The following is a 57,671-nucleotide window of genomic DNA, read 5'->3' on the forward strand; positions in this document are numbered from 1 at the left end:
TTCCGCTCGCTTTCCACGAGGTGAAGCCACCATTCAATATCCTAACATTATCCCATTTACCGTAATATTCTAAGGCATAGAAAACACGTGCGGAATTGTTGGACAAACCATCGTCGTATACAATAACGGTCGTATCCGCATTTATTCCTCTCTCTTGCGCCAACTCTGTAAACCGCTCGGAAGAAATGATATGAATTCCATCTGCCGCCTTCAACTGCCCAGAGGTCAGTGAAACTGCCCCGGGAATGTGTCCTTCCTCATATCCCTTCGGTCGAGCATCAATGATTACCACTTGCTCGTCATGCAATTGTTGCTCAACCCAATCAGCATTCACGAGTAAAAAATCATTTGGATATTGCTCTGAAATCCCCATTATAAACACCTCTCCTATTAAAATAAGTTCATACTCAAGTATCGCTCTCCAGAATCTGGAGCTATGCACAAAATCCGCTTATCTGGCCCAAGCTTTTTCGCGGCTTCCAAAGCCGTCCATACGGAAGCCCCGGCAGATGGTCCGACTAAAATTCCTTCTTGTGAAGCCAATTCACGCATCGTTCGTATGGCATCTTCATCCGAAACTTGAACGATTTCGTTATATAATTCTGTATTCAATATGGAAGGAATAAATCCGGGACTTGTTCCGACCAATTTATGTGGACCCGCTTGTCCTCCTGAGAGAACAGGGGAGCCTTTAGGTTCAACAACAACAATACGAATACCAGGAATCTTTTCTTTTAACACCTCTCCGGTCCCTGTAATCGTCCCACCAGTTCCAGATGTTGCGATAAAGACATCTAGCCTACCCTCCATCTGCTCAATAATTTCTAGTGCAGTCGTCCCCTTGTGGGCATCTGGGTTAGCTGGGTTTTCAAACTGTTGTGGAATAAAGCTATTCGCAATTTCCTCTTTTAATTCTAGAGCTTTCTTGATTGCACCGGGCATTCTTTCGTCAGCTGCGGTAAGTACAACTTCTGCGCCATAGGCTTTAAGGATATTAATGCGTTCCAAAGACATATTATCCGGCATGATTAAGATGGCCCGATACCCTTTCGCAGCTGCATTCATGGCCAAGCCAATTCCAGTATTGCCACTTGTCGGCTCAATAATTGTAGAGCCTGGCTTCAAGAGACCTGCTTTTTCTGCTTGTATAATCATGTTAGAAGCTGCTCTATCCTTGACACTGCCACTTGGATTAAACAATTCTAATTTCACGTATACTTCTGCATCGTCCTTACCGACAAGTCGATTGAGCTTGATTACTGGCGTGTTACCAATCAATTCTGTAACGCTATTATACAATTTATTTATTTGAGTCATCATATTTCCCACTTTTCAACGTTTTTTCTTCCATATATACAACTTATTCAATGTGTTTTGTTGGATATTGTAATTATAGATAACTAGCTTCAATGTGTCAATAAATGGACCGATTTGTAACCTATTCACCATCACTGTAATACCCTATATAGACAAATGACTATTTTAAGCGGAGGTTATATTATGGATCGCGGATTTTTCCCAGGTGGTGGTTTTGGAGGAGGTTTCGGACGCCCCTTCTTCCGACCATTCCCTCATCCTTTTTTCCCAAATCGTTTCTTATTTCCGTTCTTCTCCTTCTCCCCGTTTTTCTTTCCTTTCTTCAGAGATGAGAAAACAGATGACATGTTATTCGCGCAACACCAAGCCCAGCATGGTGACACGTTAGCAGCAGTGGGGCACAAATATAACATCCCCTATTCCATACTGGAGGAAGCGAACCCGCACATCGCTAATCCAAATCAACTGAATCCCGGAGAAATAGTATCCGTGCCTCGTATTTCCAATATGGTTTGCCAAAAGAGCTATTCCGAAATGACGGGTTCAATGCAGCAAGGTCAGACCATGATGCAACCATCTTCTGCCCCTAGGAATGGCTGAGAAGAAAACCATTGATGATTTACAGGGTATTCAAGTAATTATATAATACTTCTAAGGTAACGCGAAGTTAACTCCCCCCTTATGGGCTGGAGTTTTTTGCTTTATTATAAACATTCGAGGAGGAGATTCTATGCTACAAAAGTTTAATGCGGCCGATCGAGTGTTGAGTAACAATACGTTTATTTCTAATGAAGTTCAATACAATCTGCTCCACCGTATTTCCGAATCAACGGGTTCTTCCTGCTTAAAGGCAGATGATGAAACGATGATCTATGCCCAGTCAACGGGAAACAACGCGTGGATTTGGATTTCTAAGAACATCTCCGTAACTAGGCAGGATGAGCTACTGCAAGAACTAATAGATTTCCTTAAAGGGACTACATTGCCAGGAGTCTCTGGAGAACCAACGCTGACAGAACGCTTTGCGCAAATTTATTCCAAGGCAAATAGTGTTCAATATCAACCTACTATGAGATTAGAGTCTTACTTTTGTTCAGAACTACATAAGCCGGTTAATGTAAGGGGAACAATGCGCAAAGCAACGAGAGAAAACGTGGAAACTGTAGCGGAGTTTTTGGCCGGCTTCTCAGAGGGTGCATATGGGATCGTGGTGGACCCAGCTACTCAAATTCCAGAAGCAGTGGGAATCATTGATACAGGTGGTCTATATCTCTGGTTCGTAGACGGTCATCCTGCATCAATGGCTAATATCGCACATCGCTCTCCAAGACATGCCAGAATCAATGCGGTTTACACCCCAGCCTCCTTCAGAAAGAAAGGATATGCAAGCGCACTAGTCGCAGAGTTATGCTCCATCATCACATCTGAGAGCTTAGTACCTATGCTGTATGCTGACTTAAACAATCCAGATTCAAATAAGGTTTACCAAAAAATAGGCTTCGTTGAAAGTGGGAAAATAGTTAACATTAAGTTTAAGTAGATATTGAAAGCAATTGAATTAAAAAACGTACTAAAAGGTAAAATTCCTCCTTTGCCCAGTAAGTGCAACCCCAATTAAAATACCATATAAAATAAATATTTACATTAATCCCAATTAATTACTATTTGTTGCTTCATGTCGATTATTATCAGGTGATACATAATAGTGGAAGAATAGCTGGTACCTTTAAGAGCGAACTCAAATCATGAAGGAGGTGCTGAAGGTCTAAATTTTATTTGAACAGGCAGTTTAGAGCAACCTTTTGCTTATGAATCGCGTTATGTTAAATAATTTGATGTAAAAAACTGCCATTTCAAACGAGGGATTTTAATGCGAGTTATTGTTATCTGCTTTTTGCTTATACTTGCTTTTTTGACTGGATGCTCAAATCAAGCGAGAAACATACCACAATTATCCAAAGAAATCCAATCGCTGGATTCCTATCCTGCACATATTGCTTGGGATGATAATCTCTACGGAATATCACTTGAAGAAATCCATCAAGATGGGCTCGGAATAGATCTCGGCATAGTGGAGCGTTTCACATTAGAGATAAAAAATAACGGGGAATCAAATATTCTACCTGTTGGAAGCAAGATTTATGAAATTGTTAACATAGATATTAAAGAATCAATTGCAGTTGAATTAGACGGTAAATATATAAAAGCAAATAAGCTCCAAAGTCTACAATGATTTATGAACGGTTTTTAAGTATTTTCAATAAACAGTAGTAAACAACCATAATAAAAATCATTGTAAAAAACCCCCACCATGTAATGAAGTGAGGGCCGAGATTTATCCTGGACCGAATTGTAACGATAACTCGTTGTTTACCAAGGCAATGTATCATCGAGATAGAAGAAGCTCCCGGACGGGCCATCCTCAGGTAGTGTTGCCGCCAAAATGCTTGTACGACTACCTTCTACCTCATCGATGTCCGCAGCACCTCCACCTAATCGAGTCCGAACCCAACCAGGGTGAACAGAGTTCACTTTAATGGATGTTCCTTTAAGCTCAGCTGCCAAATGAATTGTAAAAGCGTTCAGCGCTGTCTTGGATGCATTATAAGCAAATGTTTTGATCGAATATATAGGTGATTTAGAATCTGCATGTAGAGTAAGTGATCCGAGCACGCTCGATAAATTCACAATGCGTCCAGCATCCGATTTTAGAAGGAGTGGTAATAGAAGCTGTGTCAGATCAATTTGAGCGAAGAAGTTGGCATCAAATGTGTCACGAACAATATTCAGCGGTATTGTACTTGTTCGGTTAATAACTTCAATAGAAACATTTTCCTGATCCAGCAATATCCCTGCATTATTGATCAGAATATCTAGCTTCCCATAATTCTTATCGAAGTATTGATAAGCAGCCACATTGTCTTCATGCACATTCACGTCGATTTTAATACTTTCTACATTGAGACCATCTTGTTTAAACTGTTGAGCGACCTCATTCCCCTTCTGAGCATCACGTGCACCAATTACTACCGTAGCTCCTAGTTTAGCAAGCCCGCGCACCGTTTCCAATCCAATACCCCGAGCTCCGCCCGTTACAAACGCCACTTTACCGGTTAAATTTTGTGCTGTTGTCATATCTAAATCGTCTCCTTTGTCATTGCAAATTATGTGGGTGAGGTGAAACTTATTAATTGATTGAAAAAGCTCTCCATTACGGGAATGATCATTCTCTTTTACTTAAAAAAAGAATGATCTCTCTATTTGTGCAAAGCCTTAATTGAAATTTCGGCTATCCGGTACAGCTTTTCTTTGCTTATCGATGTTCGTGCCATTACTCTAAGTCCCAGAAGTGTATTAAGCAAGGGCTCCGCGAGATCTTTGGCATCCAAATCAGATACAAATTCTCCGTCCTGCTGACCCCATTGAATAATATCCGAGAGTAGCTGTTCCTCCGTTGCGAAGCCTTTAGTTGCCTTGGAATCTATATCCGCATCACGCCCAGCAAGCTCTATAGCAGCATTCACGAATAGACACCCCATAGGTGAAGAACCCTCTCTATCCTCAATGGTGTACTTGAAAATGAAATGAATAGCTTGCGAAGCTGTTTCAGCCTGTTTGATTCCACGTTGAAGGCGAGTATTCATGATGTCGGCATAACGATCCATAGCTTTAAGAAATAAAGTATGTTTATCACTAAAGGTGTCATACAGGCTTCTTCTGTGGATTCCCATACATTCAACAAGATCAGACACCGATGTTTTCTCATAGCCCTGTTCCCAGAAGAGCTGCATGGCCTTATGAAGTACCGCATCCTCATCGTATTCTTTGCTTCTTGCCACTCAAGCTCACCTCCCGAATTTAATATATCATTATGAGAACGATCAGTAAAGAATTAATTTTTATTACATAAAACAGATTAGGACGCTGATGCATTGACATCATTTCAACTGGAAAATTGCTGTCGAAGAGATAAACTTAATTCATGCAGCTGTTCGATTTCTACCTCAACTTTTTCTACGGTTTCGATTTGATTGTCACATACGCCCATCAATTCCTCCATTGAACTCATGCCCTGTTCTATTACTGCAGATATATGCGACATTTCGCTAGTTACACCAGCTGAATCTTCTTCTATGTTCGCCATCATTTGGCTCATGCTGGGAATAAACTCTAACAATTCGTCAATGGTCTGTTTCACGCGGTCAAAATCTTTAGCAAAGCTCTCTACTCGACCCATCGAAATTCGGACCATATCCTGTTCACTTTCCAGCTGAGAGGCAGTAAGATCGCTCTCGGCACGAATCGCTGACATAATGTCTTGGATTTCCTCGGCAGCACGCTGGCTATCACTCGCAAGCAATCGTATTTCCTTAGCTATGACCTCAAAACCTCTACCGTATTCACCTGATCTAGCAGCTTCAATAGAAGCATTCAAAGCGAGCAACTCCGTCTGATCAGCCATCTGTTGAATCCTAATGATCATGGCCTCCGCGCTCCTTGATGATTGCTTCAAAGCTACCATCGTATCCTCTACCTTGCTAACCGATTGCGCAATGAGTACCATGTCCCCTAACAGTGCTCCAGCTTCGTTATGACTTGCCACGACGGACAGTTCCGTTGAGCTTGCGTTCTCTTCCATTAGCTCTGACGAATGAAGTGAAGATTGAATACTCACATGAATGTTGCGGAGCTTTTCCCCCATTTGCTCCAGTGACCATGCTTGAGTACCCAGCCCACCTGTTACTTCCTCAAAGGCATATTTCATTTCCTTATTGGTGCGCACATTTTGTTTTATCGTCTCCGATACGTTACTAGAGGTGGTTCTGATCTGTTCGGATAAGGATTGTACATGCCCAAGCAGCTCCCTGACCTTGCTATCCTTGCTGTCTCTCTCAGCTTCCAATTGATCTGTTATTTGACGCTTGGAGCGAATTTGCAATATCGTTGCGCTTGAGGTCAAGACGAGGAATACGGCATGGATTGTGACCATGAGTAGTGGATAATGCTCTGTCCCGAATACGAGCTGGGGGAAAAATAAGAACCCTAGAACATGCTGGAGAATAAACAAAAGGGTCATCAACAGAATCAACCGAACATTGTCGTAATAGGCCGCCGCTGCGATGACCATAAAGATAGAAAAATGGAACTCAACACTCCCTCCACTTCCACTTATTATGGAAAAGCTAGAGAAAGTAAGTGTGAGTATGATCAACCAAGGCAAATAATCATGCTCTTTATTTGTGAAATAACAGTAAGCGGCAAAGATTAGGGTAACGATAGGCAATAAAAAAATGCCATTTTGCGCCCACTGGAGTATACTGTTCATCTCAAATACGCTACCATGAGCTCCCATACCATCTGAAAGCTTGACGTTTTTTGCAAGGATAAAAATAATGGCGTTAAGCAATACGGCAGCGCCGGCCAGCCCGAGCATGAGACGATTTTTTTTGTGCAGCATTAACCTCTTTCATCCTCTCAACTATCTTGAAATGCACATTTTGTTGCAACTGAATAAATATACAACAGCCATTTGAAAGATTTCTGAAACTTTAGCATTTCAGAATAAATAGATAGACCCATGCGCAATTGCAAGGGTCTCAAACGGCGCTTTATTTGGGTCATCTCTTTAATATTGCCAATTAACAACTTAATAATTATATTTATGGTAATATCAGGAACATGAGCTTCGAAATAATAATTAACTTGTCCGTTCACTTAACTTAATTGTACGAGGAGTGAAAATATGCGAAACAAAATAATCATTCTTAATATAATGGTTACATTAGCGTTAGTTATTGGGATCACTGCCGTATCACATTATGTAAACCAGTACCAAATAAAAAATGATACTACACACATTCAATCTAGACTAAACGACTGGCTAAATCGAGGCAATAATAGCAATGTAAATCCTCATGTTCTGCAAGTTATACAGCTAGACAAATCAACAACTTATATCGCATTATTCCAAATTGAAAATGAAATTGTTGGTTATGCTGAATTGATTAAAGGGTTTAACCATAAGCTAAAATTAAAAAGTTCAAGCTACGGCCCGAATATATCGTACAAAGACATAAAAACCAACAAAGGAATTTATGGAGTTTTAGTTGGTAAGAACTCTAATTTACAAATTGATCATATTTCAACAAGTTTAAGTGAACAAGATTATAGCTTTATCTCAACCGTGGTTAATGAAAAACAATTCGTAAAGTATGAAAAGCTCCCACAACATTTATCCAAAACTTATCCCGCAGTAATTACTTTATATGATGAGAAGAATAATCTACTTATTAATCCTGAACTGTGACCCAAAAGCGAACGCTTGGAAAAAAGTTACAGCACTTTTCGGGTCTTTTGCGGTTATAATCAGAGTTACGATAAAATTAGGTATGTGTTTTCATTATCTTGACCGCCAATGGGACACGGGGAAGCCCGATAATGTCTTTATTAAAGCTGTGTAATTTCCTTCTTCAATTCTAGCAATCACTCACACACCCAACACAAGGAGGAAGTTAGATTTGGTATTTAGTTCAGTCATATTTTTGTTTTTCTTTTTACCGCTTGTTCTTACCCTCTATTTTGCTGTTCCGTTCAAATGGAAAAATGCGATTTTATTAACTTTCAGCTTGGTCTTCTATGCTTGGGGTGAACCTAGGTACGTCGTTCTAATGTTATTATCCATTATCATGAACTATGGTTATGGGATTTGGATCGATAAAACAGAAAATAACGAAAAAAAGAGAGTCTCCATATTAACGTTAGCAATTGTCGTGAATATTGGACTTCTAGGATTTTTTAAGTACGCTAACTTTTTTGTCGATGCGATGAATTCTGTACTACAAACCAATTTTCATCTAGAACCAGTACCATTACCTATAGGAATTTCCTTTTATACGTTCCATGCGCTTAGTTATTTAATTGATGTGTATAGAAAAAGAGAAAAAGCGCAACGAAATCTCTTCAGCTTGTCGCTTTACATTACATTTTTCCCGCAGCTTGTAGCAGGCCCCATTATTCGATACAATGCTGTCGCCGAACAACTCAGCAAACGCGTATTTTCCTCCACTCAATTCGCTGAAGGAATTAAACGTTTTATTCTGGGGTTATCTAAAAAGATCCTTTTAGCCAACCCTCTCGGGTCCGTAGCAGATACCGTGTTCACCACCTCTACAATGGACCTTTCAACCGGGAGCGCTTGGATTGGAATTATGGCTTATACCCTGCAAATCTATTTTGATTTCTCAGGCTACAGCGATATGGCTATCGGCTTAGCTAAAATGTTTGGCTTTGAGTTCGCAGAGAATTTTAATTATCCGTATATTTCTAAGAGCATTTCTGAGTTCTGGCGACGCTGGCATATCTCCCTTGGCAGTTGGTTCCGGGATTATGTTTATATTCCGCTCGGCGGAAGCAGAGTTGCATCGTGGAAGATCTATCGCAACTTATTTATTGTGTGGGCACTAACGGGGTTCTGGCACGGGGCGAGCTGGACTTTCATTGCATGGGGCTTATACTACGGGATTCTTATCGCTTTAGAAAAAGCCGGCCTCGAGAAGATGCTTTCTAAAATTTATCCGTTAAACCATGCTGTTGTGCTGCTGCTTGTTATGATTGGATGGGTATTCTTCCGCGCTGACAACTTTGGATACGCAACAGATTTCATAGCTTCCATGTTCTATTCTCGTGGCAACGAAATATTCGATTCCCAAGCACTCTCTTTGTTATCTCTGAATTGGTTCCACTTTGCCATTGCTATTATTGTTGCTATGCCTGTGTATCCGAAGCTGCAGAAGCTACAATTCAACAAATCGATAACGAAAGTACAAAGTGCTGTTTCATTCCTGTTTACCTTTTTCCTTTTCGCACAAGTGATCTTGTATCTTATTAATTCAACCTATAATCCCTTCTTATATTTTAGATTCTAACCTTTTCAACTGGAGGACCTAAGTGAATAAGCCTATTTCCATCGTTTATATCGTCACATTTTTAGCTATCATATTTGGTTTCGCAATTACGAGCATCATTTCACCAGATAGAGACATCTCCACCGTCGAAAATAGATCTTTAAGCAAGCTGCCCACTATTAACGCCAAAGCCATTACAACACGCAGCTTCTTCGAAGACATGAATCAGTATGTAAATGATCAAATCGTATTCCGTGACGAAATGGTTAAAATCTATCAAACTCAGCAAAATTCTAAGATTTATAACTCTATGCTGTTCGAGAACATTTTTCACGCTCAAGAGTCACGCACTCCCGAAGACGGAACAAAAATTAAAGACTCACGAATCGTGTCCAAGCTTGTGGTGACCAATCACAAATGGATTTTACCCGTTCCCGACAAGGTCGTTCATACGAATAGAATTGACGAATCGACCGCGAAATTAAACGACGTAGTTAAATTCGCCGAGGATCTAAATACGGAAACATTTTTCGTCTTTAACCCATCGAGAACCAAAGCTTTAATGCATCTATATCCCGAATATATGCAAACCGACGCTTACGCCAAATCTAAAGAGTATTTCTTATCTAAACTTGATAAAAGCGTGAATGTGGTTAATATCGGTGACAAGTTTGATGCCTTTACGAAGGCGCAGCTGGAAGAGCTTTACTTGGAAACCGACCATCATTGGAATATTAAAGGCGCTTTTACGGCTTACCAGGAAATGATTACGCAAATCTCTAACAAGTCTACCCAGTTCAAAGACAAGCCCATGTCCTTGGGTGAAATCAATGTATCTAAACTAACAACGGGTAAATTCGAAGGCAGTTATAACACTCAAATCAACTTTGCTATAAATCCAAAAACAGCTGACAGAACAACCATTTACGAGCCAAAAGTGCCGTTCACCTTTTCCAAACTTGAAGTTATCAATAAAGATGGAACAGAAAACATTAAAAAGTTTAGTGATTTTTATGGTTTCAAAAGAGGTCAAAGCACTTATGCATATGGGACCATCTACGGTGGAGACAGACGAAAAATCACTTATGAGAATCCAAAGGCTAACAATAAATTAAATGTCGTGCTGCTTAAAGATTCTTTCATGAACCCTTTAACGCCGTATTTAGCTCAAAATTTTCACAAGCTAACGGTTTACGACAACCGCTATTATTCCGAATTCAGCTTGAAAGAAATCCTATCGAACGAGCATTATGATATGTTCATCATCGCTTTCCATGACGACAATCTATTTAGCGGCAATTATGAATTTGAAAAGAAATAACAACGTACAGCCGGCCTGCTTCCTACCATTTCTGGTAAGTAGTAGGCCGGTTTTATTATTTAGAAGACTAATAAATTTCAAGCGTCACTTGGCCATATCCTTCTTTAATTTAGCTTTTGAACTTCTAATTTGTACCACCCAGCTTCTCCCAAGAAATCAGATCTCGTCAATCCATTCTCACCTAACAAAAGGCGGTAATATGTTATAGTTCCATCATGAGCTATTATAAAGACTCTATTTGTGCTCAACTTCTTAATCCAGCTTATCAGCCTCAATCCAAGCGGTACGAAATCTGATTCAGCCAAAGTATTTATCCATTTTTCCCATAACTCCTGATCGTCACTTTCCAGTACGGTAAAGTCTGGATAATCATTAATAATATTCTTAAGTGGATAGCTCATATCACACCTCAAAACATAGTCTTCTGGATTTGTTGGGAATGGGAACATTCGCGGTCCTACAATTGGACTAACGTATTTTTTAACCGAGTCTAGTTCACTCGTAATAATGTTTGTTGTCTCAATTGTTCTTATTGTTGGGCTGGAAACGAACACATCATCCTCATTAAATGAGAATACTGTCTTTAGATGAGCAACCTGCTCACGACCTTTTTCGGTTAAACGGGGATTTTCAGTGTTTAATCTATCCGGTATATCCGTATTATGTAATCCTTGCCCGTGGCGAACAAAAATGATTTCCACTAATTCCGGACCCCTTTTGACTTATTTAGTCGCCTTTAGGTGACCATCTTCCAGTAGTAATTTAATTTTTTTCTGTTAAGAATCGTTAATTCACTCGGTACTCTTTCATCTTTTCACAATCTTCCCTGTAATTACCAGTTAGTTAGACGGTAATTAAGTTCAAATGTTGCTGTACAATGCATTTATATTTTAAAATGAAAAATCGCGTCAAGTAGATAGACGCGATTCAAACTTAATCTAAACTCCATGTATGAATTATAGTACCGTTCTTTCTAAGAATGCTGGACCTTAGAACACTTTTGTCCCTCAACTCATTGAAAAGTAAATAATACTCTTTTTCAAGAGTTACCCGATCATCGCATTGTTTTCCCTCATGTAAGCTTGATGCTGTTATATATCCCTTTACTCTCCATATCGGATTATCGTCTACCCAATCACCATATAAAAAACCTTTCCATTGATCTCCATGAGCTGATTGTAATAATGTTTTATTCGGACTATCACTAGCAGCTCTAAAAACTTCTAGTCGAGGCGAATTGTTATCAAAAAACATATTCCCACACTCGCTACACTGATACACCATTTTAGATAAATTCGTTGATAGCGATCTAATATTCATCAATGCTTTTTCTTTATCTTTTGCAGTTGGTCCTGATTTTTCGATTGCATGATCAATTTCATCCAAGAAATCAAACCAGTCTTGATCTGATATTAAGTGAGCCTTATAAGGCAAGTAATCAGTTGAATCATATATGGGATGACCACATTCGCACATGAATTTCATTCTCTAACATCCACCTCGTTCTTGAGACGTCCTTCTGATCTGCAATCTCGTTTTCGGATACTACCCCATAACTACTCAATAAGATTTTTCAAAATGGTGGCAAGTGATTTTCATTTTCCTGTTTAGATAAAAGCGATGAGCATCATGTCTTTGAACCCCTGAATCCAAGTGCATTCCATCACATTGATTCTTTAACAATTCCTCATCTAGCAAGTCGAACAGTTGTTTTCCGTATCCACTTGAACGACTTTCTTGATCGGTGATTAGATCATCGACATACAAATACTTTCCCCAAGCTAAAGAATCACAAATTCTGTAACCAGCTGCTGCCTTTGCTACCCCATTTTCAAATATTACAATTAACTTATATCCATATTCTAACTGTAAATGCTTGATTTTGCTCAAATACGTTTCTTCTTTAAGGTGGGGGCGTAATTGTTTCATTAAAGTATAGGTTGTTAGTATTTCTTCATCTGACTTTACAATGGATACTGGCATAGCGACCCTCACCTTTACTTGTGTTCTTATATCTAATTTATCGCCATCAATGGACTAAATAAAGGTCCAATTCCATAAATATTCGATGTGCCAATTTTATTATCTTGTCCGCTAGGTGAGCAAAAGCAGCTAAACTTGATTATTCAGCCCCGTTACCTATCATCTCAACAAAGAGGCTACCATATGGCAGCCCCTTAGTTTCGTGTCGTTCAACTAGTACTTTCTATGCTTGTAATACTTGTACTTCATACTGTCAATCTCAAAAACATTTTGAAATTCAAAACCACATTTTTGAATCACTTTATTCGACGCAAGGTTGTGTATCTGAGCAATAGCAATGAGTTCCTCGACATTTGTTTTATCAAACAAATACTTAATTAATCCTTTTGCGGCTTGTGTCGTGTACCCCTTGTTTCTGTGGTCGTTGGAAATTCCATAATAAATCTCTCTATTGGGGGGAGGCAATTCATCCTTTATTCCTGTACCGCAAACACCGATAAACTGGCCAGTAGCTTTGGATATTATACTCAACCTCAAACGTAGCTCTCCAATATCTCCATCTCTGGATACAGCATTCAAAAATTGTTTGTTTTCTGGTATTTCATAATTTTTGAACCAGTCTTCCCTTTGCTCCATGGATACATTCCAATCAGTTAAAAATTCATAAAAGTGAGGCTGCCAGGTAAGATTGTGGAATTCGTCTAAATCCTCAACCCGATACTCTCTTAAAAGGATATCGTCACACTCTATAGTAAAGATGTCCTCGTTCTTTTCTTGTGAATTGCCCATTTATATCCCCCACTATTGTATAGACTTACGCTAAAGCTCAATAATCTTAGTAGCAATATTTTTGCAAAACTCACTATCATGCTCCACAAAAAGAATCGTTGGTGAGTATTCAAGCAGCAGCTCTTCAATCTGCATACGAGAAATAACATCAATATAATTGAGCGGTTCATCCCAGATTTGCAAATGAGCTTGCTCACTTAGGCTTTTTGCGATTAGCACTTTCTTCTTCTGGCCACCGCTAAAAGCTGAAATATCCTTTTCAAATTGAACTCTGGAAAAATCAAGCTTTCTTAAAATCGCTTTAAATAGGCTCTCATCAATGCCATTATTTATAGCGTAGTCCGTTAAATTGCCCTGTAAATGTGAGGTGTCCTGCGAGACGTAGGATATTTTAAGCTGACTACCCTTTCTGAAAGTACCAGTATAATGAATACTCTCACCGCAAATAAGCTTGATAATGCTTGATTTTCCGGAACCATTTTTACCTGTAAGCGCAATGCGATCACCTTGTTCTATAGTAAAACTAATATCTGTGCAAACCATCTTTTCTCCGTAAAAAATCGATACATTATCCAGCTCAGCAAGTTGGTTTTTATGAAAAGCAAGCTGCGAAATCTTCAAGCTTTCAGAGCTTTCAATATTTTTGAGGAGCTTAGACCTTTCATCAATAGCAGATTGCTGTCGATTCTCAATTGATTTAGAGCGTTTCATCATTTTAGCTGCCTTGTGCCCGACATATCCTCTATCTACCCTTAAACCTGAATTTCTTGTACCGTTCTTTGTTTTTTCCACTTCATCGGACCAATGGCTCGTTCTTTTAGCAGATTCAGACATTCGTTTGATGTCTTTTTTAAGCTTTTCGTTCTCTCCAAGCTCAAAGTTATCCTGCCTCTTTTTATTTTCCCACCAATCGGAAAAGTTACCTTTTTGTACTTCTACGTTAGTCTTATTGATGGAAAGAATGTGATCTACGCAGTTATCAAGAAAGGATCTGTCGTGAGACACCAAAATAAATCCGCTTTTGGTCTTAAGATAGTTACTGACCAGCTTTCGTGCGTTCCTATCCAGATGATTGGTTGGTTCATCAATTAACAGAAAGCTATTTTCCTTAAGAAATAAGGCAGCCAGCAACACTTTCGTTTGCTCCCCGTTGGACAATGAATCAAATGGTCGATATAAAACATCTTCAGAAACCTTCAGTAAGGATAGTTCACGCATTAATTCCCAATGAAGATAGTCTGGATAAATATCGTTGATTACATCGAGTGTATTGTTTTCCTTGTTCTCGACATGGAAAGGGAAATATTCAAAGCTGACTTTTGCCGAAATCGTTCCGCTGTATTCATATTTACCAAGTAACAAGCTAAGAAAAGTCGTTTTACCTCTCCCGTTTCTTCCCGTAAATCCTAATTTCCAATCGGTATCTAGTTGAAAATTTACGTTTTGAAATATGTTATCGTAGCTGCCATCATAGGCAAAGGTTAGATTCGTTACATTTATTAATGACATAAAATACCCTCCTGTATACAAAAATAAGAGCCACAAGAAAGTTACTTCTTGTAGCTCAAATAAATACAGTTAACCCAACCCCATATAGAGTTAGATTAGGATATATTGATTGAGTGAAAAGAGTTAGTAACTTTCTTGCTCATAAAAAATAAAACATGCGAAAAAAACCGCTTCGGTTGTTTTATTATTTTTATATAGTCAGCAAGAAAAATCACATTATCCTCTTCAACTCCCTATCGTTAATTAAAAATTATAGTATCATACTCATTTTCTAATTTCAACCTATTATGCTTGTCAACCGGTATTTCCGAAATCTAAACTAGCTGAGCCCAATATTCCCCATTAGCTTTATAATTCCGTTTATTTGATGTTATAATTGTCGAATTACTGGGAAATATGGAGAGTGTTGAGATGAATTGGTTCTATTTAAAAGTCCCTCCTTTTTACTTTTTAATTTCTTTACTACTGATTAGCGGTTGTACAACTACTAATATAAAACAAGAAAGTAGTCAGCCTACGAATTATTCGTCCAGTCCAGAATCAAGTGCACCTGCTTCTGCTGCTAATGATATTACACTGGAGAAGTCACCTGAACCAATTATATCAGCTGAAGATTCATTAATTCGGACAAGCTCCGGAGAATCGTTGGTTCATATGGATTGGAAACAAACTGAACCTGATACGACGCTAAAGATCAATTTCGGAAATGATAATGCTGAAATCGTATTTGGTATGGATCATCCAAATGGAACAAAAGCATATATATTATTCCCTGATGCTAATTCTGGTTGGCCGCTCGATTTGTCTATATCTGATGGAACAAATGCATTCGATGATTTGGGTTACCTAAACGATGGTTTCAAGCTACAAGCAGGCATATACGATTTTGATTCAGATGGAACTTATGAATTAATAGTTGCTGCGGGGGATGGATTAATTGACATGAACTTGTGGGTATTCTCTTTCACCCATGTTGATAATTTCAAAAAGATCAATCCTATTAGGCAAGAACTTGCTACATCGGCCCAGTCTTACGTAGTGATTGATAATAGTGAGATATTTATTCCATATGGGTCACAGGGATTGTTTGATTCATTCAAATATGTTGACCAAGAATTTATGCAGCCGGTTCGTTGAACATTATTTTTTGAGCCGAAATTTAGCCCTCCATATTACCAATGAGATTGCTAATACGCACGCAGATGCAAAACATATCAACAGTAAATGTTTACTCCACTCGGGTTGTATTACATGATTTAGGGCTTTAATATCTTTGCCTGCATCAGTTATTAATTTATTACCACTACAAAGTGAGGTTGTTTCTTTTCCCTTAAACTTCTCTGTAAAAACTAAATATTTATTTCCTATTTCAAATTCAGTTCCACACATACCTAAAAAGCCACTATAGACATAACCATCTGCCGGGTCGCCCTTCCAGACTTTATCTACATTCAAAATATTCCCGCCTTCTTCATCTTTACTGACCAGAGTACCTGTAAATACAGTGCTAGATAGCTCAAGTCTTTTCTCGATACTGGATTCGCCGCAGCTACATGCGAACACCTTATTTGGGATGAGTACACAAACACCGACTATCGTAAATGTAAACAAAGCGATTGTTATCATTCTTCTCATAAACTGTCCTCCACTGCTCGCAGGTGCAATCATTGATATAGACGAATAATGGAAATTTATGTTGCGTAATGATTAATCTTCTGCGAACTCCGTGGCAGCGGCGATTTGACCGGAAACCCGGGAGCGCTTGGCTGTAACCCGCTGTGAGCGGACTAATTGGTTGAAAAACGGAGGTTGGTGGGCTGCAACACGCTGGGAACGGACTAAATGGTGGAAAAACGAGGTTCTGTGTGCTGCAAACCGCTGTGAGCGGACTAATTGGTCGGGAACCGAATTTCCGTGGGCTGCAACCCGCTGGGAGCGGACTAATTGGTCGGAAACCGAGGTTCGGCGGGCTGCAAGACGCTATGAGCGGACTAAATAATCGAAAACCGGGGAAGTATGACTAACAAAATGTTTGATGCCGCCAAGGAATGGCTGCCTCAATACCGCAAGCTGTAATTGTTACAATCTTCGAAGAACGGGAAAAGGGAACCTGATTTGCAGGTTCCCTTTCCTTTATTTCGAGAATAATGACTTCATATTTGTCCATCATGTATTGATGAAATTCAAAAATTGTAACATACGCTTCAGGATGACAACGCTTTGTGCACGGGAAGCGTCAGCCTTCGGATCAAACCTCGTGTCCGATACGCCTTGGATAATCCCTGTTTCTAATAGCTGCGCTGTCGCTTCTTCTGCCCAGCTCGATATGCTTTTACTGTCAGAAAATGCTTGTAATCCATTATCGTTATTCACCTTTAACGTTTTCCCGGAGATCGTCAATGCTCTTGCGATCATCGAAGCCATTTGCTCACGCGTAATACTGGCATTAGGCCTGAATGCCCCATCCTCAAAGCCTCCGATCAAACCGGATTGCTGAGCAGTACCCACCGCGCCCGCGTACCAATCTGAAGCTTTTACGTCCGTAAACGACTTAATTTGGCTTATCTCGGGCAATCCGAGAGCACGTACAAGTAACGCCGCAAATTCGGCTCGGGTAACCTTCTCGTTTGGTGAGAATTGACCTTCAGACCGTCCATCAACGATCAGCTTGTTGGCCAGTAACTCAATATCCGCTTTCGCCCAATGTCCTTGTATATCGGAAAACTTTCGATCTAATTGAATAACCGTAAATGCGCCGTTAAGTGAAGAAAGGATCGTCACGGTTCCATCTCTTGCAACCAGGGAAGGCACAAAGTGTAGCTTGTTGTTCGCATCTATCCAAACAGCTGTCGTTTGGTTCGGGTTGGCTGCTGCTGGAAGCTTAATCGTTCGTTGAGCTTTGTTGCCGTGCAAATTCTCGATAGCCCGTCCATCCGAATCCAAAGCATATACGATTGGATTGTCAATTAATGAAGTCGCGCCTAAACCCTTGATCGCTTCTTTCAAGGCGCTTCCAGTCACGATAGCAGATTCCGTGATTGTAAAAGTAAGAATCGATTCCTTCGATAATTGTCCGATCTCGCTTAAGGAAATGCTTAATCCGTTTCCATTCACAAAGACTTGAAGTTCCGCGTTTGGCTGCTCTTTAAGCTTTTGCAACAGTGGTGCAGTAGGCATGCTCACCTTCACTGCCTCGCCCAGCCCGTTTATAGTGATTTGGGCTTTTGATTTATCGGATGTAAGCAGCTGCTGCAATTGCTCTTGCGTTAGTGATAATCTTATCAAGGTTTGCCCGTCACTGTTCTTCTCAGTCGTGAATCTCACCGCTGTTGAAACGTCGCCGAGTATTATATTTTTCGTAGTCGGAGAATCTCCACTGGAAGCACTTGGCTTGATAATCAATGCTTCAAATGACTTGAGAGCAGCTTCCAGGATAGTTACTGCGTTGTCCAGCTGAGCTTGTGTATAGTGGTTCGCGTCATCGAAAATCACCTGCGCCGCATCAATCGCTGCTTTCAGAGTAGTCTGTGCGATTCTGGATGTCTGTCCTACGCCCGTACCTTGGGGATGAGCTAGCATTGTCTGTTTGGCACTAGACAATGCAGCTTCCAGTAGTGTAGCACTGCCTGCTGGGATCAGTGTAGCCTTGAACGTGTCGATTGCAGTCTCCAATTTTGTGACGGTTTCATTTAATTGTTCTTGCGTGTAAAGAGCAGCGTCATCGAATATTTTTTTCGCTGCATCAATTGCAACTTGTAGATTAGCTCTACCTGCCGCCGATGCTTGTCCGACATTCGTCCCTTCTGTATGTGTCGTTAGTGCTTGCTTTGCGGCATCTAACGAGTCTTCCAAATCCGAAGGATCACCTGCTAGGATAATCGTAGTATTGAACCCATCAAGTGCAGTCTCCAATTTTGTGACGGCTTCATCCAATTGTTCTTGCGTGTAAAGAGTAGCGTCATTGAATATGTCTTGCGCTGCATCAATGGCAGATTGCAGATGAGCTCTATCTGCTGCCGATGCTTGTCCAACATTCTTCCCTTCTGTATGAGTCGTCAGTGCTTGCTTAGCTGCATCTAACGAGTCTTCCAAATCCGAAGGATCACCTGCTAGGATAATTGTAGCCTCGAACGCCTGAATCGCCGTTCTCAATGTACCTACCGCATTATCTAATTGCCCTTGCGTGTAATCAGCTGCTTGCGTAAACACCTGTTGTGCCGCACTTATTGCGGTTTGCAAAACAGTACGGTCGCTTGCCGATGCCTGACCTACGTCCGTCCCTTGAGGATGAGCCGTCAACTTCTGATTCGCATCCGTCAGCGCTGTTCCCAATGTTGCCGGATCACCTGCTAGGATAATCGTAGCCTCGAACGCTTGAATTGCCGTCCTCAATGTACCTACCGCATTATCTAATTGATCTTGCGTGTAATTGGCGGCTTGTGTAAATACCTGCTGCCCAACACTTATTGCGGTTTGCAGAACAGTACGGTCGCTTGCAGACGTCTGCCCTACGTCCGTTCCTTGCGGATGAGCCGTCAATTTCTGATTCGCATCCGTCAGTGCTGTTCCCAATGCTACTGGATTGCCAGCAGGGATAATCGTAGCCTCGAACGCTTGAATTGCCGTCCTCAATGTACCTACCGCATTATCTAATTGATCTTGCGTGTAATTGGCGGCTTGTGTAAATACCTGCTGCCCAACACTTATTGCGGTTTGCAGAACAGTACGGTCGCTTGCAGACGTCTGCCCTACGTCCGTCCCTTGAGGATGAGCCGCTAACTTCTTATTTGCATCAATCAGCGCTGTTCCCAATGCTGCTGGATTGCCAGCAGGGATAATCGTAGCCTCAAACGCCTGAATCGCCGCCCTCAATGTTCCTACCTCATTATCTATTTGCCCTTGCGTGTAATTAGCGGCTTGTGTGAACACCTGTTGCCCAGCATTTATAGCGGTTTGCAGAACAGTACGATCACTTGCCGATGCCTGACCTACGCCCGTCCCTTGAGGATGAGCCGTCAACTTCTGATTCGCATCCGTCAGCGCCGTTCCTAATGCTGCCGGATTCCCAGCAGTTATTATTGCCGCCTCAAACGTCAGAATTGCCGATCTCAATGCACTAACCGCACTATCCAATTGGGTCTGAGTATTATTAGCGGCTTGATTAAACACCTGCTGTGCCGTATTAATCGCTGTTTGCAACGCGGTACGAACGCTCACCGACGCTTGCCCTACTCCCGTCCCTTGAGGATGAGCCGTCAACTTCTGATTCGCATCCGTCAGCGCCGTTCCTAATGCTGCCGGATTCCCAGCAGTTATTATTGCCGCCTCAAACGTCAGAATTGCCGATCTCAATGCACTAACCGCACTATCCAATTGGGCCTGAGTATTATTAGCGGCTTGATTAAATACCTGCTGTGCCGTAGTAATCGCTGTTTGCAACGCGGTACGGACGCTCGCCGACGCCTGCCCTACTCCCGTACCTTGAGGATGATCCGTCAGCTTCTGGTTAGCATCAGTCAGTGCTGTTCCCAATGCTGCCGGATTCCCAGCAGTTATTATTGCCGCTTCAAACGTTTGTTGAGCCGATCTCAATGCACTAACCGCACTATCCAATTGAGTCTGAGTATTATTAGCGGCTTGATTAAACACCTGTTGTGCCGTATTTATCGCTGTTTGCAAGGTAGTACGGACGCTCGCCGACGTCTGCCCAACTCCCGTCCCTTGAGGATGAGCTGTAAGCTTCTGATTCGCATCCGTAAGCGCTGTTCCCAATGCTGCTGGATTACCGGCAGGGATGAACGTACTTTGAAACGTCTGAATTGCCGCTTGTAAAATGCCAGTAGTGGCATCCAGTTCATCTTGTCTATAATTGGACGCTTGATTGAATACTTGCTGTGCCGCACCAATAGAGGTTTGCAAGGCAGAACGATCGGCAGCCGAAGTCTGTCCCACACCCGTACCTTGGGGATGATCTATTAGCGCTTGATTCGCAATTGCCAATGCAGCGCTCAACGTCGCCGGATTGCCGGCCGGGACAATTAAGGCTTCGAACGACTGAATAGCCGCACCTATCGCGTTAGCGGGCGCAGTAAGATCACTTGACACTGTCGCTCCCGTGATACCATTGACGAAAGACTTAGCGTTGTCGAGTGCTGCTCTCAAGTCACTGAGAGCATTCGCTGGTACTTGTCCTGCACCCGCTCCAGGGATACGAGTTGTTAACAACTGCTTGGCCTTGCCCATTGCCCGAAACAACGTCTTTCCGTCCACAAATTCGTGCCCATTGCTCGACGCGTAGCTTTGTGCAGGGGAACCTGCTATCCCGAATATCTTTAGAGGACCGGGATTTAAGGAGAATATATTATCTCCCATCTCTGTCGACTCGCCTAATATGGTTACACTTGTCAGAAAGTTTTGCTCGAATGCATTAGTTCCAATCTTCGTCATACTATCCGGGATCACTACGCTTGTAAGCAAATTACTGCTAAAAGAGCCCCCAGCAATATTCGTTATACTTTCCGGAAAATGCACTTTAGTGAGTTTATTCATATAGAATGCATATGACCCTACCGTCATAAATCCGTCTGGGAAGACTATGCTAGTCAGCTTGTTTCCTTCAAATGAGCTACTCGAGAGCGTCTTCAAATTCTTCGGGAGATTTACTGTCGTAAGGGAGCCATAACGAAACGCATAGCGACCGATACTCGTGATGCTGTCCGGAAAGATGACGTTGGTAATTCCCTTTCCATCGAATACCCCATTTCCATCGGGTACTAATGGATTAGCGAGGCTCGTAACCGGATAACCGCCCAAAGTCGCAGGTATTGTGATATCCTTCTCTACTCCCGTATAAGCAGTAATCGACGCACTGCCCCCGTTTGCCGAAAATGTATAATCCGTGTCGTCCGCATACGCATGTCCAATATGTGATAATGACGATCCTAATATTAGTAAAGCAATTAATAAAGATAGCGTTGTTTTTTTCATGAACAGTTCTCCTTTCTCAAATAGAGGAATCTAGATTGTTAAATGAAAGCCACCTTTTAGTATACATAAGGCCAATAAAAGAATAATGAAAGAATTCGTATAAGAATAGACAAAAACCGCGGAGCATCAAGCCTTCGCGGTTTTTGTCTACTAGCATTTTTTTTTGTTATTTGTTGAATTGGTTTCATTTTGACTTGGATTGGACGAGTTTAACTACATCTGTACTTCTTAAGATGTGCTCCCCATACCCTCTATGAACCACTTCAATCATGGCTTGGCCTAGCTCCCGTAAGGTAATTACATGTCTCGGAAACAGTCTGCGCAGGATAGGATACGCCCAAGAGAACAAACCATAAAAGCGATGTGTTCTTTTTAAACCTTTAGTTGGGTGCATGTAGCTAGGACGGAACATATAAGCACCTTTGAATGGCAGCTGTAGAAGATGATTCTCTGTCCTTCCTTTCACGCGAGCCCACATGCTTTTTCCCTTCTCGGTACTATCCGTTCCTTCACCAGTTACGTAACAGAAAACCATCTCAGGATTTAAGCTAGCAAGATGACCTGCCACATACATAGTCAAATCGTAGGTTACTCTGGTGTAGGTAGCTTCATTCATACCAACAGAAGACACACCTAGACAGTAAAAGCAGGCATTGTATCCCCTTAACTCCGCTTTAATGGAAGAAAGATCAAACAAATCAGCATGCACAATTTCCGTTAGCTTGGGATGCTCTACTCCGCTAGGTTTGCGATTAATTAAAAGTACTTTTTCTACGTCTGAGTCCATAAGGCATTCATGTAAGACACCTTCTCCGACCATACCTGTAGCTCCTGTAATAATAACTCTGATTTTTTCCTTTTGCTTATTCATAAAAAGTCTCCTTTATTTGTTTTCTATAATAACTGTTCGTTCGTTTATTATAAGACAAAGCCAGAAACCATCTACAAACGTATGGCATCCCAGCTCATAGTTATAACTTGCTGCAAATTCACTTCATTAGCTTCTAATTGCCCTTTGTAATGCGCCCTAGCCAGCTGTGTGATAGGAAAATAGCAAAAGGTGAGTAAAACTAAAGTATCGAAGGGCTTTATCTCTCCTATTTCCTTACCCTTCTCCATTATTTCAAATAGTGGTCCAAACATTGATGAGGTATCGCCAAGTGATAATTTTTCTATTAACGGTGAAGTCGCGAACTGCTCTAAGAAAAAGAAATAGTCTTTGTTGTTCATAATGAACTTCATTGAGTTCCGCATGAACCTTTCACACAATGCTTGTGTAGACAAAGTACCATCGAGCCCATCAATCATCTGCTGGCTCATCTTCTCTTTCACTCTTTTATAGAGTTTACCGAACATGTCCTCCTTATTTTCAAAATATACGTAAATCGTAGCTGAAGAAACATTCGCTCGTTTGGCAATCTTGGACATCGAAATATCCGAAAATCCTATTTCATTCAACAATTGAATCGTGGCTTCAAAAATAGCTTCGCTTTTATTCTCATCTTTATGTCTCATGTTTCTATAATAAACGATCGTTCGGTTAAAATCAATATTAGCGTAGCAATACTTTCTGTATTAACACTGATCTCTTCAATCCTTATTCTGGATCATCAATCCTTGTTCTGGTTCTTTACTCCCCACTCACACAACCCTTCCAGAACGGGCAATAAGCTTTCCACTTTCTCAGTAAGACTGTATTCGACTTTTGGGGGAATTTGAGGATATTCTGTCCGTTTTACCATGCCATCTGCTTCCAATTCTTTAAGCTGTGAGCTTAACATTTTATATGTAATAACTCCTATCTGTCTCTTCAGATCATTAAAGCGAACCGGTTGGTTTTCAGCTAGGAGGTAAATAATAACCATTTTCCACTTGCCTCCAATAACCGATAATGTATACCCAAAAGGCGTATCTTGAATATTTTTAACCTTGCCTTTAAATTCAGCCATACTCATGATTGCACTACCCTTTCTGAAAGTACCTACCTATAAAGTGCATACTTTTTTTATGTATCTTTACATTCTATACTAGCTTTACTTTAAGTAAAGGAGATAAAAAAATGACTAAACAAACAATACGCTTGCTGATGCCGCAATGGCAAGGTGGAAATAACCCTAACTACTCTTTTGGAGCCGAGCTGCTTGCTTGGTTAGCTCCTGACAATGATCAGCCCCTTATTCAAGTTCCCGTTCAAGCTTATAATGGGACTCCGCTTGAAAACCAGAATGGTATATATGGAAGAAAGCAGCTACTTGCGCAATTAGAGGCTGCTCGTCATGCGCCAAACATGTGAAAATCCCTCTTAAACCTGAAAATGTCTTTATCGCTGGACTAGAAGTTCCTACAGAACAAGATACTGAAATCATTCAAAGATTAGGTATTAAAACTGCTGGAACCAGTGAATTAATAAACAGCACTGAACCTCTAAAAAATGGGATTAAAAAAAGTAACATTAAGCACCTAGCTATTCACATTGATCTAGATGTTCTTGACCCAAAGGCATTTCGTTCTTTATTATTCGCCAATCCTGGATCATCTTATGAATTTTCTGCTGCTGGAACTATGCAGATACCACAGCTCCTTAATCTGATTAAAGAGCTGTCTGAAGAAACAGATGTAGTTGGATTAGGGATAACGGAGCATATGCCGTGGGATTCTATTAACTTGAAGAACCTGCTTGGAGAAATAACTATATTAAATGGGTAATGTCATTCACGAAATGATAATAAAATAACAATTTGCTTAATCAAAAAAATAGAAAACCCGAGCCTTTGCACGGGTTCTCTTACATTTAATGTTTGTCTTCTGAAAGGGCTCTATGCGATTTGAATGATAATAAGGTGCGCTGAGACAGGTCTTGTTCCTCCAGCAATAGGAGTCATCGTTAGTGCAGTGGAATTGCCAGCAGGATTTCTTACAGTAATTATTGAGTTAATGACTGTCGTTTGTAAGAGAGCCATTCCTGCCATCTGAGTAGTACCTGTTGCTCGCCCAATTACAGAAGAAGCTACGTCAGCGCCATTAAGAGTCAACAACACTTGGCCCGCTTCTGTTACACTGCACTGAAATAAAACCTGATAAGTGCCTATTGTAGATAAGTTAAACGTACTCGCACTCGTTCGGAAAATAGTTGTTCCACTAGTGGGTCCATCTTGCGGAAAACTTACGTCAGTGCCTGGGGCAACTGTTGCGGCATTATCAGGAGGCATTAACGCAAAGAAATCTGCAAAGCTTAATACGCCTCCAGCAGTTCCCGTTGGTCCTGTTGCTCCTGTAGAACCTGTAGATCCCGTAGCACCAGCACCAGTTGCACCTGCAGATCCCGTAGCACCATTTGCTCCCGCAGATCCCGTAGCGCCAGTAGCACCCGGAGATCCTGTAGCACCAATAGCACCTGCAGTTCCTGTAGCACCAGTAACACCCTGCAGACCTTGAGGGCCTTGGGGTCCGGGAGGACATGGGGGACAAATTCCCTGCGGACCTTGTGGACCTTGTGGACCTTGAGGGCCTTGAGGGCCTTGAGGGCCAGGAGGTCCCGGGGGACCTGGTAATCTACCCATCTTGCTAATCACTCCTTTTTTGGTTTGAGATTTTTACTCAAGTATCTCTCCATTTTTTATTCAAATCAGTTTATTCCAAATATTAGAAATTAGTGCAAATATCTATATACAAAAATTATTTCTATTCGATTGTATTGTTGTCCATGCACATCCATTTTCGTTACATACCCTATCATTACGACTCTTGATAAAAATGATGGAGGTAAATAATGAATAATAGACGCGGTTTTGTAGGCATTATGGTTGCAAACCGTAATCAAAGGAAATATGTTCTTAAACAATATCTTCGATATAATACAACCGATATGAAATTATTCTGTTTCACTCCATCCTCTATTAACTGGGGACGAAACAGCATAATCGGACTTCATCGTTCAAATCGAAAATGGGTGTTAAGCAAATTTGCTTTCCCTCAAGTTGTTTACAACCGTTGTTACAATACAGATCACATGTTAATCGAGCTTTTGGAGACGGTAATCGGTAAAAATAAATGTTTCAATCATATTAATCAACTCAACAAACATGAGATTCATAATAGTTTAAGTAGAGAGCTTGTTAACTATTTGCCATTTACCGTTCCATACGACAAAGAGAACATCATTCATTTACTAGATCATTATAAAGTCCTTTACTTAAAACCCTGTTACGGAAATAAAGGGAAAGGTGTATATCGGTTGGAGATGATGAAATCAGGAAAAATTCACATTGCTCTCCACTATTTCACACCTCAAATCATTTTAAATGACGCCAAACAATTACAAGAAACCATACAACAACTAATCGGTTCCGCTCCTTATATCATTCAAGAAGGAATCGATATACGACAATTGAACAATCAAAATTTTGATATCCGAGCCCTCGTACAGAAAAATAGTAAGGGAATATGGTCTATAACGAATATAATCAGCCGGATTGCTTATAAAGGCAGTTACAATACAAGCATCTGTGAGAAAGCATGTTTAACAGTGGACTTGTTCAATCATTTGTTCCCGCACGAAAAGGCTTCTTCGATCATTGGCTTGATCCACGCTTTAAGTTTAAAAACCGCAAAAACAATAGATACAACAAGCAACTACCATTTAGGCGAGTTTAGCGCAGATTTTGCTTTAGACAACAACGAACATCTTTGGATAATTGAACTTAACGGACAACCACAAAAAGATATATATAATGAATTTTACAAACAAAATGCAGTTTATAAGCGACCGATACAATATGCTCAATATCTGTGCACTAACTGATGATTACTTTTATTGATGGTCTAGTATATGGATTGAGGCTTGGCAGGGTTACTCGCCTTATCCTTAATAAATCTAGAATTCTATCTTATTCAAGTATTCTGCCATTGCTTCAGGAAAAAGGAGCTGCCTTCAGGCAAGCTCCTCTACTATCGTTTCCCAGAGTTATTGTTGCGATTCTGATGATAGGTCTTTAATGACTGATCTTTAAGGCTCAAAGCCTTGTTGGCTAATCCAAATTTGATCCTCAGAAAAATGCTGTTTTAATTGTTCATAAACCTTACGATAGGCGGTTGGGTGATACCATTCTTCCAATCCTAATTGTTTATACAAAGCATCGACACCTAAATTACGCGTGCGCTTCCCTCCACTACCGTCTCCCATAAAATAATCATCAACACATACTCGAGTAACTAGTGGCCTTAGGATTTCCGCAAACCGGTCGCTACTTGGCAATATCGGCGCAATCGTTGCCTGCGTTGGCACACCCGCTTCAGCTAACAGCTGAAGTGTTTTTAATCTTGCTGCTATCGGAGGTGCATAAGGAGAAAAATGTTTTCTGATCTCTTCCAGATCTGTTTCAATGGTCATACTAACACGAACATGCTTACCGAGCTGCAACAGCAGATCAATATCTCGGCGAACAAGGGGACTTCGAGTCTGCACGAGTAAAAAATCAGGTGGATCACAAGACATAATTTTTAATAAGGACCTGGTTATCTGTTCTCTATTTTCTATGGGCTGATAAGGATCAGTACTCGATGACATGAAAATAGTAACTGGTCCCTTGGCCTTGGCTTTCTGATACTCTTTCTGAAAAACACCTGCAGCCTCTTTCTTAACATCAACCCACGTTCCCCACTCCGCTTTACGAAATAAAGAAACCGGCATTTGTCGGACGTAGCAATAAGAACAGCCAAACGAGCAACCCGTATAAGGATTAAGGGAATGACTGTAGCCGGACAGAAAGCCGGTTCCTTTGTTCAACATGGTTTTGGGATACTTGTACAAAAACTCCGTCTTCATATAATTGCTCCGTTTAGGTTATTTCGCATCGTGAAAAATAATACCCAAGCTGTTTAGAACTTACTTGACCAGTATAACCCTCAAAATAAGCTTTTGTACGCATTAGTACGGGTTTACGCACTTCTATTAATAACTTAGCGCATTTATTAGGAATCATTAATAACGGAGCAACTATAGATGTCATTCACGATTCAGAGCGATCCAATGACATTATAGATAGCTGTCTCGATAATTCGAAGGCTAAAAGAGTTTTGGGATGGAGGGCCGACATAAGCATGCTTGAAGGTTTAACGGTAACTTACACCCATCTATAAGCCTCATTACTCTTAGATTATTTCTGATAATAAAAGCATTCTAGATAGCTTTTCGATATCGATAACCATATCGTCGTATCCATGTTTGGGATCAATACGATCTGCAGAGCGTTCTCCTTCACCGAACAAATAATAATAGTCAAGATCAAGATGATTGCACAATAGCCAAAACACGTAGACAGGGAAATTAGATGTAAATAGCTCAATAACCTTGGTCGCTGGCTGACAAAAAATAAGGTTCGTGAGTCCGGAGCCATGAGGTGCAATGACTATCTTAGCGGACGACATGATTACGATTTGTTGTGCCACAGAAAGGGACTCTAGATGAATACATTTAAATCCTAGTGGATATAAAACCTCTAACACTTGATCTTCATTAATGACTTTTCGATGGGATGCCAATGAACGACTAATATAGATTCTTTCGAATTCGGGATTGGGCTGGTTTCCCTTCATGAATTCCTGCCTGATATATTGAATTTGCCAATGATGTGGCCCCCACTCTATTGCCGGTGCCGCAGGGATAATCAACTTTTTTGCTTCCAAATGAAATGTTTCATGACAAATAATTAGCCTTTCCTTAGGGATCCCTATCGCCTCGAGTATTTCCCATTGGAAGCCAGCCTTTACTCCGTTGACAATGTATCTGTCTATAGGTATGCCGCTTTTGTTTAATAAATCTATTCGAGATATAACATCAAATATCCAATGATAATGCATGCTGCTCGCACAAAAGGTAAGCACGGCTATCGTTTCATCAACATAGTGGGCCGGAGAAAATGTCGCTTGACGAAAAACAGGATGCTCGCTTGGAATAAACGGAGGAAATATGGAAACGTCCCATAGAAGTTTGTTATCAGGAGCGATGATGCAGCCGAAATCTCCATATACTCGCCCGTTGGGGACTTCTACGACAAATGGAGCAGGAGAATAAAACTCGGGCATGCTAAACGAGATATGCAACCGCTCGTCAAATCCCTTTGGCTGTTTCAACTGGCGGGTATGGCTTTCGTGGATCTCTTTATACCATGGCAGAAATGATTGATTAGCTATCCAATCCTTCGTTGATAAATGATATTCCGTAGGGGGCGGATATTCGTAAACTTCACCGTTGATTTTGCCCTCTTGTTTGCTCACCTGTGCTTTTAATTTTATAAGTTTACTTTTGGATTTAGATCTAATACCATTACGTTTTTTTGTGCGCTTCTGAGAACGCCATTTTATTATACTCGCTCTTTTTCTTTTGCGTATGCGTGATTTTAGATGAGGTTTATTTATAATTTTTTTCTTCTTGAGGCGAACCTTTCCCGTTTTTCTTTTACTCTTTTTTTTGAGAGCTCCCACATTGGTTGCCTCCCCTTTATGTTCCTTTTCAATCGAACTGCCCTCTTTATTCTTCTGCTTTTTGATAAGTGTCGCTTCTTCCGTCGGATCGTTATTTTCTTCTTTCGTGGCATATTCCTAGCTGCTTCTGCCATCTTATTCTCTAACAAGCGTTCAGACCATATTCTGGCAGGGTCTTCAGAGTCCCGCAAAACAGGGTGAACGAAAAAAACGGATTCCGTTTGCTCTGCCGCTTGTATGTCATCTAGCGATAGCGGAGGCTTATACCTGATATACTCCGCTACGGATTCCGGGAAGCTTCGAAACCTCCCTCCGCTACGCACTGCTAATGTTGCATGCAGGATTTCCTCAATCGCGATGACCTCAGTCGTTTGGAATAGAGCTTCCAAACGCATCGTGTCGATTCCATCATACATCCGATTAATAAGCTCCCGTCGATACACTTGACCGTTGGCGAACATTCCGGCTAAGTACGTAGTCTGGAACAATTCCTGCCATTGTGGCCATTCTTGCCACATCATCTGTCCAGGTATCCATTCTCCGGGACCGTACTCGACATGCATGTTAACGCCCATCGTATCAAAGCCCAACATCATTTCATCTAGATAGGCTTCTAATCCTCTTTTCAGAAATAAGACATCCGAATCAATGTAAACAAGATAATCATAATCCGTATTGATTTCCTTTAACCATCTAATCACATCATATAGGACGCATCCCGTACGTCCCCAAGACAGAGGCCCCCTTTGGTACGGGCATATCATCATATCTTTGATATTTTGCCCGTATTTGGGATTGCCAGAAGAGTTATACAACACGATATTGCTTTCCGGATTATAGTAACGGATGTTCTGAATCTGCTTGGCCAGAATATCTTCCTGTGCATGTGCCAGAACAACAAAGATAATTCTTCTTCTCTTAGCGAGACGTGATTTCTTCTTCGATTTCCTAGAAAGTGAATGAAGACGCCTTATTACAATTTTTTTCACCGGCTAACCCTCTTTGTTCTTTTCTTAACAATTGAATTTTCCTTTCTTCGTTTCTGACGAATTGGTTTTTTCTGTTTCCTTCGTTCCGCTAATCCCTTTTTCTTTTCAATCTTGATAGTGTTTCTTCTGGCGCTCTTAAGAACGATTCTACTGCGTTTAGCTAATCGAGCTTTTTTCCTCCTTGATTTCGTAACACGTTTGCTCTTTTTATTTCCCGTTTGCATTAGATTCTCAGCATCAATCGTATCATCTACAGGTGCGATTGTATCTTTAACACGATTCGTCCCAATCCCAGATAAGCGTTCCACGAGATTGACAGTATGATAGCTACGATTATGAAACTCTATTAATTCAGCAGGATCACGGATAAACAAATGTCCTTGATTGTAATTGTCGTAGTGAGTATGAAAGCCTTGGGCTAACTCTTCGGGCGCATACCTTGACTTTCTATCTCTGAATATTTTTTTCTCAGCATGCTGCTGGGATCGGTAAGGGTAGTGTTTACTTGTAAATTTGTAAGGGCAGATCCTTCTTCCTTGAAATACAGCTTGATGTCCACCGAAATCGGATAAGTTTACCTGTTCAGCAGTTCGCTTCCAAGCTTTAATTTGAATAAAATCTGATTCCAGCTTTCCGTATTCGAAATAACGAAAGTAATCTTCATAATCCACAAGCTGTGAATAGCCATTATCAGTTGGAAAAAATTCGATCAATGTATGATTGATTGCGTTATAGCCCATTTGGTCGACATAGGTGATCGCTTCGTTCAAGTTTTTATCCGGCCATGGGGATTGTCTGATTTCGTCAGCATCATGATGAATATACCAATCAGCATCCAATTGTTGGGTAATTTCGGCGACCCGGTCAAGCATCCCCTGCCAATTGAAATAGTTGCCGGGACCTTCTAACGGAAATCGTTCGCAACCCAGAAACCCTGGATGAGCTTGAAGTGAGTTTATTATTTCTATTGTTGAATCCGTCGACCAATTTTCTATAACATATACGCTGATGTTTTGGTCGAGCAGTCTTTTTATACAATGATAAATAATGTCCTCTTCATTGTAGGCCGTAATAATAGCTGCTATTTTCAGGGGTTTAGATCGTTTTCGTTTCAACTGATTATTGCTTACTACGGATAACAAAGTATTTTTCCTAAAATCTGTTTTGCTATTTACTGTAAGTCCGGAGAACTCCACATGAAGCTTTTCAGATTTCAGCATCCTATTCCATTCGCTTACCTCACTCATTCTCTCGTTCAATGTTGTAACCAACAGGCAAACGGGTGATATATCCATGATTTTCCCCAGACAACGGAGTACTCCACCAGGACGACGCAAATCTCCCCTATCATCCAGACAAATGACTATAGACTCCTTAAGTATTTGATTGGGAATAGGAATTGGTTTTAAGCTATCAAGTTGATGTATCTGCCATGCGACAAAAGGATATAGCGCACTACAATTCTCTATGTTTTCTTTCCTTTCTAATCCATGGATGGGGTAATTTGCAGCTAATGGCGACAGTACGTGACCAGCGCTACTTCCGAGAACAACGATTTGCTTACATTCGAAATGTACGCACAAATAGTCTGCAAACGCGAAGACATCTGGCCAATCGTATTGTGACGTGCCTAGATTTTCATGCAACATGCTTCCCCTCCGTACGGCTAAGTTCCCACATCTTATGCAGAATGGACATTCGTATGGTAGGGCATTTGCACGGGATACAGGCAATCGGGCAGAAATCTATTTCTCTTTATTAAGGACGGGGATAAAAGCCTGTTTATAGAATCGTAGGCAAAAAGACTATAAGATACGTCCAAAAGCACATAAGATAACGCACCATTTATTGATAGCGAGGGGCTTATCCTATGACTGAGGCTCGAATAAACCGCATTGATGATACCCTAATCGCGGAACCTTTAACTATTCCAGGCTGTCTAAAGATTTTTCCAAGGGTGTTTCGAGATGTGCGTGGAAGGTTTGTTAAAACCGTTCATCGCGATACATTTTCACAATACGGTTTAACCTCGTGCTTCCAAGAACAATACTACTCCTTCTCTCGAAAAGGGGTTTTGAGGGGGTTACACGTTCAATTACCTCCTGAAGAACATGTCAAATTAGTAGCTTGCGTTCACGGAGAGGTATTGGATATTGTATTGGATCTTCGGGCGGGATCCCCAACATATGGAAAATACGAACAAATAATACTTGATGGGGAATGCGGGACGATGGTCTATATTCCTGCGGGTGTTGCACATGGCTTTTATGCCTATAGCGACTCCACCCTTCTGTACCATGTCACGTCACAGCATAATCCTACTCTCGATAAGGGTATTCACTGGAATACAGTAGGCATTTCATGGCCGAATAAGCAGCCCATTTTATCGGAACGAGACAGGACCTTCCCCCCTTTTTCAGAGTTTATAAGTCCATTTCGCTTTAACCCCACTTGTCCAGAAACGGCAAAGGGGATATCGATAGAATGAGCCCCTCAAAGAAATGGTTCCCATCCTAGCAGGAAAAGAGGTCCTTCTGATTCCAACCACAAGATTTAATGAAACGGTCGTTGTCACTGGAGTCAGCAGTTTTATCGGAATGCACCTAGCCTGCTTCCTAACAGATTATTTTCAACGTGTAGTGGGTACTTGCGGAAGAGAATTGAATCAATATGACCAGCTTCGTACGGAACGTCTGAACCAAGCCATCCGTCGGGGAGTTAAGCTTACTTCCTTGGATTTAACCCATCCAGTGGAAATAGATCAATTCATTTCAGCAGAACGTCCGAACATCTGGATCCAGCACGCTGGTCATGCTAAGGATTACACATCGCCTGATTACGATATGAATCTTGGTCATCAAGTTAACGTCGCACCTCTTGGGTTTATATATTCTAAATTACGCGAGGTAGGATGCCGAGGAATCATTATTACCGGCTCATGCATGGAATACAGCGATACTACTGATGCATGCAGGGAAGATGATGCATGTTTGCCCTCCACAGCATATGGGCTGTCTAAGTTAACCGAAACTATCCGTTCCTGCCAGCTATCTATGCAATATCAAATAAAGTCACGTATTGTAAGAGTCTTTATTCCGTATGGAAAGTGGGATGCCTCGGGAAAGCTCATAAATGAAGTCGTAAGCTCTCTCCTTCAAAACAAGCCCATAGAGCTTTCGTCTTGTATACAAAAGAGAGATTTCATTCATATCGATGACCTGGTAAGAGGATATCTAGCTTGTATAGAGGATTTGAACCGAAATTCGCTCTATGAAATTTACAATTTATGCAGTGGAGAAGCAACCACAGTAAAAGAAATGCTATTAAATATAGCACAGGTGTTAGAGGCAGATCCCTCTCTTCTACAGTTTGGGAAACGAGCATTAAGAACCGGGGAATCACTCGCTTGCTATGGCTCCAATATAAAGGCCAGTACTTATTTGAACTGGAAGCCTCAAACTCGTAAAGAGGCTTTGCGTCATTTCTTAAAGGATAGCTAGCGGGCGGTTCCATTGCCCAAATACATATGTTGACTCAGTATATATCGATTCGATATAATAAACTCAATAAATAAACGAGTTAGGGGCTAGAATTGGATTGAACACACAACATGTAATACTCGGCTTGCTAAAAAAACGCTCTTTTACGGGATATGAGATGAAGAATTTATTTGAGACAGTATTTTCGTTCTTTTTTGATGCAAGCTTCGGCACGATTTATCCTGCATTAAGCAAGATGGAGCAGCTAGGCTATATTACTAAAGAAAGCATTGTACAAGACAAACGACCGAATAAGAACGTGTACACAATCACGCCCGCAGGCATAAAGCAATTTGCAGAGTATATGAATAGCCCTGTGGAGAAGGAAACGGTAAGATCTGATTTTCTAATGAGGATGTTTTTTGGTGAATTTGCTCAAGAGGAAGCATCAATTAATTGGATCAAGGAAGCTATAGCGTCGGATAGCGAAGATTTAGAGAAACTGGAAGCCATGAAGAGATCTGCTTTAGCTATTCCAATTGGGTTTTCAACTAAACTGATTGGTTTAGAGATTGGAATTGAAACAACTCGCGCACGACTCAAGGTACTGCAGGAAAGCTTGCTGAAATTAATAGATTTAACCAATCCTAATATGAGGCAAGGAGATCAACAATGAATGAAGTAACCAAGAAAAGTACTGGCTTAATTATTCTCTCTATTGCATTAGGATTATTGATGTCTTCCCTCGACAACACTATCGTCTCTGCCAGTATTACTAAGGTAATCGAAGATATTCACGGGTTCGACAAGGTGGCATGGGTATTTACTGCTTATATGCTTGCTGCCACAAGCACGATGCTGGTTTTTGGTAAAATGTCGGATTTGTTTGGCAGAAAACGGTTTTACTTAATCGGAATTTCTCTTTTCTTAATCGGCTCTGCTCTATGTGGAGTGGCTACAACTATGAATCAGCTTATTTGGTTTCGGGTCATTCAAGGGATTGGCTCAGGGGCAATCTTCCCCATAAGCTTTTCGATTATCTATACGATTTTTGCAGATCCGAAGCAAGCAGCTAAGCTTTCTGGGGTGCTGGGAGCCGTTTTCGGCTTGTCCTCGGTAGCCGGACCACAGCTCGGCACATGGATATCTGAGAATATCGGCTGGCGCTGGTGCTTCTATGTCAATCTGCCAATAGGAATTGCTTCTTTCTTTATTTTACTGTTTGCCCTAAAAGAATCTCGGTCAGAGAAGAAGCCGAAAATCGATTATTTAGGAACATTTCTACTCATCATTTCAATTGTATCTATTTTGTTAGGCTTGGAATTCGGGGGTAAAACCTATGCATGGGATTCCTGGCAGATCATCGGTTTATTCCTTATTGGACTCATTGGAACGATTGCTTTTATCGCCGTGGAACGGAAAGCAGAGGAGCCTGTTCTACCACTAAAAATATTCAAAAGCCGGATGGTTACAGGTACGAGTATTATCTGTTTTTGCCAAGGTGTTATTATGTTCTCGGCGATTAGCTATTTGCCGTTATTCTCCGTTATTGTCTTAAAGCATGCTAACTCGAATGAAATTCTTACACCTATGATGTTTTCACTTATTGTAGGAGCGATTACATTCGGAATGCTTCAATCCAAATTTGCTTTCCGTACCTTGATGGCATTTTCGATGATAATGGGTTTAATAGCTGCCTTCTTACTTATGAACCTTTCACATGAAATTAGCAATTTGCAAATGACTTTGCTTATGATTTTGCTTGGATTTGGGGCGATCGGTCCGATAATGAGTGTGGGGCAAAATGCAATTGCCGCCAGTGTGGAGACTCGATATATCGGCGTCAGCTCTTCCATTGTTGGCTTCTGGCGGAGCATGGGAGGTGTCATGGGAGCTTCTATTATGGCCGTTCTCGTGAATAACAGCTTGAAGGATCAAATTACAACGGGAGCAGCTCAATATAATCTAAATGCAGAGCAAATGGCAAGCCTGACGAAATCTGAAAATCTGATCCATCTGCAAAATCTAGCTCCTGAGCTTGGTGAATTTGTGCGTAACGCCCTAGGTACAGCGATTAATAAAGGGTTTATTGTTGCGGCTATTCTATTAATCATTGGTGTTATTGCTTCTTTGATGGTTGGACCTGCACGTTTGAGTAAAAAGCCAGAAGGTCAGGAAGCAGGAGTCAGCCATATAGCTTGATGAAGTTATAATGAAGTCATTATTCATACCAATCGTACTCCATTATTCTAGCTGCTTCCAACGCTCTGTCTTTACCCAGTAGCTTCTCAATCACATATAAGGAAGCGTCAATCCCGGCGGAGATGCCAGCTGAAAGAATGATTTTACCATTGTCGACATACCTAACGTTCTCAATGATTTCGGCTGATTGTGGTGCTACTTCTCTTAATTCATTCATCGCAAGACGATTTGTGGTGATTTTCAGTCCATCTAAGAGATTGGCTTTAGCTAAAATTAGTGCACCAGTACACACCGAAAAGACAAGCTCTGCTTCATTCGAAACTTCTTTAATCCAATTCGTGATCGTTTCATTGTGCATCTCATGTCTTGCCCCCCTACCACCAGGAACTATTAATATATCGGTACGCGGGCAATTATTAATCGTATAGCTTGCATTGATGCTAAGATTGCCTAAAGCATTTACTGGATTTTCTAGCTCGGCGACAGTATAGACATTAAAATCTTGTCCTCGATTACTTCCAGTAATAAACACTTCGAATGGTCCAGTGAAATCCAATATTTCCACACCATCGAAAACAAAAATGGCCACATTTCTTGCTTGCTGCACCTGTCCCATGAGATCACATCTCCTATTCATTTAATTACTCAGATTGATAACATTATTGCACAAATAGGAAAATACTTGTAGAAAAAAAATGAACTCCTAAGAGTAATCTTAAGAGTTCATTTTTCTTGCGCGATTATTCTCTTTTAACGAACCCTACCGTTCTTATTACCGTTAAAATGACCTCTTCATTATTCTAACGAACTTCATTGGCGTTATTGAGTCATATTTAGGTGGAACGGAGGTAATTTAATTGATATAAAGTGTCTGGAGTTCGTCAAAAAATAAAAACATAGTATTTTAAGCAAATAAGAGTTACTCAGTTCGTTAACCATAATGTGCTCCGTTAGCTGTTCCGTTATTGGAACAGCCACGGCTCCAGCTTCTAGCCATCTTCCCCATCTCAGCTAAAGCTACAGTACATCGTCTAACCATTTGCGGCTCTGGGCATTAAGCTTCGTCCTGTCTATAATTTCGCATCGTTGACCGTTAAGGTCGGTCAGAAGGATACGTTGATTATTGTGGAACTGTACATGATCGTGCAAATTGCGCATCGTTATTCGTATCGCTCCCGCATCCGTTTCGAGTTCCCACTCCCACAAGTCACCCTTCTCCCTAATACTCTGAATGACGATCACCTGCGGCAAAAAATAGCGTCTTTTCAGCTCCATAGTGAGCTCTTGCCGACTTTCCTCATCTAGCTGGAGCGGGTTTTCAATAACGCCGATTTCTGTGCCATCTACACCACGAACAGAAATATACTGATCGGGATATTGCAGCGGGAACGTGCGATATATTAGTAATTCTGAATACACGGTTCCTTCAATGCTTCCTTGAAGCATGCCCCCCTGGGAGCGGTAAAGCACAATCCTATCAGGCGTTAATGGCCGAAGCTCATAAAGATTCCCTTTGTCCATTAAACCATACTCCCTTTCGGATGTGACTTTTCCTTCTGTGCTTCAACGAGCTGGTAGTAGAGGCCCTCAGAGCGAAGTAGCTCCTCGTGGGTGCCTACCTCGGCCACTTTCCCCCGCTCCAACACAATAAGCCGATTCGCATCCCGTAGTGTTGACAGTCGATGTGCGATAGCAATCGTAGTTCTTCCTTTGACAAGCCTAGATATCGCCTCTTGGATTTGCCGTTCCGTTTCTGTATCAACCGACGCAGTCGCTTCATCAAGGATGAGTATCCGTGGGTCATGCACAATGGCCCGCGCGATAGCTACACGCTGCTTCTCGCCACCCGATAACCGATGACCGCGCTCTCCAACACGTGTATCGTAGCCATCTGGCATACGAACGATAAAATCATGCGCATTCGCAATCTTAGCAGCGCGCATAATGTCCATTGGCGAAGCATCGGGCTTCGCATAGGCAATATTCTCAGCAATCGTACCGTCGAACAGGAATGTCTCTTGCAGCACGATCCCGATTTGACGGCGCAGGTCTTCCTGCTTCACCTTACGCAAATCTACTCCATCCAGCTTAATACTACCTGAGGTTGGATCATAGAATCGGCAAAGTAAATTGATAAATGTAGATTTTCCAGCACCAGAATGTCCGACTAATCCGACCATCTCACCGGCGCCAACTGACAAGCTAACTTCCTTCAACACAATTCGGTGTGATTCGTACCCATAGCTGACCTTATCGAATACGATTTCGCCGCGCACCTTACCAAGTGATTGGGCTTCCGGATCATCCGCTACATCCACCGGAGTGTCCACAATTTCAAATACCCGATCAGCTGCCGAGAAAGCCTGATTGGTCCAGTTAACCGCCTGACTAAACCACTGCAATGGACCAAGGAACATTCCGAGATAGACAATGAAGGCCATCAGAACACCCAGTGTTATGCTGCCATCAAGCACGGCACGACCGCCATAATACCAGGTTAGCAGCACGCCAGTTCCAGCAAGCAAAGCGAATATCGGGAATGCCGCAGACCACAAGCCATCCATCCGAATATTTTGCACAACTGCATCCTCACTGGCTTCCGCATAACGCTTTTTCTCCGCTGTTTCTTGACCGAATGCTTTCACCACGCGAATACCAGAAAGAGAATCACCAACCTGCACATTCATGCGAAAGGTCGAGCGCCAATGGCGGTACCATCTCCTTCTGACCTTAGGCCAGATACGTGTGGAAAACAATATAATGAGCGGCATCGGTAAAATCGCCAACACCGTCAATTGCCAATCCATAGAAAGCATCACAAGAATAATAGCAATAAGCTTAAGCGCATTACCCCCCACCCACATTAAGCCATCCGTCAGAAATTGCCTCATCGATTCTGAATCATTGTTAACACGGCCAATAAACTGCGAGGTCTGGCGGCGATCGAAAAAAGCGAGCGACATCCCCATGAGCGCGTTATAAACAGCCGTGCGGATGCCCCCCATCATTTTGGCACCAATCCAAACACCCAAATAGCCGCGAATGATTTGTCCACCTGCAAGCACCACCTCCGTACAGGCCAAACCTGCAACGAGCCATATCAATGCGCTGCCCATATTACCTGGCTGTAGTACATCGTCGACAATGACTTTGGTCAAATAAGGAGGGATGAGTTCAATTAAGGTCGTAACGACCAGTAAAGCCGCCGCAACCAACATTTGCTTTCTGTAAGGTTTTGCGAAATCAAGCATTCTCATTAGGACACTACTCTTGCTTCGGCAGGCTGGGCACTTGCTGTCATCGATTGGCAATAGCTTACCACAATCCGGGCATATCCTTGGAAAATCACTTTCCTGAATATCAGGTAACGCTTCACCTTTAGACAATGCCGTAATCAGCTTCGCTGCAGTTCCAAATGCTGCTGCGTAGTTTGCTGTATAGCTTAGTAGCACGCTTCCTCCCTCAGTCGTATCTACAACGAGCATGCCACCGCCAATTGCTTCGATCGTCCTAGCACCCAGCAAGCCTGCAACCGGCAGCCTTTTCTGTTCAATACCTTCAAGATTCCATACTGATACATGCTGCGCTGTCACTATAAGCCATAACGGAATAAACTGACCGGATTCATTCAAATCCGTCTTCGCGCAATAAATGACTTCCTCATCCAATTGTGTGCGAATTGCAGATGGGAGCTGTTCAACGAGCCACATAAAACGCCTCCTTCATCACTGTTGTCGAAATTCCCGTTTCACTGCTCACCCTCATACTTTAGCACAGCAAACAACTAGCCAAGCAAAGCGTCTTTTGCTGTCCTTGAGACTGCGAGGTTCAGGCCAATCGCTCACAAAAACAGACCGGAACTATGAACCCGGTCTTCTCCTTAAGCAGAGTCAATAATGATATTCATTATCAGTATATGGGGTGATCTCAATAAATAAAATGGATAATTATTACGAACTTAATGGACTTTTTAGAACCTATGTTAGGATTACGCTTCGTATTAATACTTATCGCCTTTTCATTTTCCATCCTGAAGTGGTTTAAGCTGTAGCTCTTTCGTAAACAGCAGCCTGTAGCTTAGAACACTCAAGAGAATACTCGTAATGGCCGCAGAACCAGTGAAGGAAAAAACAATAAGAATTTGATAGCGCACTGCTTCTATCGGATCTGCACCTGCAACAATCATACCTGTCATCATCCCCGGCAATTGAACGAGTCCGACTGTCTTCATACCGTCGATAGTTGGGATCATGCTGAATTTAACCGACCGTTTTCTGACCTCCTGCAATGCCTGTGCTGCCGTAGCTCCAAGCGTGAGCAACGCTTCAATCTCTCCCCTCGATGCCTGAGCCTCCCGCTTCATTTGATTCACGAACAAGCTTGCAACTACCATGGCATTCCCGATCGTCATCCCGCTAAGAGGAATGATGTACTGGGGAGTCGATTCAATAATATTCAGACTTAGCAGCAACCCCATCATAAGAAGTTCCGTAGTTGTAAGCGCTAGAGCGATCCGCCAAGTGATCCCGCGCATACCTGCCCCGCGCTTTGCTGCATTCCAGGATGCTACTGTAATCATCAGCGTAACAATCAATAGTAAATACATGACATTATCTGCTCGAAAAATATATTGAAGCGCATACCCGATAGCCAGTAACTGCACAGCCGAGCGTATGGTACCGACAGCAATCTCTTTTTCCAAACCGAGCTTCTGCCAGACCGAAACAAGCATAGTCGCCAAGACGAATAATAGTGTAAAGCTAAGTGCAACTAATGTCATAGCTTCTCCCCGCTGACCAGAAGGCGAATGAAATCTCTACCCGCCTCTGTTGTTGGTTGTCGGAAAAAATCCGTCGTCCGCTGATTCTCCAGCAACGTGCCACTAGACATAAACCAAGTTCTATCGCTTGTGCGAGCTGCCTGTTCCAAATCATGCGTAACCCAAATGATCGTTGCCCCCTCTTCCTTATGCCAACGAACCAGTAATTGCTCCACAGCTCTTGCGCTAATGCTGTCCAATGATGCCGTAACCTCATCGAGCAGCAGCACAGAAGGACGCAACAGTAGAGAACGTATAAGGGCGATACGCTGCTTTTCTCCTCCAGATAGCTCACTGGCGTTCTTATTTCTGTCCAGCCCGTCCATAGCTGCTTCCTCTAGCAGCTGTGCTGCAAGCTTCTCATCATATGTACCGCCGTGCAGACGACTGGTCGTTCGCAGATTGTCCTCCACGCTGCCCGGTAGCATAACCGCTTGTTGAGCGACATAACAGATTTGTTTTCTCCATAGCCGTGATTCCTTCTTAAGATAAGAGACTCCTTCGTAAAGCATATCGCCTTTATCAGGTGTTTCGAGCAACGCCATCGTGCGCAGCAAGGTGCTTTTACCTTGTCCCGAGGCACCAATGACCGATATCCGCTCCGGCTGCTGGATTTCCGCAGACACTTCAGCAAACAGATAAGAGGTTTCCTGATTTCCCTTGTTCCATGACTTCTTCGCCAACTGTTGAATTTCTAGTATTGCAGTCAATGCCTAGCACCCCCTCTCGATTCTACTACGCCAAGCATAGCTCTTGAATAACCAAGAATAATATTTCTTCTTCTTGGGATCATAATCCTGTTGTTTAAAAAACCTTCCATTCCCAGACTGTTTGATAAAATCGATCGTAGAAACTCTAAAGGAGTGGACCCTATTGTATTACTATAAGGAAGAGTTAATCAATATTATTGAGCCAGACAAGCCCGATCCTGGTGCGGCAAAGGTGTTGCAGGAAGCACTTGGAGGACAATTCGGCGAGATGCGGACGATGATGCAGTATTCTTTTCAAAGCGCCAATTTCAGAGGCAAAGAGAAACAATTTCGCGATCTTATTCGGGGGGTGTTCCTAGAAGAAATCGCTCACGTTGAGCTAGTACAGAATACGATCAATCAGCTCTTAAACGAGTCTGGCTTATCCTCTCCTGGAAACGCTGGTGCGAACGAGGCTCCGATCGACGAAACTGTAAAGCTTGCCAATCCTCACCATTACATCATGGGAGCTAAAAGTTCCTTGCCCCTAGATGCTGGCGGCAATCCGTGGAATGGCTCTTGGGTATACAGCCACGGAAATTTGATTGCGGATTTGCTTAATAACGTCGTCCTTGAATCGACAGGTGTGCTGCAGAAAACAAGAATATACGAGATGAGCTCGAACAAAACATTGCGAGAAACGCTCGGATTTCTCATCGTCAGGGACAACGCGCATCAGAATGCGTTTGCCAAAGCGCTTGAAACATTGGGTGTAGATTGGGGCAAGTTGTTCCCTGTGCCGAACTACGATATTAACAAATATCCCGAGTGCCGTAAGTACATCGATAAGGGCTATCACAATGTTCAATTTAATTTCCGCTTGGATGAAACTCGAATAGCTGAAATCTTCCAAGGCGAGAGCCCTAGCCGGAATCACGGTTCTCTCTCTGTCACACCTCCCCCTCAAGGCTTTCCTGTACCGCAGCTTCCTGACATGCCAAATGAGCACAGCCCAGGATTAGTTGACATGCTTAGGTAATAAAATATAGTTACGAAAAACTCCCAGTCCTTCGTTGGATGGGAGTTTTTGTCTTCATAAAATATGCTTGGTTACTCTCCTAATGCAATATGCTTCTAATAATCTGCAATGGTTTAAGCGTATCACCATATGTATCGCTAGTTACTGTGATTATTATTCCTTTGGATGGTGCCACACATATATACTGCCCACCCATCCCCATAGCGAAGTAAAATAATTCAGAATTTGAAGTTTCCGAAATCCACCAATGCCGACCGTAATGACCAAAATGGTAGTATCTCGTGTATTCAGGCTCAGTTGAGAAAGCGATCCATTCCTCGCTTATCAGCTGCTTGTTACCCCATCTCCCTTTTTGGAGATACAATTCACCGAATTTGTGCATGTCCTGAACAGTGAGATGCAGTCCAAACCCGCCGATATTAATTCCTTGTGGGTCTTCGTGCCATATATAGTCGCTAAATTTCAGTTGAGAAAACAAATGCTGATCGGCAAATTCTCTCGCACTTTTGTTCGTTGTTTTTTGCAAAATGGCTGATAGCAGGTGGCTGCAACCAGAATTATAATTCATAGTTTCGCCGGGAGTGCTTATGAGTGGTCTATCCAGCGCATACTTGACCCAGTTAGAGCTATGGATCATTTCTGGCCAACCTCCCCACTCTCCCATCTCGGGCCAATCGAATCCAGCACTCATTGTAAGCAGATGGTCTATAGTAATTAGCTGCTTTCTGTGGTCGGGATCATTTTTGAGTGAAGGGAAAAATTCAACAATCGGGGTCGAAAGGCTGGGAATCACCCCCTGGTCATGTGCTATACCAATGAGGCTGGAAGTAATACTTTTTGTGCATGAGTTGATTTTGTGCTGTTTCTTTTCTGATTTCCCATTTTTAAAATACTGAAATAAAAGTGCATCATCTTTGCTTATTAAACAGCTATGGATTTTCTCCTTTTTTATTACGTCAGATAAATGCTCTATTTTCTCGTTCCATTTGATGTGCAAATGTTCACCTCTTTTTTCTGAGCGTGTACTCTTAAACCTAATTATAACCATTTCGAGGAACTAATGGGTTAGTAATATGAGTGGGAAGTAAAAATGTTGTACATGCCTACACTTATAGATTCGTTCTGAATATGTTATCAATAACAAATAGCAGAAGGAGGTAATTCATGAATGAGTACATTCTTAGATGCTCGAACTTCACAAAACGCCTCAGCTTACGCTTCGATATTGATTCCTTTTCCGGCTGTAGATACATCCGTATTGATAGGTGTTATCGGACTTCAGGTAATCAACCCAACTGGTGTAATAAGAACCCAGTTTAGTGGAATTATAGGCTTAGCCTTTCCCATTCCTGGAAGTGGACCTACGGATATTGAGATTAGCGTTGTTCGTGGATCTGCTTCGACAGATTTGGAAGTGTTTGCATTGAAACGTACATTTAACGTGGGTGACACGGGTATTCAGGTTCTTAATTTTTCGGGAGCTGATTACAATGTACCGCCCCCCGTTTCGCAACAATTGGTCTATTCTATGTTCGTGTCCTCTTCAACCCTTATTCCAATCCGTAACGGACCTGAAAGCTTTCTCGGTGCAGTATACTGTGACTAAAATAAATGCATCGAGCCATAAATACAATAAGACCAATTCTAAAAAGATGTTAGAATTGGTCCCTTGTTTATTGCGTGAGAAAAGCAATTATAAGTTTATCGATATAAAATTTTGAATGTCCTGAGTAAATTTTTTCGAGTTGTTAATGGAATAATAACGAGAACTATTTTCCAAATATGAAAGGCTAGTATCGTCTAGTCTTACTGAAATAAGTATGTTGCTAGGAACTTCAATCCCCGCAATTCTTATACTTATATATTGATCTGAAGCGACACGAGGAACACCGTTTAATGGGATATTTACATTTCTAACATACTTCTGCCCTTCTAGTAATTGCATCATACTATTCTTTTGTTCTCTATCGTCAATAAGGTACGTTCGACCATTTTTATAAATAGTTAGATTATAATCCGAATCTGAGCTCTGAAGCTTCAATCGCGTAGGGGCCAAATACAGGACTAAGAATACGATAACTATTCCAAGACATAAAGAAATAACTAGCGTGACAGATTTCTTCTGCCTCTTCTTAATTAGGGAATAAATTATGTATGTTAGTACAACCGGTATTAAAAGAAATAGAGTTATTATCATGACACTAAAAATACTAGACACGCAAATGCCCCTCCTTAACCAATGGGTATAACCACCTTAATTTATAACAAATGGTAATTATATTATAACATCCCAATAATTTTTTGAAAGGGCAATCGCCTCTTCTCCCACAATCCCCTCACCATCGTCGCAAAATGCTACTTTAAGCTCACCTTATCCAACAAACTCCCCGCCATCGTTGCAAAATGCGACTTTAAGCCATCTAGCAGCAGCTCACCATCAAAGCGCCCTACCATAGTTATCAGCGCAGCCATCCCCATGCAACTCATCGCTGAACCTCCTTCTCGCGGAAGAACAGCTTAAGTAGCGGCGGCGTAACAAGTGTTGTTGCAATAATCATGATTACCACTGATGTGAAGTATTGTGGTAATACTAATCCAGCCTGTAGCCCCGTTGCCCCGATTATCAAGGCGACCTCTCCTCTACTTACCATGCCAGATCCAATAATTAAGGATGATCTAGAATTGAATCCTGTCATCCGCGCGCCAATCCAGCCTCCGAATAGCTTCGTTATACATGCAATAATTGTAATAATGATAAGAAACCCCCACTGCTCACCAATACCTTCGAATGAAACATTCAAGCCGATGCTCACAAAAAAGACAGGTACAAATATTGAGTAAGCGATAGGTTCAACTTTTTGCTCAACAGTGTGCTTATATCCGGTTTGAGAGATCGCGATCCCTGCAGCGAATGCGCCGATTATTCCAGCCATCTGCAGCCACTCTGCAAAATAAGCAAACCCAAAGCAGATAACAAGCGCTGCCGATATTACTGCCTCTGTTACTTTGAGTGGTGCCATCCACTTCATAATCTTTGGAACTACGAACCAACCAGCAACGATAATAACGAAGAAAAACAGAAGTTTTTTTCCAATAAGCAAGCCAATAGAAATGTCATTCCCTGTTCCAATAACGCTCATCATAACCGCAAGTAGGATGACTACGAGCACATCGTCGATTACCGCTGCCCCAAGAATGGTCGTTCCTTCACGGGTATTCAGCTTATTCATTTCCTTAAGTACTTGCACGGATATACTCACTGATGTTGCACAAAAAATAATACCGAAAAATAAAGCATGATTCTGGCTAAAGCCAAAGGCAACCGCTGCACTATAGCCTCCGATAAAAGGAAGAATAATTCCGCCTACCGCAACCGCAAAAGCCGATTTCCAGTTTTTCCGCAGCTGCTCAAGATCAGTTTCTAGTCCAGCGATAAACATGAGAAGGAGCACACCGATTTCGGACAGCTCATTGATAAAGCTTCCTTGCTCTATCCATCCAAGCACCGCAGGGCCTAATAATATACCCACTATCAGCTTTCCTAGCACAGCAGGCTGCCCAATTCGAACAGACAGATCTCCCGCAACCTTTGTAAAAAATAAAATCAACACTAAGTAAAGTATGAATTCCATAAGCCCGCCTCCAGATGTTTGTTCTATTGTGTCCTGAAAAATAAAAAGAAGGAGCCCTTGGTGACAGGCTCCTCCATTACTGCTATCCGATATGATGTTATTCATAATCATATATAAAAAATGAAATCGATGCAAGAACATTATCTAAAGCTCAAGCAAAGCTACGCGGTAATACTACCGTAACCACGGTTCCTTCGTGCTCAACACTCTCAAGTCGAATGCTTCCCTGATAATTGTCGACTAATCGCTTGGCAATTGCTAACCCCAGACCACTGCCGCCTATTTTACGGCTTCTTGCCTTTTCCACACGGTAAAACCTATCGAATACGTGCGCAATGTGTTCATTCGAAATTCCCAGACCACTATCGATTATTTGCAATTGTACGGTATTCTCCGTTACAAGCTTGCCGGTAATTCGAATCGTCTTCTCATCTCCGGAATATTTAATGGCATTGTCGATTACGATCATGAGAATTTGCTTCAAATGACCAACCGAGATCGCCAACCATATACCTGACAAATATCGGGTCTCTACTTCGAAAATCATTTCCGGATGAATAACGGAGAAGTCGTCCACTATCTTAATGATCACATCAGCAGGGTCAACACGTTCGATATCCGTTTCAATTTGCAATGGCTCGGTTTGAGAGGATAAAAGCAAATCCTGAATAAGTTTCTTCAATCGAGCTAATTCATCCAATGAGGCTTTTAACGATTCATTTAAAACGGAAGGGTCTTCTTTGCCCCAGCGTATGAGCAAGTTAAGATGACCTTCGATAATCGAGATTGGTGTTCTAAGCTCATGCGAGGCATCCTCGACGAATTGATTCTGATGATGGAAGGACTCCTCCAATCGATCCATCATCTCGTTAAACACTAGACTTAGCTTAGATAATTCATCCTTATTATCAATAAAATCAACTCTCGCCGCTAACCCATTGTACTTTATTTTACCCATCGTGCTTGATAATTCAGCAACCGGTTTAACCAATTGTCTACCTAAGATGACTCCACCGAATGTGCTGAAGGCGATTCCACCCAGCCCACCTATAACCATAACGACCAACAGCAAGTGATTTAACCGTTCGTAATTTTCCATATTCCGAATGATTTCGACTGTACCCTTGAAAGATCCGACCTGAACCGGGCTTCTGAGCACGAGCAAATGCTCCTCCTCATGCCATGGGCTGACCAGACTCCTCGAGCTTGCAACTTGTGGCAGCACCCATTGATCTGGTATTCCTTCGCTTATATTTAGCACAGTATGCCCACTATCATCCAGCACCCTAATCATCTGATTGCTCTGGTTCACCTTCTCAAGATAGCTTTGACTGGCGGCTACGCTTCTTGAATTACTGTCCTCATAATAGCCGATAACCTCATCCATACTCTTATTAATGGAATGCTCCTCTTGGGCAAGTATCCAACGATCAAGCACCAAATATTGCACCGAGTTATAGAGAAAAAAGAAAATACACATCCATAGTGATGCCCAAACGGTTATTCGCCACTTAATCGGGAGAGTGTTTATCGTTCTGAGCAACATTTTCATAGCCGCATCACGTATCCAATTCCGCGCTGTGTCTTTATATATCTCTCGTCCCCTGAATCACTCAATTTGTTCCTCAGGTAACGAACGTAAACGTCTATGATGTTGGTCTCAACTTCAGAGTCAAATCCCCATACCTTTTCCAATATCATGTCCCGGGATAATACCCAATTCACGTTCTGCATAAAGACGGCAAGCAAATCAAATTCCTTCTTTGTAAGCATGACGTTCTCTCCAGCCTGAGTAACTATTCTGGTATTAAGATCAAGGACAAGATCCTTGAATGTATATACGGCTAATTCATGCTCGCTGTGTTCGAACCTACGAAATAAAGCTCTCATCCGAGCGAAAAGCTCTTCAATGGCAAACGGCTTCGGAAGGTAATCATCTGCCCCACAATCCAAGCCGAGTACTCGATCCGTTACGCTATTTCTTGCCGTTAAAATAATAATAAGCGTTTTGCTAACCTTTCTAATCCTCCTGCATACTTCGACTCCATTTAGTCCAGGCAGCATAAGGTCAAGCAGGATCAAGTCCCATTCCGATCCAAGAGCTAATTCAAGACCACTATGTCCGTCATAGGCAATCTTTACCTCGTAAGCTTCATGGATCAGCTCCAATTCAAGGAACCTTGCGAAGTTAGGCTCGTCCTCTACAATAAGAATTCTTTTCATTGTTTCCTCCGACCGCAGCTCGAATGCCTTAAGCTATGTATTTACCCTGCTGTAATTATAACTTTGAATGGAATGATTTCGATACAGTTCAATACAGTTCAATACAGTTCTCTTTAACAAGAAGCCACTTCGAGATTAGATATAATCAAATTCTCATGAAAAACTCAGATTCGTAGGCTACAGTGGAAAGAAAAAAAGGGTGAAAGCACATTATGAACTATCATTTGTTTCAATTCATTAATGACTGGGCTGGGAAATACGATTGGGTTGACGATATTATGGAATGGTTTGCGCAGGATATCGTATGGTTAATGATTGCTGTAATGGTTTGTCTATGGTTCTCAGGGAAGGAAACCAACCAAAAGCTAGTCTTCTATTCCGTCCTATCAGCGTCAGTGGCCATTTTTATTGCAAGCATGCTCATTTCGCCAGAAGTGAACCACGCTAGACCCTTCATGGAGCATCAAGTAAACCAATTAATTCCACACGCGCCGGATTCTTCGTTCCCAAGTGATCATGCTACTTTTGCATTTTCAATAGCTTTTAGCACCTTGTACTTCAAACGTAGATTAGGTATTGTCATGGTGATCTTAGCGATATTAACTGGAATCTCACGGATCTATGCAGGAGTTCATTATCCAGGGGATATCTTAGGAGCCATTGTTCTATCTTTCATAACAAGCATAACCCTGTATAAGCTTAATAAACGATTAGATGTTGTCCCTCTATTCTTCATCAAGCTTCAACGAGGTCTAATACGTCGTTTCTTCCCAGTTCAAGACAAGTAATTGTTATCCTATAGATTAAAGGAGTGGTCACACAAACTGATATAGGTTTATGTGACCATTCGTTGTATGAGGACGCGTACAGGCTTACTTAATCTTGAAGGTTGAGAGGGATTACATCTTTTCTCGTCTTAGTCAGGTAAACAACCAAGCATAAAATCGTAACGAGGAAAATCACACTAGTGATGATCGTTCCCAGTTCAAGTCCACCATCATCGCGTGGTTGAGATAGATAATCACCAATTGAAGCACCTAAAGGACGGGTTAAGATGTAGGCAATCCAGAAAGCCAGAACCGCGTTCAGTTTGAAGCGATAGTGAGCAATGGTCACAGCCCCTATCAGCACCGCGAATAAGATCACAGACACCCAGTACCCCAAGTTGAGCCCCTCTGCCACAAGATCACCGGCTGCAGTGCCTAAAGCAAATGTGAACAGAATGGTCAGCCAATAGAAGGCTTCTCTCTTAGTCGTGTGGATGGAGTGGATGGATAGAGTCTTCTGACTCGCATACCAAGCCCAGAAGGTTGCAAGCAATAAGAACGCAAATATAACCGTGGTAGTCTCTAATGCGACCCCTAAGTTGTCTACGAGATTATCCGTAATCAATGTGCCCACAACGCTAATGAGAACGACCGTAAGCCAATAAATCGCCGGTACATACTTATTTAACTTGAATTGGAAAAAGAGAGTGAGGAGTAAGAGACCACTCATGATATAGGTTGTGTTGGTTAAGCCCAAATTCAAATCTGCATTCAGAAAATCAGCCGCGGTCTCCCCCACCGTTGTCGCCAAAATCTTGATAATCCAGAAAAAGATCGTAATTTCTGGTACCTTGTTTAACAGCTGCCTGCCCCCAGATAATGTCGTAGCATCCGAAATAGAATTTCCCATCGTAAATCCTCCCTTTTCTCATAAAATGACTATTTGCAAATTGTACTCGCCTCTTATGAGAAATTAATGAGAAACCAAGTCGCGGAGATAAATAAATAAATAAATAGGATAATCCTATTAAATTGCTTTATGATCTTAAGCCACTTGAGATATTATTAGGAAGAAACACGACTTAACCTCAGGAGAGATAAGATATGGAATCCAATCACATAGAAGAAGTGCTAGACGAGTCACGAAGCAAACCGAAAAAATTATTAGAGCTTCTTCTAGTATCAACTAAGCTCGGGCTAACTTCATTCGGGGGACCAATTGCCCATCTTGGTTATTTTCATAATGAATACATACGGAAACGCCAGTGGATGGACGAACGAAGCTATGCTGATCTTGTAGCTCTAAGTCAGTTTCTTCCTGGGCCTGCCAGTAGTCAGGTCGGTATTGGGATTGGGGTCATTCGCGCTGGTTTGCTCGGGGGTTTCGTTGCATGGGTGGGCTTTACGCTTCCATCTGTTATTGCTTTAATATTGTTCGCTTTCTTACTGCAGGGAATCGATATTAGCAATGCGGGGTGGATTCACGGGCTGAAGATTGTTGCGGTGTCCATTGTGGCTCATGCCATTATGGGTATGGGACAAAAGCTAACCCCAGATAAAAAACGAGCTACACTTGCGGTAATCGTGGCTTCTATTACCCTACTTTGGCAAACAATGTTCAGCCAAGTGCTGCTCATTGTGGCGGCAGCCTTAGTGGGAATGTGGATGTACAGAAGAACAGTAACTACGGAAGCTCCGAATATTACTGTTCCTATCAGCCGTAACGTTGCAGTGCTGTGTTTAAGCGTCTTTTTCGGTCTCTTAATCTTCCTCCCCCTCACGCGACAGCTCTCGAACTCAGGATTACTTTCGTTGTTCGATAGCTTTTATCGATCGGGCTCACTTGTATTCGGGGGAGGTCATGTTGTTTTGCCGCTATTAGAAAAAGAAATGATACCTACCGGTTGGGTCAATAAAGAAGACTTTCTTGCCGGTTATGGCGCTACTCAGGCAGTCCCCGGTCCACTTTTCACCTTTGCAGCCTATTTAGGTGCAATGGCTAAGGGCATCTCTGGAGCTGTCGTTGCCACCGTGGCAATATTTTTGCCTGCCTTTCTCCTCATCGTCGGAGCTCTACCGTTTTGGAACACCCTACGCAAAAGCTCCCGTATTCAAGGGGCACTAATCGGAGTTAATGCAGCAGTTGTCGGCATCTTGTTGGCCGCGCTCTATAACCCATTGTGGACGACAGCGATTATAGCACCAGCAGATTTTGCATTAGCTTCAATCCTGTTTGTTATGCTCACCTTCTGGAAACTACCGCCATGGACAGTTGTAATCAGCGGTATGGTAGGCGGGATTTTGATTGGTTTTATGTAACTGTCATGCTCGACTCGCTTTATCCTTTTTCTATAGGAGTATTTGGATCATTCCCCCACTCTTCCCATGATCCTTCATAGGGGCGAACATGATCAAAACCTACCGACCTAAGAGCTAGATACATAACAGATGCTCTTATGTTTTGTTGACAATACGGAACAATCGTCTTACTATCGTTAATTTCAAATGCTTGAATCGATTTATTTATCTCACTGGAAGTCTTAAGCAATGGTACATCTTCAGAAGTAAAAACTTGACCCCATTCCCAATTTAATGAGCGAGGTATTCGTCCCTCACGCTTTGACATTGACTTTTCACCACTATATTCCTCAGATGAACGAACATCTAGAATCGCAACATTGGAGTTCTCAAGATTATCAAGAATAAATGCCTTGTCCACTAAACGGTGTGCAGATATAATCGGTGTAAAAGTTCCTCTCTGCACTACCGTGTTATCCTTCTGAATCTCTTTCTTTTGCTGCACCCACGCTTTATACCCACCATTCAGCCACTTCACATTCCGATGTCCATAATACTCAAGTAGGAAAAAGAGTCTTGGCGCATCATACTGGTTTCCAATGTCATACACAACAACGATTGAATCATCGTTAATACCTAACTTCTCTGCTTTCTCACGGAAATCATCTGGTGATGTATTTCCTGTAATTTCTGCATTAGAGTCCGTAAAATAGGTCCAACCCGGCGCGTTTACTGCACCTGGAATATGGCCATCTAGATAATCATTTTTGCGTACGTCAATTATTCTTATTTGGGGGTTGTGCAATTGAGATTCTAACCAGTCGGTGTCTACAATTATATCGTTGCTTACAGTCATCTTTAATCTTCTCCTCTTCAGTAAGATAACAAAAAAAACCAATTCCAATTAGGAATAGGTCTCCAGCTGACTGGTAGAAATATTATGACTCCCATTATATCACACTAAAAAAATCGGAATTAATAAGTTTTATTGAACAGACTGTGCAACTCGGAATCCAAGGTCGTCTATGCAAAAAGTAGGGTGGCTGCGACGGCGGCACGTTGCCCCACAGCCTCTCGCCTCTTCTGCCCAGCTACCACCTCGGAAAATGCGATAAGAGCCATACACTTCTTGGTCATATAGATCCCAGCACCATTCCCATACGTTACCTAACATATCGTACAGACCCCATGCATTCGGTAGTTTTCCGCCTACGTCATGGATATGGCCCTCTGAATTTTCTTCATACCAAGCAATTTGATCAAGCTCCCCGTATCTATATCCCGTAGTTCCAGCTTTACTTGCATACTGCCACTCTGCTTCTGAAGGAAGGCGATAGCCGTTTGCTTCCCAATCACAGATTGTTTCACCCTGATTACTAAACGAATAACACTCCTTAAACCCAGCTTTCTCAGACAGGAGATTACAGAAAATAACGGCTTCATTCCAAGAGATATTCACAACTGGCTGCTTGTTATTCTCCCCTAAAGCGAGTTGTGATTTGTTGGTGATCGCATAGTATAGCTCCATAGTTACAGGATACTGGGCAAGCTGGAACGGCTTTATTACGGACACCCATTTTCTCTTTGTTCTATCATCACGTAATTCTATTTCACCCCCTGGAATTTTCACCATTGGATAATTAGCAAAGCCCGTTCTCTTATCGGACACTCTATCTTCCTCCCAATCCTTCGCTCAATTTGGCAATAGCTTGTTCTTCATCTGGCTGGAAAAAAATATCCTTCCCTTGGTTGCTCTCCCTAATGAAATCCTTCAAGCTGTTGCTCGAATAAACGGAAAAATCACCGACTATCGCTATTTTCACACGGCAATTAATAAACTTTTGCAATATGCCGCGTAGTTTAACTTCTATCATAATAGATCTGAGTTTTTTGTCGAGCACTATTTTATGTACTTTACCCACCCAAATATTCACGAGCCCCTCTCTCCTCCCCCAGACTTCCTGAGCGAACTACACATACCTGTCTGCCAACACATATGTGTAGTTCACTCAGTAAGTTTAATTTAGAGGACCACGTAAAATGGCTTCACCCATCCTTGGGACGACGGTACACGTTTGTTTCGGTCAATTAAATGGCGATTAAAAAAGGGAGGAGCAAAAACGCCTCCCCCCGCAGACTTACACGGATGCTTATTTAATGATTAGACCAAAGCCAGTCTGAATGTAGTACAGATTAGGGTTAGCGATATTACTAGTCGTTAAGTTATTAAACGTTGCGGAACCATTACCGGTGTAGCTGTAGATGGCTGCACCCGGATGAGGTGAAGTGAACCGCGAGGTTAAAATCCCATCAAGACCAGTACCATTAATGTTGATGTTGTTAAACACGATATTCTCAAATCCACCACCGTATCCAAATTGGATAGCATCGCGCTGAGTGTTGATGATATCGATGTTGGTAAACGTTACGTTTTTAATGGAGTCGTTCGAAGCTTCCAGATCAATTGCCCCACGTTCTCCATTGTATAGATCCTTACTCGTACCGCTGTTAATAATGGTAGTATCCGAGAACAGAATGCCGGTGTTGTTCTGGAAATGGTATCCTGGGAACACGGTATTCATTCTGATTGCGGAACCTCCAACGGTGTCGATAATTACGTTGTTGGTAGCCTTGTGACCACCACCACCAAAGAATGCAATTGCTGCTGCACGCCAGTTATTCTCGATGGTGTTAAACGAGAAGGTATTGTTGACACCAGCGGGAGCACCATTGACATTACTGGTCCAGACGGCAAGACCATCATCACCGTTATTTCTTACACTGGTATTACGTACAATCGAATTACTTGTTCCTTGAGCAAAGTTAATACCATCGGCAAGGTTGTTCCTGACACGACTGTTTTCAATAATCAGTCCATCAGCATAGATTGCCGGAGTATGTGCGTAGTCTCCTACCCAGAAACCACATTCAAAATGCTCTACCCAAATATTGTGCACCTTAGAATTTTTCCCAAAGTTGTCCATGAACCCTTTGTATATCGCATTCTCATGATAACGAGACCGCAGCTTGGAATTCAAATAAATATTGCTAAAATCCAGCTTGCCCTTGATACGGAATGAAATACCACCGGACGCAGAATTAGGGTTGGTAAACTGAATATTCGTATGCCAGATCCCCGCTCCCACAATAGTGAAGTTATCAATCATGCTGGCGACAGAGCCGATCTTCCACATATTATTCAAGTGGAACGTTCCTTCCGGGATATACAAGGTCTTACCCGCTGCCACCGCAGCAGTTACTGCTGCTTCAAATGCTGCAAGATCATCCAGTCCGTCATTGGCAATAGCACCGTAATCGGTTACGGATATTGAATTGGCAGGACGAGGAATTGCAGCAGGAACAGGCTCGATTTCTAAGAAATCAACACCGTATTCCAGCGTATCGGCATTGGACTTCTGGATGCGGATGATGTCTCCGGGTTGAAGAGCTGAATCCAATTTCCAGTGTACTTCGTCAAAACGGAAGAGCGGACGTCCGCCAGAAGGTGTATCAGCAGGTTGATCACTTGAGAAATACTGCCAGTTATAATAGGACGTCAACGGTATAGTCTTGGCTTTGACACCATTCACGTAAACATCAAGCGAACCGTTTAATCCCATACCATCGGCCGAGTCCGGCATAGTAAATCTCATAGTAACACCTGCGCCACCTTCTCCCTGTCTTACAGTCCATTGAAGAAAGGAGCCGTTAGACGGAAGTGAGATATAGCGTTGTCCAGAAGCTTCTGAAGCAATCAGTGCTTGATCAAATGTCGGTGCTGACTGTAGAGTTGCACCTCCGCCTCGGGTAGCATCATCCGTATCATACCGGGTGTACGGCATGCTAGCACCACGAGCAGAATATACGACCAAGCTTGTTGTACTTACGTTGTTTGCTTGCTTAATCGGTAATTCATTAGCATCTGCAGCAACGGTAGTCGTTACGGAGTAGTTGCCAGTAATTGCTGTCCAAGTCCCAGGTATTGAGACGCTGACTGCTGCTCCAGCAGCTAAAGTTCCAGTGTATGATCCGTTAAAGGTTTGAATAGTTGAACCGGCAGAATTCTTCAGAGCTACTGTAATGCCATGAGAACCGCCTGCAGAAGCAACGTTCCCTTGGTTTTTGAGATTAACGATAAAGCCTACTGTACTATTAACAACTACACTACTTGGTGTCCATGAAACTACTCCTACTAAATCTGAGCTAGCTACAGGAGCGACAATGAGCGATGACGGGCTCGTGTAGCTGTTGTTCCCATCATTCTGTTCGATGATCTCATTGCTCTCATCTACCTTAGCACTCACCGAGTAAGTCGCGGCAGCTTTCGTCCCAGCATTCAGAGATACCGTTGCCGAAGCACCCGCAGCTAGTGCGGCCACAGGAACAGATCCTGCAAGCGTGTTATTCAGGTAGAAGTTAACTGTAGTAGCAGGCGCGCTAGCGTTACCGATGTTCTTAACGGTTGCGTTTAATGTAATTGCGCTTGTCTCAATTGGAGAAGTCGGAGTCCATGATATGTCTGAAATCGTCAGGTCCGGGTTAGGCCCAGGCGTGCCGAATACTTGGAACTCAGCAATTTGTCCGGCCGGAGCCCCGGAATTAGTCGTAATGTTTAACTGCAGACGTTTAACTGTCGCAGTCACCGGAATCGTGACCGAATTGCCGGAAGCAGGATTGAACGTATACGTTTGAGCAGACACTAAATTGCTGAAGGTAGTCGTATTCTGATTGTGACCGAGCACTTGAATAGTTTGTGTGCGCGTACCCCATTCAGTGGACGGATTTAACTTCAGTACGATAGATGTAATGTCATGGTTAGCTGCAAGATCGAGCGTTAGCGTACTTGGATTTCCGCCGCCTTCCCAATAAGTGTTAGTGTTATTATCATTTGCGTTTGTAGCCACGAAGGATTGAGTAACTGAGGATGCGGTAATTGCTTTACCAATTGCGATGTTGGAGCCCGGTGGTGGCGTTGGTGTTGGAGTCGGTGTTGGTGTTGGTGTTGGTGTTGGTGTCGGTGTTGGTGTTGGTGTCGGTGTTGGAGTCGGTGTTGGAGTCGGTGTTGGAGTCGGTGTTGGAGTCGGTGTTGGAGTCGGTGTTGGAGTCGGTGTTGGAGTCGGTGTTGGAGTCGGTGTTGGAGTCGGTGTTGGAGTCGGCGTTGGAGTCGGCGTTGGAGTCGGTGTTGAAGTTGGGGTCTCTACTGTGATTTGATCCAGATTAACGTTGCCGGAATCGCCAGCGTCGTATTTGTACGCGATCGTGTTATTACCGGCATTCAGGTTGAGTGCCTCCAGCTTGTTACTCCATGTGTCCCAGTTCGCTAGATTAGGCAGCGAGGACTGGCGAATTTTCGTGCCGTTGACGTAGACGCTTATCGTCTTCGCGCTTCCACTCGCGTTAGCGTACTTAAGAGCCACATTACTGCTCCCTGCCGTCGGAACATTGACAGTGAAGGTCGTTGTCGCACCTTGTGTCCAGTATCCGTCAACAAAGCCAGTGCCGGAGTATCCGGTGTGATCTGTGTTCACTTTAGCTCCGCCAGACAGTGCAGCAGACTCAGCTTGGTAAGGCGTGCCCAAAGGAGTTGGCGTAGGCGTAGGTGGGTTCGGAGTCGGCATAGTGCCGCCAGTGCCGTATATTTCGAATTCAGATAGCTGTGCTGCTGGCCAGCCTGTGTTACCCGTTACGTTAAGACGCACGTAGCGTGTAGTAGCTGAAGCAAAATTAATCGTGACAGAATTGCTCGCAACCGTTGGATTAAAAACATAATCCGCAGAGCCGACAAGGTTCGTAAATGTCGTGCCGTCTGTGCTACCTTGAACAGCCAGCGTTTGCGTTCGCGTTTCCCAGCCAGCAGGCAGCTTTAGAACAATCTGGTCAATGCTTCTATTTGCAGCTAGATCGACTTGAATCCACTGTGGGAACGCATTGTTTGTGCTTTCCCAGTAAGTGCCTTGATTGCTGTCTTTCACGTTGTTCGGTTCATAATTTTGAGATTGCCCGCTCGCTGTTACGGTTTTGCCTAGCGTTAGATTGGGTCCACCAGCTGCAGAAGCAGGGTCAGGTGAGAAAGGTCCGACAGACAGAAAAAAGCTCGTGATCAGCATGGTTACTACTAGCGTCCATGCGACGTACTTGTTGCGCATTATATTCCTCCTCAATAAAGTGAGATGCGAGAAACTACGTGCGTCTGAAAATGCAATTATGATAGCGGTTACAAATCCTCCTTTCATTGTAATACA

The 57,671-nt window shown here is 42.3% G+C and carries 52 protein-coding genes and 2 pseudogenes (1 of these 54 running past the window's edge); 18 read left to right on the plus strand and 36 right to left on the minus strand.

Going from position 1 to position 57,671, the window contains the following annotated elements; all coding sequences use genetic code 11:
• Nucleotides 1-373: the start of a sulfurtransferase gene (locus KCTCHS21_RS16720; RefSeq protein ID WP_130610637.1), read on the minus strand. Its footprint begins 461 nt before the window's first position; only the first 373 of its 834 coding nucleotides appear in the window; its start codon is at nt 371-373; its stop codon lies off the left edge, out of view.
• Nucleotides 374-390: 17 nt separating this feature from the next.
• Nucleotides 391-1,320 carry a cysteine synthase A gene (cysK, locus tag KCTCHS21_RS16725; protein ID WP_130610640.1) on the minus strand — a complete coding sequence of 310 codons (930 nt, stop codon included), beginning with the start codon at nt 1,318-1,320 and terminating at the stop codon, nt 391-393.
• Between the two features lie 180 nt (nt 1,321-1,500).
• On the opposite strand from cysK, the gene KCTCHS21_RS16730 reads away from it, so the two are divergent.
• The 3 genes from KCTCHS21_RS16730 (at nt 1,501) to KCTCHS21_RS16740 (ending at nt 3,550) form a co-directional block, all read left to right on the plus strand.
• Entirely contained in the window at nt 1,501-1,917 is a 417-nt protein-coding gene (locus tag KCTCHS21_RS16730) for a LysM peptidoglycan-binding domain-containing protein (RefSeq protein ID WP_130610643.1), read from the plus strand.
• A 130-nt stretch (nt 1,918-2,047) separates the two neighbouring features.
• Nucleotides 2,048-2,857: a GNAT family N-acetyltransferase gene (locus KCTCHS21_RS16735; protein WP_130610646.1), complete on the plus strand. Its 810-nt coding sequence runs from the start codon at nt 2,048-2,050 to the stop codon at nt 2,855-2,857.
• Nucleotides 2,858-3,187: 330 nt separating this feature from the next.
• Nucleotides 3,188-3,550 carry a hypothetical protein gene (locus KCTCHS21_RS16740; protein WP_130610649.1) on the plus strand — a complete coding sequence of 121 codons (363 nt, stop codon included), beginning with the start codon at nt 3,188-3,190 and terminating at the stop codon, nt 3,548-3,550.
• Nucleotides 3,551-3,687: 137 nt separating this feature from the next.
• Here the strand turns inward: KCTCHS21_RS16740 and KCTCHS21_RS16745 are convergent, their stop codons facing one another.
• From KCTCHS21_RS16745 to KCTCHS21_RS16755, 3 genes are all read right to left on the minus strand, one after another.
• Nucleotides 3,688-4,452 (minus strand): SDR family NAD(P)-dependent oxidoreductase, encoded by a 765-nt coding sequence (locus KCTCHS21_RS16745; protein WP_130610652.1) that lies wholly within the window; start codon nt 4,450-4,452, stop codon nt 3,688-3,690.
• A gap of 122 nt (nt 4,453-4,574) precedes the next feature.
• Nucleotides 4,575-5,156, minus strand: a complete 582-nt coding sequence (locus KCTCHS21_RS16750; RefSeq protein WP_130610655.1) for a TetR/AcrR family transcriptional regulator — start codon at nt 5,154-5,156, stop codon at nt 4,575-4,577.
• 104 nt (nt 5,157-5,260) lie between these two features.
• Nucleotides 5,261-6,775: a methyl-accepting chemotaxis protein gene (locus KCTCHS21_RS16755; RefSeq protein ID WP_130610657.1), complete on the minus strand. Its 1,515-nt coding sequence runs from the start codon at nt 6,773-6,775 to the stop codon at nt 5,261-5,263.
• A gap of 285 nt (nt 6,776-7,060) precedes the next feature.
• Here KCTCHS21_RS16755 and KCTCHS21_RS16760 point away from each other — a divergent pair, with 285 nt between their 5' ends.
• From KCTCHS21_RS16760 to KCTCHS21_RS16770, 3 genes are all read left to right on the plus strand, one after another.
• Entirely contained in the window at nt 7,061-7,624 is a 564-nt protein-coding gene (locus KCTCHS21_RS16760) for a hypothetical protein (protein WP_130610660.1), read from the plus strand.
• A gap of 211 nt (nt 7,625-7,835) precedes the next feature.
• Complete coding sequence (locus KCTCHS21_RS16765; RefSeq protein WP_130610663.1) at nt 7,836-9,242, plus strand: MBOAT family O-acyltransferase; 1,407 nt, start codon at nt 7,836-7,838, stop codon at nt 9,240-9,242.
• Between the two features lie 22 nt (nt 9,243-9,264).
• Nucleotides 9,265-10,542: a DHHW family protein gene (locus KCTCHS21_RS16770; protein WP_130610666.1), complete on the plus strand. Its 1,278-nt coding sequence runs from the start codon at nt 9,265-9,267 to the stop codon at nt 10,540-10,542.
• Between the two features lie 104 nt (nt 10,543-10,646).
• On the opposite strand, the gene KCTCHS21_RS16775 is transcribed toward KCTCHS21_RS16770, so the two are convergent.
• The 5 genes from KCTCHS21_RS16775 to KCTCHS21_RS16795 form a co-directional block, all read right to left on the minus strand.
• Entirely contained in the window at nt 10,647-11,243 is a 597-nt protein-coding gene (locus KCTCHS21_RS16775; protein WP_130610670.1) for a histidine phosphatase family protein, read from the minus strand.
• A 232-nt stretch (nt 11,244-11,475) separates the two neighbouring features.
• Nucleotides 11,476-12,027 carry a DUF8617 domain-containing protein gene (locus tag KCTCHS21_RS16780; protein ID WP_232057861.1) on the minus strand — a complete coding sequence of 184 codons (552 nt, stop codon included), beginning with the start codon at nt 12,025-12,027 and terminating at the stop codon, nt 11,476-11,478.
• Nucleotides 12,028-12,102: 75 nt separating this feature from the next.
• A complete protein-coding gene (locus tag KCTCHS21_RS16785; protein WP_130610673.1) occupies nt 12,103-12,525 on the minus strand; it encodes a GNAT family N-acetyltransferase in 423 nt (140 codons plus the stop codon).
• Nucleotides 12,526-12,738: 213 nt separating this feature from the next.
• Nucleotides 12,739-13,314 (minus strand): GNAT family N-acetyltransferase, encoded by a 576-nt coding sequence (locus KCTCHS21_RS16790; RefSeq protein ID WP_130610676.1) that lies wholly within the window; start codon nt 13,312-13,314, stop codon nt 12,739-12,741.
• A gap of 30 nt (nt 13,315-13,344) precedes the next feature.
• Nucleotides 13,345-14,823, minus strand: a complete 1,479-nt coding sequence (locus KCTCHS21_RS16795; protein ID WP_130610679.1) for an Lsa family ABC-F type ribosomal protection protein — start codon at nt 14,821-14,823, stop codon at nt 13,345-13,347.
• 411 nt (nt 14,824-15,234) lie between these two features.
• Between KCTCHS21_RS16795 and KCTCHS21_RS16800 the strand changes: the two genes are divergently transcribed.
• Nucleotides 15,235-15,960, plus strand: a complete 726-nt coding sequence (locus tag KCTCHS21_RS16800; protein ID WP_130610682.1) for a hypothetical protein — start codon at nt 15,235-15,237, stop codon at nt 15,958-15,960.
• A gap of 3 nt (nt 15,961-15,963) precedes the next feature.
• Here KCTCHS21_RS16800 and KCTCHS21_RS16805 read toward each other — a convergent pair whose 3' ends face one another.
• Nucleotides 15,964-16,458 carry a hypothetical protein gene (locus tag KCTCHS21_RS16805; protein WP_130610685.1) on the minus strand — a complete coding sequence of 165 codons (495 nt, stop codon included), beginning with the start codon at nt 16,456-16,458 and terminating at the stop codon, nt 15,964-15,966.
• Between the two features lie 230 nt (nt 16,459-16,688).
• Here KCTCHS21_RS16805 and KCTCHS21_RS30915 point away from each other — a divergent pair, with 230 nt between their 5' ends.
• On the plus strand, nt 16,689-16,847 hold the full coding sequence (locus KCTCHS21_RS30915) for a hypothetical protein (protein WP_157994065.1): 159 nt from the start codon (nt 16,689-16,691) through the stop codon (nt 16,845-16,847).
• Here the strand turns inward: KCTCHS21_RS30915 and KCTCHS21_RS31170 are convergent.
• The 5 genes from KCTCHS21_RS31170 to KCTCHS21_RS16825 form a co-directional block, all read right to left on the minus strand.
• Nucleotides 16,844-16,993 carry a hypothetical protein gene (locus KCTCHS21_RS31170; protein WP_162309344.1) on the minus strand — a complete coding sequence of 50 codons (150 nt, stop codon included), beginning with the start codon at nt 16,991-16,993 and terminating at the stop codon, nt 16,844-16,846. The two genes, KCTCHS21_RS30915 and KCTCHS21_RS31170, sit on opposite strands and share 4 nt — an antisense overlap.
• Nucleotides 16,990-21,810, minus strand: coding sequence for an S-layer homology domain-containing protein (locus KCTCHS21_RS16810; RefSeq protein ID WP_130610688.1), 4,821 nt, complete (start codon nt 21,808-21,810; stop codon nt 16,990-16,992). Before KCTCHS21_RS16810 ends, KCTCHS21_RS31170 begins: the two co-directional genes overlap by 4 nt.
• Nucleotides 21,811-21,994: 184 nt before the next feature.
• Entirely contained in the window at nt 21,995-22,681 is a 687-nt protein-coding gene (locus KCTCHS21_RS16815) for an NAD-dependent epimerase/dehydratase family protein (protein WP_130610691.1), read from the minus strand.
• 71 nt (nt 22,682-22,752) lie between these two features.
• Nucleotides 22,753-23,325, minus strand: coding sequence for a TetR/AcrR family transcriptional regulator (locus KCTCHS21_RS16820; protein WP_130610694.1), 573 nt, complete (start codon nt 23,323-23,325; stop codon nt 22,753-22,755).
• 95 nt (nt 23,326-23,420) lie between these two features.
• Nucleotides 23,421-23,765 carry a winged helix-turn-helix transcriptional regulator gene (locus KCTCHS21_RS16825; RefSeq protein ID WP_130610697.1) on the minus strand — a complete coding sequence of 115 codons (345 nt, stop codon included), beginning with the start codon at nt 23,763-23,765 and terminating at the stop codon, nt 23,421-23,423.
• A gap of 104 nt (nt 23,766-23,869) precedes the next feature.
• Here KCTCHS21_RS16825 and KCTCHS21_RS16830 point away from each other — a divergent pair.
• Nucleotides 23,870-24,516: pseudogene (locus KCTCHS21_RS16830) on the plus strand (arginase family protein).
• A 110-nt stretch (nt 24,517-24,626) separates the two neighbouring features.
• Here the strand turns inward: KCTCHS21_RS16830 and KCTCHS21_RS31730 are convergent.
• Nucleotides 24,627-25,370 carry a collagen-like protein gene (locus tag KCTCHS21_RS31730; protein WP_130610700.1) on the minus strand — a complete coding sequence of 248 codons (744 nt, stop codon included), beginning with the start codon at nt 25,368-25,370 and terminating at the stop codon, nt 24,627-24,629.
• A gap of 209 nt (nt 25,371-25,579) precedes the next feature.
• Here KCTCHS21_RS31730 and KCTCHS21_RS16840 point away from each other — a divergent pair, with 209 nt between their 5' ends.
• On the plus strand, nt 25,580-26,611 hold the full coding sequence (locus KCTCHS21_RS16840) for a YheC/YheD family endospore coat-associated protein (protein WP_130610703.1): 1,032 nt from the start codon (nt 25,580-25,582) through the stop codon (nt 26,609-26,611).
• A 204-nt stretch (nt 26,612-26,815) separates the two neighbouring features.
• Here the strand turns inward: KCTCHS21_RS16840 and KCTCHS21_RS16845 are convergent, their stop codons facing one another.
• The 4 genes from KCTCHS21_RS16845 to KCTCHS21_RS16860 all read right to left on the minus strand — a co-directional run bounded on the left by KCTCHS21_RS16845 (nt 26,816) and on the right by KCTCHS21_RS16860 (nt 31,930).
• On the minus strand, nt 26,816-27,634 hold the full coding sequence (locus tag KCTCHS21_RS16845) for an SPL family radical SAM protein (protein WP_130610706.1): 819 nt from the start codon (nt 27,632-27,634) through the stop codon (nt 26,816-26,818).
• A gap of 326 nt (nt 27,635-27,960) precedes the next feature.
• Nucleotides 27,961-29,085, minus strand: a complete 1,125-nt coding sequence (locus tag KCTCHS21_RS16850) for a glycosyltransferase family 61 protein (protein WP_145988958.1) — start codon at nt 29,083-29,085, stop codon at nt 27,961-27,963.
• A gap of 137 nt (nt 29,086-29,222) precedes the next feature.
• Complete coding sequence (locus KCTCHS21_RS16855) at nt 29,223-30,281, minus strand: hypothetical protein (RefSeq protein ID WP_130610712.1); 1,059 nt, start codon at nt 30,279-30,281, stop codon at nt 29,223-29,225.
• The gene (locus KCTCHS21_RS16860) at nt 30,278-31,930 is read right to left on the minus strand and encodes a glycosyltransferase family A protein (protein WP_130610715.1); all 1,653 of its coding nucleotides are present in this window, start codon (nt 31,928-31,930) and stop codon (nt 30,278-30,280) included. Before KCTCHS21_RS16860 ends, KCTCHS21_RS16855 begins: the two co-directional genes overlap by 4 nt.
• 221 nt (nt 31,931-32,151) lie before the next feature.
• On the opposite strand from KCTCHS21_RS16860, the gene KCTCHS21_RS32120 reads away from it, so the two are divergent.
• The 4 genes from KCTCHS21_RS32120 (at nt 32,152) to KCTCHS21_RS16880 (ending at nt 35,962) form a co-directional block, all read left to right on the plus strand.
• Nucleotides 32,152-32,769 (plus strand): dTDP-4-dehydrorhamnose 3,5-epimerase family protein, encoded by a 618-nt coding sequence (locus tag KCTCHS21_RS32120; protein ID WP_130610718.1) that lies wholly within the window; start codon nt 32,152-32,154, stop codon nt 32,767-32,769.
• Between the two features lie 13 nt (nt 32,770-32,782).
• Nucleotides 32,783-33,781, plus strand: a complete 999-nt coding sequence (locus KCTCHS21_RS16870; RefSeq protein ID WP_130610721.1) for an NAD-dependent epimerase/dehydratase family protein — start codon at nt 32,783-32,785, stop codon at nt 33,779-33,781.
• A gap of 97 nt (nt 33,782-33,878) precedes the next feature.
• On the plus strand, nt 33,879-34,436 hold the full coding sequence (locus KCTCHS21_RS16875; RefSeq protein ID WP_130610724.1) for a PadR family transcriptional regulator: 558 nt from the start codon (nt 33,879-33,881) through the stop codon (nt 34,434-34,436).
• A complete protein-coding gene (locus KCTCHS21_RS16880) occupies nt 34,433-35,962 on the plus strand; it encodes a DHA2 family efflux MFS transporter permease subunit (RefSeq protein WP_130610727.1) in 1,530 nt (509 codons plus the stop codon). The genes KCTCHS21_RS16875 and KCTCHS21_RS16880 overlap by 4 nt, the downstream gene beginning before the upstream one ends.
• Nucleotides 35,963-35,981: 19 nt before the next feature.
• Here the strand turns inward: KCTCHS21_RS16880 and KCTCHS21_RS16885 are convergent, their stop codons facing one another.
• The 5 genes from KCTCHS21_RS16885 to KCTCHS21_RS16905 all read right to left on the minus strand — a co-directional run bounded on the left by KCTCHS21_RS16885 (nt 35,982) and on the right by KCTCHS21_RS16905 (nt 41,491).
• On the minus strand, nt 35,982-36,578 hold the full coding sequence (locus KCTCHS21_RS16885; RefSeq protein ID WP_130610730.1) for a DJ-1/PfpI family protein: 597 nt from the start codon (nt 36,576-36,578) through the stop codon (nt 35,982-35,984).
• 401 nt (nt 36,579-36,979) lie between these two features.
• Complete coding sequence (locus KCTCHS21_RS16890) at nt 36,980-37,483, minus strand: DUF1854 domain-containing protein (RefSeq protein WP_130610733.1); 504 nt, start codon at nt 37,481-37,483, stop codon at nt 36,980-36,982.
• On the minus strand, nt 37,483-39,672 hold the full coding sequence (locus KCTCHS21_RS16895; protein WP_130610736.1) for an ABC transporter ATP-binding protein: 2,190 nt from the start codon (nt 39,670-39,672) through the stop codon (nt 37,483-37,485). Before KCTCHS21_RS16895 ends, KCTCHS21_RS16890 begins: the two co-directional genes overlap by 1 nt.
• A gap of 308 nt (nt 39,673-39,980) precedes the next feature.
• Nucleotides 39,981-40,742: an ABC transporter permease gene (locus tag KCTCHS21_RS16900; RefSeq protein WP_130610739.1), complete on the minus strand. Its 762-nt coding sequence runs from the start codon at nt 40,740-40,742 to the stop codon at nt 39,981-39,983.
• Nucleotides 40,739-41,491, minus strand: coding sequence for an ABC transporter ATP-binding protein (locus KCTCHS21_RS16905; protein ID WP_130610742.1), 753 nt, complete (start codon nt 41,489-41,491; stop codon nt 40,739-40,741). The genes KCTCHS21_RS16900 and KCTCHS21_RS16905 overlap by 4 nt, the downstream gene beginning before the upstream one ends.
• A gap of 163 nt (nt 41,492-41,654) precedes the next feature.
• Here KCTCHS21_RS16905 and KCTCHS21_RS16910 point away from each other — a divergent pair, with 163 nt between their 5' ends.
• The gene (locus KCTCHS21_RS16910) at nt 41,655-42,509 is read left to right on the plus strand and encodes a manganese catalase family protein (RefSeq protein WP_130610745.1); all 855 of its coding nucleotides are present in this window, start codon (nt 41,655-41,657) and stop codon (nt 42,507-42,509) included.
• Between the two features lie 79 nt (nt 42,510-42,588).
• On the opposite strand, the gene KCTCHS21_RS16915 is transcribed toward KCTCHS21_RS16910, so the two are convergent.
• Nucleotides 42,589-43,506, minus strand: a complete 918-nt coding sequence (locus KCTCHS21_RS16915) for a serine hydrolase domain-containing protein (RefSeq protein ID WP_232057862.1) — start codon at nt 43,504-43,506, stop codon at nt 42,589-42,591.
• A gap of 171 nt (nt 43,507-43,677) precedes the next feature.
• Here KCTCHS21_RS16915 and KCTCHS21_RS16920 point away from each other — a divergent pair, with 171 nt between their 5' ends.
• On the plus strand, nt 43,678-44,115 hold the full coding sequence (locus KCTCHS21_RS16920) for a hypothetical protein (protein WP_130610751.1): 438 nt from the start codon (nt 43,678-43,680) through the stop codon (nt 44,113-44,115).
• Nucleotides 44,116-44,864: 749 nt separating this feature from the next.
• Here the strand turns inward: KCTCHS21_RS16920 and KCTCHS21_RS31945 are convergent.
• From KCTCHS21_RS31945 to KCTCHS21_RS16935, 4 genes are all read right to left on the minus strand, one after another.
• Complete coding sequence (locus KCTCHS21_RS31945) at nt 44,865-44,996, minus strand: hypothetical protein (protein ID WP_269472713.1); 132 nt, start codon at nt 44,994-44,996, stop codon at nt 44,865-44,867.
• Nucleotides 44,993-46,141, minus strand: coding sequence for a cation:proton antiporter (locus tag KCTCHS21_RS16925; protein WP_130610754.1), 1,149 nt, complete (start codon nt 46,139-46,141; stop codon nt 44,993-44,995). The genes KCTCHS21_RS31945 and KCTCHS21_RS16925 overlap by 4 nt, the downstream gene beginning before the upstream one ends.
• A 151-nt stretch (nt 46,142-46,292) precedes the next feature.
• Complete coding sequence (locus tag KCTCHS21_RS16930; RefSeq protein WP_130610756.1) at nt 46,293-47,693, minus strand: HAMP domain-containing histidine kinase; 1,401 nt, start codon at nt 47,691-47,693, stop codon at nt 46,293-46,295.
• On the minus strand, nt 47,690-48,364 hold the full coding sequence (locus KCTCHS21_RS16935; protein ID WP_130610759.1) for a response regulator transcription factor: 675 nt from the start codon (nt 48,362-48,364) through the stop codon (nt 47,690-47,692). Before KCTCHS21_RS16935 ends, KCTCHS21_RS16930 begins: the two co-directional genes overlap by 4 nt.
• A gap of 212 nt (nt 48,365-48,576) precedes the next feature.
• On the opposite strand from KCTCHS21_RS16935, the gene KCTCHS21_RS16940 reads away from it, so the two are divergent.
• Nucleotides 48,577-49,152, plus strand: a complete 576-nt coding sequence (locus KCTCHS21_RS16940; protein WP_130610762.1) for an undecaprenyl-diphosphatase — start codon at nt 48,577-48,579, stop codon at nt 49,150-49,152.
• Between the two features lie 88 nt (nt 49,153-49,240).
• Here KCTCHS21_RS16940 and KCTCHS21_RS16945 read toward each other — a convergent pair whose 3' ends face one another.
• A complete protein-coding gene (locus KCTCHS21_RS16945) occupies nt 49,241-50,041 on the minus strand; it encodes a COG4705 family protein (protein WP_130610765.1) in 801 nt (266 codons plus the stop codon).
• A 194-nt stretch (nt 50,042-50,235) separates the two neighbouring features.
• Between KCTCHS21_RS16945 and KCTCHS21_RS16950 the strand changes: the two genes are divergently transcribed.
• Nucleotides 50,236-51,450, plus strand: a complete 1,215-nt coding sequence (locus tag KCTCHS21_RS16950; RefSeq protein WP_130610767.1) for a chromate transporter — start codon at nt 50,236-50,238, stop codon at nt 51,448-51,450.
• 19 nt (nt 51,451-51,469) lie between these two features.
• Here the strand turns inward: KCTCHS21_RS16950 and KCTCHS21_RS16955 are convergent, their stop codons facing one another.
• The 4 genes and pseudogenes from KCTCHS21_RS16955 to KCTCHS21_RS16970 form a co-directional block, all read right to left on the minus strand.
• Nucleotides 51,470-52,285: a sulfurtransferase gene (locus KCTCHS21_RS16955; protein WP_130610770.1), complete on the minus strand. Its 816-nt coding sequence runs from the start codon at nt 52,283-52,285 to the stop codon at nt 51,470-51,472.
• A 129-nt stretch (nt 52,286-52,414) separates the two neighbouring features.
• Nucleotides 52,415-53,062 carry a formylglycine-generating enzyme family protein gene (locus tag KCTCHS21_RS16960; protein WP_179952698.1) on the minus strand — a complete coding sequence of 216 codons (648 nt, stop codon included), beginning with the start codon at nt 53,060-53,062 and terminating at the stop codon, nt 52,415-52,417.
• A gap of 37 nt (nt 53,063-53,099) precedes the next feature.
• A pseudogene (locus KCTCHS21_RS16965) lies at nt 53,100-53,288 on the minus strand (DUF4180 domain-containing protein); the annotation flags it as partial.
• Between the two features lie 291 nt (nt 53,289-53,579).
• A complete protein-coding gene (locus KCTCHS21_RS16970; protein ID WP_130610776.1) occupies nt 53,580-57,575 on the minus strand; it encodes a discoidin domain-containing protein in 3,996 nt (1,331 codons plus the stop codon).
• Between the last annotated feature and the right edge of the window lie 96 nt (nt 57,576-57,671).

It is taken from the genome of Cohnella abietis (assembly GCF_004295585.1).
Classification (GTDB): domain Bacteria; phylum Bacillota; class Bacilli; order Paenibacillales; family Paenibacillaceae; genus Cohnella; species Cohnella abietis.

Coding starts and splice junctions, on each gene's coding strand:
- KCTCHS21_RS16970 (WP_130610776.1), bottom strand. CDS start 57,575: ATGCGCAACAAGTACGTCGCATGGACGCTAGTAGTAACCATGCTGATC.
- KCTCHS21_RS16950 (WP_130610767.1), top strand. CDS start 50,236: ATGGAATCCAATCACATAGAAGAAGTGCTAGACGAGTCACGAAGCAAA.
- KCTCHS21_RS16960 (WP_179952698.1), bottom strand. CDS start 53,062: ATGGTGAAAATTCCAGGGGGTGAAATAGAATTACGTGATGATAGAACA.
- KCTCHS21_RS16730 (WP_130610643.1), top strand. CDS start 1,501: ATGGATCGCGGATTTTTCCCAGGTGGTGGTTTTGGAGGAGGTTTCGGA.
- KCTCHS21_RS31170 (WP_162309344.1), bottom strand. CDS start 16,993: ATGATGGACAAATATGAAGTCATTATTCTCGAAATAAAGGAAAGGGAA.
- KCTCHS21_RS16930 (WP_130610756.1), bottom strand. CDS start 47,693: ATGAAAATGTTGCTCAGAACGATAAACACTCTCCCGATTAAGTGGCGA.
- KCTCHS21_RS16845 (WP_130610706.1), bottom strand. CDS start 27,634: ATGAAGACGGAGTTTTTGTACAAGTATCCCAAAACCATGTTGAACAAA.
- KCTCHS21_RS16825 (WP_130610697.1), bottom strand. CDS start 23,765: ATGAGTATGGCTGAATTTAAAGGCAAGGTTAAAAATATTCAAGATACG.
- KCTCHS21_RS16800 (WP_130610682.1), top strand. CDS start 15,235: ATGAATTGGTTCTATTTAAAAGTCCCTCCTTTTTACTTTTTAATTTCT.
- KCTCHS21_RS16860 (WP_130610715.1), bottom strand. CDS start 31,930: ATGTTGCATGAAAATCTAGGCACGTCACAATACGATTGGCCAGATGTC.
- KCTCHS21_RS16790 (WP_130610676.1), bottom strand. CDS start 13,314: ATGGGCAATTCACAAGAAAAGAACGAGGACATCTTTACTATAGAGTGT.
- KCTCHS21_RS32120 (WP_130610718.1), top strand. CDS start 32,152: ATGACTGAGGCTCGAATAAACCGCATTGATGATACCCTAATCGCGGAA.
- KCTCHS21_RS16900 (WP_130610739.1), bottom strand. CDS start 40,742: ATGACATTAGTTGCACTTAGCTTTACACTATTATTCGTCTTGGCGACT.
- cysK (WP_130610640.1), bottom strand. CDS start 1,320: ATGATGACTCAAATAAATAAATTGTATAATAGCGTTACAGAATTGATT.
- KCTCHS21_RS16745 (WP_130610652.1), bottom strand. CDS start 4,452: ATGACAACAGCACAAAATTTAACCGGTAAAGTGGCGTTTGTAACGGGC.
- KCTCHS21_RS16755 (WP_130610657.1), bottom strand. CDS start 6,775: ATGCTGCACAAAAAAAATCGTCTCATGCTCGGGCTGGCCGGCGCTGCC.
- KCTCHS21_RS16785 (WP_130610673.1), bottom strand. CDS start 12,525: ATGCCAGTATCCATTGTAAAGTCAGATGAAGAAATACTAACAACCTAT.
- KCTCHS21_RS31945 (WP_269472713.1), bottom strand. CDS start 44,996: ATGAGTTGCATGGGGATGGCTGCGCTGATAACTATGGTAGGGCGCTTT.
- KCTCHS21_RS16815 (WP_130610691.1), bottom strand. CDS start 22,681: ATGAATAAGCAAAAGGAAAAAATCAGAGTTATTATTACAGGAGCTACA.
- KCTCHS21_RS16890 (WP_130610733.1), bottom strand. CDS start 37,483: ATGGACAAAGGGAATCTTTATGAGCTTCGGCCATTAACGCCTGATAGG.
- KCTCHS21_RS16920 (WP_130610751.1), top strand. CDS start 43,678: ATGAGTACATTCTTAGATGCTCGAACTTCACAAAACGCCTCAGCTTAC.
- KCTCHS21_RS16810 (WP_130610688.1), bottom strand. CDS start 21,810: ATGAAAAAAACAACGCTATCTTTATTAATTGCTTTACTAATATTAGGA.
- KCTCHS21_RS16735 (WP_130610646.1), top strand. CDS start 2,048: ATGCTACAAAAGTTTAATGCGGCCGATCGAGTGTTGAGTAACAATACG.
- KCTCHS21_RS16885 (WP_130610730.1), bottom strand. CDS start 36,578: ATGGGACAGGTGCAGCAAGCAAGAAATGTGGCCATTTTTGTTTTCGAT.
- KCTCHS21_RS16925 (WP_130610754.1), bottom strand. CDS start 46,141: ATGGAATTCATACTTTACTTAGTGTTGATTTTATTTTTTACAAAGGTT.
- KCTCHS21_RS16870 (WP_130610721.1), top strand. CDS start 32,783: ATGGTTCCCATCCTAGCAGGAAAAGAGGTCCTTCTGATTCCAACCACA.
- KCTCHS21_RS16945 (WP_130610765.1), bottom strand. CDS start 50,041: ATGGGAAATTCTATTTCGGATGCTACGACATTATCTGGGGGCAGGCAG.
- KCTCHS21_RS16795 (WP_130610679.1), bottom strand. CDS start 14,823: ATGTCATTAATAAATGTAACGAATCTAACCTTTGCCTATGATGGCAGC.
- KCTCHS21_RS16880 (WP_130610727.1), top strand. CDS start 34,433: ATGAATGAAGTAACCAAGAAAAGTACTGGCTTAATTATTCTCTCTATT.
- KCTCHS21_RS16820 (WP_130610694.1), bottom strand. CDS start 23,325: ATGAGACATAAAGATGAGAATAAAAGCGAAGCTATTTTTGAAGCCACG.
- KCTCHS21_RS16955 (WP_130610770.1), bottom strand. CDS start 52,285: ATGACTGTAAGCAACGATATAATTGTAGACACCGACTGGTTAGAATCT.
- KCTCHS21_RS16940 (WP_130610762.1), top strand. CDS start 48,577: ATGAACTATCATTTGTTTCAATTCATTAATGACTGGGCTGGGAAATAC.
- KCTCHS21_RS16780 (WP_232057861.1), bottom strand. CDS start 12,027: ATGAAATTCATGTGCGAATGTGGTCATCCCATATATGATTCAACTGAT.
- KCTCHS21_RS16760 (WP_130610660.1), top strand. CDS start 7,061: ATGCGAAACAAAATAATCATTCTTAATATAATGGTTACATTAGCGTTA.
- KCTCHS21_RS16740 (WP_130610649.1), top strand. CDS start 3,188: ATGCGAGTTATTGTTATCTGCTTTTTGCTTATACTTGCTTTTTTGACT.
- KCTCHS21_RS16840 (WP_130610703.1), top strand. CDS start 25,580: ATGAATAATAGACGCGGTTTTGTAGGCATTATGGTTGCAAACCGTAAT.
- KCTCHS21_RS16805 (WP_130610685.1), bottom strand. CDS start 16,458: ATGAGAAGAATGATAACAATCGCTTTGTTTACATTTACGATAGTCGGT.
- KCTCHS21_RS16895 (WP_130610736.1), bottom strand. CDS start 39,672: ATGTGGCTCGTTGAACAGCTCCCATCTGCAATTCGCACACAATTGGAT.
- KCTCHS21_RS31730 (WP_130610700.1), bottom strand. CDS start 25,370: ATGGGTAGATTACCAGGTCCCCCGGGACCTCCTGGCCCTCAAGGCCCT.
- KCTCHS21_RS16935 (WP_130610759.1), bottom strand. CDS start 48,364: ATGAAAAGAATTCTTATTGTAGAGGACGAGCCTAACTTCGCAAGGTTC.